This window comes from Methylobacterium sp. E-005, assembly GCF_022829725.1.
Taxonomy (GTDB): Bacteria; Pseudomonadota; Alphaproteobacteria; order Rhizobiales; family Beijerinckiaceae; genus Methylobacterium.
This window is the reverse complement of sequence record NZ_JAKSYG010000209.1, coordinates 1-55,813: the sequence shown is the minus strand read 5'-3', so window position 1 is coordinate 55,813 and position 55,813 is coordinate 1. Positions and strand designations below refer to the sequence as shown.

Annotated in this window: 50 protein-coding genes and 3 pseudogenes; 31 read left to right on the top strand and 22 right to left on the bottom strand. The window is 69.2% G+C overall.

What is annotated here, in order from left to right:
* Positions 1-203: 203 nt before the first annotated feature.
* From MKK88_RS24430 to MKK88_RS24380, 11 genes are all read left to right on the top strand, one after another.
* A complete protein-coding gene (locus MKK88_RS24430; RefSeq protein WP_244004366.1) occupies positions 204-1,394 on the top strand; it encodes an inositol-3-phosphate synthase in 1,191 nt (396 codons plus the stop codon).
* Between the two features lie 315 nt (positions 1,395-1,709).
* The gene (locus MKK88_RS24425; RefSeq protein WP_244004364.1) at positions 1,710-2,639 is read left to right on the top strand and encodes a hypothetical protein; all 930 of its coding nucleotides are present in this window, start codon (positions 1,710-1,712) and stop codon (positions 2,637-2,639) included.
* Between the two features lie 62 nt (positions 2,640-2,701).
* Entirely contained in the window at positions 2,702-3,883 is a 1,182-nt protein-coding gene (locus tag MKK88_RS24420) for a class I SAM-dependent methyltransferase (protein ID WP_244004362.1), read from the top strand.
* Positions 3,883-4,878, top strand: a complete 996-nt coding sequence (locus MKK88_RS24415) for a Gfo/Idh/MocA family protein (protein ID WP_244004360.1) — start codon at positions 3,883-3,885, stop codon at positions 4,876-4,878. Before MKK88_RS24420 ends, MKK88_RS24415 begins: the two co-directional genes overlap by 1 nt.
* Positions 4,879-5,096: 218 nt before the next feature.
* Complete coding sequence (locus tag MKK88_RS24410; RefSeq protein WP_244004358.1) at positions 5,097-6,698, top strand: YcaO-like family protein; 1,602 nt, start codon at positions 5,097-5,099, stop codon at positions 6,696-6,698.
* On the top strand, positions 6,695-7,567 hold the full coding sequence (locus MKK88_RS24405) for a sugar phosphate isomerase/epimerase family protein (protein WP_244004356.1): 873 nt from the start codon (positions 6,695-6,697) through the stop codon (positions 7,565-7,567). The genes MKK88_RS24410 and MKK88_RS24405 overlap by 4 nt, the downstream gene beginning before the upstream one ends.
* Positions 7,568-7,727: 160 nt before the next feature.
* Positions 7,728-8,966 carry a glycosyltransferase family 4 protein gene (locus MKK88_RS24400; RefSeq protein ID WP_244004354.1) on the top strand — a complete coding sequence of 413 codons (1,239 nt, stop codon included), beginning with the start codon at positions 7,728-7,730 and terminating at the stop codon, positions 8,964-8,966.
* Between the two features lie 181 nt (positions 8,967-9,147).
* Positions 9,148-9,906, top strand: a complete 759-nt coding sequence (locus tag MKK88_RS24395; RefSeq protein WP_244004352.1) for a PIG-L deacetylase family protein — start codon at positions 9,148-9,150, stop codon at positions 9,904-9,906.
* Positions 9,896-10,525: a uracil-DNA glycosylase gene (locus MKK88_RS24390; RefSeq protein ID WP_244004350.1), complete on the top strand. Its 630-nt coding sequence runs from the start codon at positions 9,896-9,898 to the stop codon at positions 10,523-10,525. The genes MKK88_RS24395 and MKK88_RS24390 overlap by 11 nt, the downstream gene beginning before the upstream one ends.
* A gap of 150 nt (positions 10,526-10,675) precedes the next feature.
* Entirely contained in the window at positions 10,676-11,761 is a 1,086-nt protein-coding gene (locus MKK88_RS24385) for a lysylphosphatidylglycerol synthase domain-containing protein (RefSeq protein ID WP_244004348.1), read from the top strand.
* 19 nt (positions 11,762-11,780) lie between these two features.
* The gene (locus tag MKK88_RS24380; RefSeq protein ID WP_244004346.1) at positions 11,781-13,052 is read left to right on the top strand and encodes an ATP-binding protein; all 1,272 of its coding nucleotides are present in this window, start codon (positions 11,781-11,783) and stop codon (positions 13,050-13,052) included.
* Here MKK88_RS24380 and MKK88_RS24375 read toward each other — a convergent pair.
* Positions 13,034-13,645 carry a glutathione S-transferase family protein gene (locus MKK88_RS24375; protein WP_244004344.1) on the bottom strand — a complete coding sequence of 204 codons (612 nt, stop codon included), beginning with the start codon at positions 13,643-13,645 and terminating at the stop codon, positions 13,034-13,036. The two genes, MKK88_RS24380 and MKK88_RS24375, sit on opposite strands and share 19 nt — an antisense overlap.
* A 162-nt stretch (positions 13,646-13,807) precedes the next feature.
* Between MKK88_RS24375 and MKK88_RS24370 the strand changes: the two genes are divergently transcribed.
* Entirely contained in the window at positions 13,808-16,306 is a 2,499-nt protein-coding gene (locus MKK88_RS24370; RefSeq protein ID WP_244004342.1) for a heavy metal translocating P-type ATPase, read from the top strand.
* Between the two features lie 92 nt (positions 16,307-16,398).
* On the opposite strand, the gene MKK88_RS24365 is transcribed toward MKK88_RS24370, so the two are convergent.
* The 4 genes and pseudogenes from MKK88_RS24365 to MKK88_RS24350 all read right to left on the bottom strand — a co-directional run bounded on the left by MKK88_RS24365 (position 16,399) and on the right by MKK88_RS24350 (position 19,218).
* Entirely contained in the window at positions 16,399-18,240 is a 1,842-nt protein-coding gene (locus MKK88_RS24365) for a hypothetical protein (RefSeq protein ID WP_244004340.1), read from the bottom strand.
* 417 nt (positions 18,241-18,657) lie between these two features.
* Positions 18,658-18,837: pseudogene (locus MKK88_RS24360) on the bottom strand (DUF3761 domain-containing protein); the annotation flags it as partial.
* Positions 18,838-18,849: 12 nt separating this feature from the next.
* Positions 18,850-19,011, bottom strand: coding sequence for a hypothetical protein (locus MKK88_RS24355; RefSeq protein WP_244004338.1), 162 nt, complete (start codon positions 19,009-19,011; stop codon positions 18,850-18,852).
* A 9-nt stretch (positions 19,012-19,020) separates the two neighbouring features.
* Positions 19,021-19,218: a hypothetical protein gene (locus MKK88_RS24350; RefSeq protein ID WP_244004336.1), complete on the bottom strand. Its 198-nt coding sequence runs from the start codon at positions 19,216-19,218 to the stop codon at positions 19,021-19,023.
* A gap of 196 nt (positions 19,219-19,414) precedes the next feature.
* Here MKK88_RS24350 and MKK88_RS24345 point away from each other — a divergent pair, with 196 nt between their 5' ends.
* On the top strand, positions 19,415-20,587 hold the full coding sequence (locus tag MKK88_RS24345; RefSeq protein ID WP_244004334.1) for a M20 aminoacylase family protein: 1,173 nt from the start codon (positions 19,415-19,417) through the stop codon (positions 20,585-20,587).
* A 32-nt stretch (positions 20,588-20,619) separates the two neighbouring features.
* On the opposite strand, the gene MKK88_RS24340 is transcribed toward MKK88_RS24345, so the two are convergent.
* Positions 20,620-22,020 (bottom strand): leucyl aminopeptidase family protein, encoded by a 1,401-nt coding sequence (locus MKK88_RS24340; protein ID WP_244004332.1) that lies wholly within the window; start codon positions 22,018-22,020, stop codon positions 20,620-20,622.
* A gap of 121 nt (positions 22,021-22,141) precedes the next feature.
* Between MKK88_RS24340 and MKK88_RS24335 the strand changes: the two genes are divergently transcribed.
* From MKK88_RS24335 to MKK88_RS24325, 3 genes are all read left to right on the top strand, one after another.
* A complete protein-coding gene (locus MKK88_RS24335) occupies positions 22,142-22,939 on the top strand; it encodes a CDC27 family protein (protein WP_244004490.1) in 798 nt (265 codons plus the stop codon).
* Between the two features lie 309 nt (positions 22,940-23,248).
* Positions 23,249-25,948, top strand: a complete 2,700-nt coding sequence (gene acnA / locus MKK88_RS24330; RefSeq protein WP_244004331.1) for an aconitate hydratase AcnA — start codon at positions 23,249-23,251, stop codon at positions 25,946-25,948.
* 163 nt (positions 25,949-26,111) lie between these two features.
* On the top strand, positions 26,112-26,798 hold the full coding sequence (locus MKK88_RS24325; RefSeq protein ID WP_244004330.1) for a metal ABC transporter permease: 687 nt from the start codon (positions 26,112-26,114) through the stop codon (positions 26,796-26,798).
* Positions 26,799-26,880: 82 nt separating this feature from the next.
* On the opposite strand, the gene MKK88_RS24320 is transcribed toward MKK88_RS24325, so the two are convergent.
* The gene (locus MKK88_RS24320; protein WP_244004329.1) at positions 26,881-27,543 is read right to left on the bottom strand and encodes a 3-oxoacid CoA-transferase subunit B; all 663 of its coding nucleotides are present in this window, start codon (positions 27,541-27,543) and stop codon (positions 26,881-26,883) included.
* Between the two features lie 21 nt (positions 27,544-27,564).
* On the bottom strand, positions 27,565-28,305 hold the full coding sequence (locus tag MKK88_RS24315; RefSeq protein WP_091718867.1) for a CoA transferase subunit A: 741 nt from the start codon (positions 28,303-28,305) through the stop codon (positions 27,565-27,567).
* A gap of 303 nt (positions 28,306-28,608) precedes the next feature.
* Here MKK88_RS24315 and MKK88_RS24310 point away from each other — a divergent pair, with 303 nt between their 5' ends.
* Positions 28,609-30,462 carry an AsmA-like C-terminal region-containing protein gene (locus MKK88_RS24310; protein WP_244004328.1) on the top strand — a complete coding sequence of 618 codons (1,854 nt, stop codon included), beginning with the start codon at positions 28,609-28,611 and terminating at the stop codon, positions 30,460-30,462.
* Between the two features lie 187 nt (positions 30,463-30,649).
* Positions 30,650-31,429, top strand: a complete 780-nt coding sequence (locus MKK88_RS24305; protein ID WP_244004488.1) for a DUF1499 domain-containing protein — start codon at positions 30,650-30,652, stop codon at positions 31,427-31,429.
* Positions 31,430-31,445: 16 nt separating this feature from the next.
* Here the strand turns inward: MKK88_RS24305 and MKK88_RS24300 are convergent, their stop codons facing one another.
* Both MKK88_RS24300 and MKK88_RS24295 read right to left on the bottom strand, forming a co-directional pair.
* A complete protein-coding gene (locus MKK88_RS24300) occupies positions 31,446-32,366 on the bottom strand; it encodes an MBL fold metallo-hydrolase (protein ID WP_244004327.1) in 921 nt (306 codons plus the stop codon).
* A gap of 144 nt (positions 32,367-32,510) precedes the next feature.
* Complete coding sequence (locus MKK88_RS24295; protein ID WP_244004325.1) at positions 32,511-32,681, bottom strand: hypothetical protein; 171 nt, start codon at positions 32,679-32,681, stop codon at positions 32,511-32,513.
* A gap of 206 nt (positions 32,682-32,887) precedes the next feature.
* On the opposite strand from MKK88_RS24295, the gene MKK88_RS24290 reads away from it, so the two are divergent.
* Positions 32,888-33,064, top strand: coding sequence for a DUF1328 domain-containing protein (locus MKK88_RS24290; RefSeq protein ID WP_003599466.1), 177 nt, complete (start codon positions 32,888-32,890; stop codon positions 33,062-33,064).
* Positions 33,065-33,201: 137 nt separating this feature from the next.
* On the opposite strand, the gene MKK88_RS24285 is transcribed toward MKK88_RS24290, so the two are convergent.
* Entirely contained in the window at positions 33,202-33,303 is a 102-nt protein-coding gene (locus MKK88_RS24285; RefSeq protein ID WP_244004323.1) for a NepR family anti-sigma factor, read from the bottom strand.
* A 403-nt stretch (positions 33,304-33,706) separates the two neighbouring features.
* Between MKK88_RS24285 and MKK88_RS24280 the strand changes: the two genes are divergently transcribed.
* Both MKK88_RS24280 and MKK88_RS24275 read left to right on the top strand, forming a co-directional pair.
* Complete coding sequence (locus MKK88_RS24280) at positions 33,707-34,513, top strand: response regulator (protein ID WP_160532649.1); 807 nt, start codon at positions 33,707-33,709, stop codon at positions 34,511-34,513.
* 434 nt (positions 34,514-34,947) lie between these two features.
* Complete coding sequence (locus MKK88_RS24275; RefSeq protein WP_244004321.1) at positions 34,948-35,313, top strand: hypothetical protein; 366 nt, start codon at positions 34,948-34,950, stop codon at positions 35,311-35,313.
* A gap of 154 nt (positions 35,314-35,467) precedes the next feature.
* Here the strand turns inward: MKK88_RS24275 and MKK88_RS24270 are convergent, their stop codons facing one another.
* A complete protein-coding gene (locus tag MKK88_RS24270) occupies positions 35,468-35,656 on the bottom strand; it encodes a general stress protein (protein ID WP_244004319.1) in 189 nt (62 codons plus the stop codon).
* Positions 35,657-35,909: 253 nt separating this feature from the next.
* Between MKK88_RS24270 and MKK88_RS24265 the strand changes: the two genes are divergently transcribed.
* Entirely contained in the window at positions 35,910-36,116 is a 207-nt protein-coding gene (locus tag MKK88_RS24265) for a hypothetical protein (RefSeq protein WP_244004317.1), read from the top strand.
* A 12-nt stretch (positions 36,117-36,128) separates the two neighbouring features.
* Here the strand turns inward: MKK88_RS24265 and MKK88_RS24260 are convergent, their stop codons facing one another.
* The gene (locus MKK88_RS24260; protein ID WP_244004315.1) at positions 36,129-36,932 is read right to left on the bottom strand and encodes an electron transporter; all 804 of its coding nucleotides are present in this window, start codon (positions 36,930-36,932) and stop codon (positions 36,129-36,131) included.
* 79 nt (positions 36,933-37,011) lie between these two features.
* Between MKK88_RS24260 and MKK88_RS24255 the strand changes: the two genes are divergently transcribed.
* A complete protein-coding gene (locus tag MKK88_RS24255; RefSeq protein ID WP_244004313.1) occupies positions 37,012-37,455 on the top strand; it encodes a cyclic nucleotide-binding domain-containing protein in 444 nt (147 codons plus the stop codon).
* Between the two features lie 6 nt (positions 37,456-37,461).
* On the opposite strand, the gene MKK88_RS24250 is transcribed toward MKK88_RS24255, so the two are convergent.
* Positions 37,462-37,905, bottom strand: a complete 444-nt coding sequence (locus tag MKK88_RS24250; RefSeq protein WP_244004312.1) for a VOC family protein — start codon at positions 37,903-37,905, stop codon at positions 37,462-37,464.
* Positions 37,906-38,063: 158 nt separating this feature from the next.
* On the opposite strand from MKK88_RS24250, the gene MKK88_RS24245 reads away from it, so the two are divergent.
* Positions 38,064-38,750, top strand: a complete 687-nt coding sequence (locus MKK88_RS24245; protein WP_244004310.1) for a L,D-transpeptidase — start codon at positions 38,064-38,066, stop codon at positions 38,748-38,750.
* A gap of 12 nt (positions 38,751-38,762) precedes the next feature.
* Here the strand turns inward: MKK88_RS24245 and MKK88_RS24240 are convergent, their stop codons facing one another.
* Positions 38,763-39,041, bottom strand: coding sequence for a hypothetical protein (locus tag MKK88_RS24240; RefSeq protein WP_244004308.1), 279 nt, complete (start codon positions 39,039-39,041; stop codon positions 38,763-38,765).
* 379 nt (positions 39,042-39,420) lie between these two features.
* On the opposite strand from MKK88_RS24240, the gene MKK88_RS24235 reads away from it, so the two are divergent.
* The 7 genes and pseudogenes from MKK88_RS24235 to MKK88_RS24205 all read left to right on the top strand — a co-directional run bounded on the left by MKK88_RS24235 (position 39,421) and on the right by MKK88_RS24205 (position 48,244).
* Positions 39,421-41,028 carry a TolC family outer membrane protein gene (locus MKK88_RS24235; protein ID WP_244004306.1) on the top strand — a complete coding sequence of 536 codons (1,608 nt, stop codon included), beginning with the start codon at positions 39,421-39,423 and terminating at the stop codon, positions 41,026-41,028.
* A gap of 121 nt (positions 41,029-41,149) precedes the next feature.
* Complete coding sequence (locus tag MKK88_RS24230; RefSeq protein WP_244004304.1) at positions 41,150-41,743, top strand: PopZ family protein; 594 nt, start codon at positions 41,150-41,152, stop codon at positions 41,741-41,743.
* Positions 41,744-41,859: 116 nt separating this feature from the next.
* Positions 41,860-44,577: a valine--tRNA ligase gene (locus tag MKK88_RS24225; RefSeq protein ID WP_244004302.1), complete on the top strand. Its 2,718-nt coding sequence runs from the start codon at positions 41,860-41,862 to the stop codon at positions 44,575-44,577.
* Between the two features lie 134 nt (positions 44,578-44,711).
* Positions 44,712-44,906 (top strand): type II toxin-antitoxin system VapB family antitoxin, encoded by a 195-nt coding sequence (locus tag MKK88_RS34320; RefSeq protein WP_244004301.1) that lies wholly within the window; start codon positions 44,712-44,714, stop codon positions 44,904-44,906.
* Positions 44,903-45,274: pseudogene (locus MKK88_RS34135) on the top strand (type II toxin-antitoxin system VapC family toxin). The gene MKK88_RS34320 and the pseudogene MKK88_RS34135 overlap by 4 nt, the downstream one beginning before the upstream one ends.
* Positions 45,275-45,429: 155 nt before the next feature.
* Complete coding sequence (locus MKK88_RS24210; RefSeq protein ID WP_244004299.1) at positions 45,430-46,959, top strand: Do family serine endopeptidase; 1,530 nt, start codon at positions 45,430-45,432, stop codon at positions 46,957-46,959.
* A gap of 520 nt (positions 46,960-47,479) precedes the next feature.
* Entirely contained in the window at positions 47,480-48,244 is a 765-nt protein-coding gene (locus tag MKK88_RS24205) for a hypothetical protein (RefSeq protein WP_244004297.1), read from the top strand.
* Positions 48,245-48,295: 51 nt separating this feature from the next.
* Here the strand turns inward: MKK88_RS24205 and MKK88_RS24200 are convergent, their stop codons facing one another.
* From MKK88_RS24200 to MKK88_RS24170, 7 genes and pseudogenes are all read right to left on the bottom strand, one after another.
* Positions 48,296-48,994: a phosphorylase gene (locus MKK88_RS24200; RefSeq protein ID WP_244004295.1), complete on the bottom strand. Its 699-nt coding sequence runs from the start codon at positions 48,992-48,994 to the stop codon at positions 48,296-48,298.
* Between the two features lie 225 nt (positions 48,995-49,219).
* Positions 49,220-51,217 carry a squalene--hopene cyclase gene (gene shc, locus MKK88_RS24195; RefSeq protein ID WP_244004293.1) on the bottom strand — a complete coding sequence of 666 codons (1,998 nt, stop codon included), beginning with the start codon at positions 51,215-51,217 and terminating at the stop codon, positions 49,220-49,222.
* A gap of 41 nt (positions 51,218-51,258) precedes the next feature.
* Positions 51,259-52,542: a hydroxysqualene dehydroxylase HpnE gene (gene hpnE / locus MKK88_RS24190; protein ID WP_244004291.1), complete on the bottom strand. Its 1,284-nt coding sequence runs from the start codon at positions 52,540-52,542 to the stop codon at positions 51,259-51,261.
* Entirely contained in the window at positions 52,542-53,390 is an 849-nt protein-coding gene (gene hpnD, locus MKK88_RS24185) for a presqualene diphosphate synthase HpnD (protein WP_244004289.1), read from the bottom strand. Before hpnD ends, hpnE begins: the two co-directional genes overlap by 1 nt.
* Positions 53,387-54,283 (bottom strand): squalene synthase HpnC, encoded by an 897-nt coding sequence (gene hpnC, locus MKK88_RS24180; protein WP_244004287.1) that lies wholly within the window; start codon positions 54,281-54,283, stop codon positions 53,387-53,389. The genes hpnD and hpnC overlap by 4 nt, the downstream gene beginning before the upstream one ends.
* On the bottom strand, positions 54,280-55,308 hold the full coding sequence (gene hpnA / locus MKK88_RS24175; protein WP_244004285.1) for a hopanoid-associated sugar epimerase: 1,029 nt from the start codon (positions 55,306-55,308) through the stop codon (positions 54,280-54,282). Before hpnA ends, hpnC begins: the two co-directional genes overlap by 4 nt.
* 289 nt (positions 55,309-55,597) lie before the next feature.
* A pseudogene (locus MKK88_RS24170) lies at positions 55,598-55,813 on the bottom strand (1-deoxy-D-xylulose-5-phosphate synthase); the annotation flags it as partial.

The following is a 55,813-nucleotide window of genomic DNA, read 5'->3' as shown; positions in this document are numbered from 1 at the left end:
GTCTTGTTTTCAAGCGTCCTCTCCTGCCGAAACGGGCGGCTCCTTTTGCGAACTTCGCGTCAATCAGCGGCAAAGTTGTCGCATTTGGCTTGGAACGCCGCAGTGCTGAGCCAGTTAGGTACGACCCCGGGCGGGCGAACTTTCCGTCCCAGGACGGACCCTTCAAGACGCCACCCGCGTCCCTACAAGGACATCAGTTTCCAATGAGCATGCAGTCCGGTCGCCGCGTCGGTGTCGCGTTCGTTGGCATGGGTGGCGCCGTCGCCACCACCGCCATCGCCGGCATCGAGATGATCAAATCCGGCTCGAACCGGCTCGACGGGCTGCCGCTCGCCGGCCTCTCCGTGGCGGGCTTGGCCGATTACAAGGATCTGGTCTTCGGTGGCTGGGACCTGAATGGCGACGACCTCGCCACGGCCGCGAGCGGCCACGGCGTCCTCTCGAAGGACGATATCGAGGATGGCGCCGGAGCGCTGAAGGGCATCACGCCCTGGCCGGCGGTCGGCAGTGCCAAGTTCTGCAAGAACATCGACGGGCAGAACCGTATCGTCGCCAAGGACCACCGCGAAGCGGTCTCGGTCATCGCCAACGATCTCCGGCGTTTCCAGAAAGAGAGCAACCTCGACGACGTGGTGGTGGTGAACCTCGCCTCGACCGAGCGCTGGCCCGACCTCAACGACCCGACCCTGAACTCCACGGCCGCCTTCGAGAAGGGCCTGGATTCGAGCGACGAGGCGATCTCGCCCGCGATGCTCTACGCCTACGCGGCGATCAAGAGCGGCATCCCCTATGCCAACTTCACCCCGAGTGTGGCGGCGGACGTCCCGGCGCTCCTCGACCTCGCCAAGGAGTTGAACGTCCCGGTCGCCGGCAAGGATGGCAAGACCGGTCAGACCATGATGAAGACGGTGCTCGCCCCCGCCTTCAAGGCCCGCGCGCTCCACGTCGACGGCTGGTTCTCGACCAACATCCTCGGCAACCGGGACGGCCTCGCCCTGAACGACCCGAATTCGCTTCAGTCGAAGCTCAACACCAAGGGTACGGTGCTCGATTCGATCCTCGGCTACCCGGTCGAGGATCACCTCGTGCACATCCACTATTACCGCCCGCGCGGTGACGACAAGGAAGCCTGGGACAACATCGACGTCACCGGCTTCATGGGCCAGCGGATGCAGGTGAAGGTGAACTTCCTCTGCAAGGACTCGATCCTGGCGGCCCCGCTCGTCATCGAGATCGCCCGCGTGCTCGATCTTGCCCATACCCGCGGCGACGGCGGCGTGCAGGAGCAGCTCTCGACCTTCTTCAAGGCGCCGATGGTCAAGAACGGTCGCGGGCCGGAGCACGCCTTCGGCAAGCAGGAGCAGATGCTGCGGGATTGGCTCGGCGTGCACTGAGCCATCCTGTGTCGCCCCTCGATCACCGCTGCCAGTGCCCACCGGGAGCGGCGTGAACCAGGGCGACCCTATCGTCGATGACGGTCCGCAACCGGGCCCTCTCCCGCTCGGGAGAGGGGTGGGGCGGGGGTCGAGAAGCTACAGGATCGAGAGCGCCGTCGACGCTCGGTCACGGGACGCTTTATCCGGACAGACCTGATCCCTCACCCTGTCCCTCTCCCGTACGGGAGGGGGGACCCGCGTCCAATCCGGATGATGGGCCCGTCCGTCCCAGCCGCCTGCGAGCGCGCAAGCCTCATCCGGCCGAAAGAAGCGATGCCCAGCGAAACCCCCCCGTCGCAATCCGGAGCTGCCGCGCCCGAGGCGTTGCGCGATCTTCTGGTCGAGATGAACGACCTCAAGCGCGTCCGCTCCGCGGGCCGGACCGGGTCGATCGCCGAGCGGCTGTTCGCGCAGGGCTGGGGTCGTCTCACCGGCGGCGCGGCGCCCGACGATGTCGCGCTCGACATCGCGGCAACGACCCTCGCGGCGACGCGCCTTTGCGACCTCGACGCCGCCTTCCTGACCGCCGCCGGCCTCTCGGACGAGGCGGCCTCCGCGGTGCTGGTCGCGGGCTTCGATGCCGTGACCGGCGAACTCGATCCGGATCTGCGCGCCCGCCTGCGGGCCCGGCTCGCCCCGCGCCCGGCGGTCGAACTCGGAGCCCTGCCGGCCTTCGTCACCGCCCTGCCACAGCAGCCGCGGGCCGGCGTGACCTGTCCCGGCCGTGCCCGCATTCTGCTGGAGCCGCCGGAGAACCACGCCGAGCATTGCCTGATCGTGGCGGTCTACGGCGTGTGCCTGAGTCCGTTCTACCGGGCCGATCCCGGCACCGTGTTCCTGGCCGCCATGGCCCACCACTTCCACAACGCCGCCATGCCGGATGCCGGCTTCACCGGCGAGATGCTGCTCGGCGACCATCTCGGCCCGATCATGGCCACGACCACCGCCTGGGCCCTCGCCGAACTCGCCGAGCCCCTGCGGGGCCAGGTCGAGCGCGCCCGCGCGGTGCTGCCGGACGACGCCACCGGGGAGGGCCGCGCCTTCCATGCGGCCGACTGCATCGACCGGGTGCTCCAGATCGCCCAGCACCTGCGCGGCGCCTCGACCACGATGGGGATGGTGCTCGATGAGTGGGAGCTGATCCATGCCGGGCCGGTGAAGGACTTCCACGATCGCGTCCTCGCCGACATGCGCATCCCTTGATCGCACCTGCCGCCTTGATCGCCGGATCCGATGGCCCATCTGCCCGGGCGGTCCCGAGAACCATGATCCCGTTTGAACTCCTCGCGCCGGACACCGGCAACCCGCTGAAGGCCGACGGTCCGCATGCCCTGCGGGACGCCGAAACCGGTGCGCGCTGGCCCGTCATCGATGGAATCCCGTATCTGCGGGTCAACCGCGAGGCGCTGGTCGAGCGGGTCCTGGCCCATCTCGACGCGGGCGAGGCCGACGAGGCGCTGGCGGCCCTGCTGGTCGACCAGGACGATTGGTGGAACGGCCCGCCCGCCGATCCGGCCGGGATCATCCAGCTCATCAAGGACCGGCGCACCGCCACCCTGCGCGATGCGGTTGACCGCCTCGGCTGGGGCCGGGTCGGCGATTACTTCCTGCACCGCTGGAGCGATCCGACCTTCCTGGCCGGGCTGTCGCTGCTCGAGGCGCACTGGAACGAACCCATCTGCGTCTTCGAGTTCGCCTGCGGCATCGGCCATTACCTGCGTGAATTGCAGCGGCGCGGCTGCAAGGTCGCGGGCGCCGACGTCGTCTTCGCCAAGCTCTGGGTCGCCCGTCACTGGGTCGTGGGCGAGAAGGCGCAGCTCGTCTGTTTCGATGCGGGCTCGCCCCACTGGCCGATCCCGGGGGCGCCGGTCGATCTCGTGGCCTGCAACGACGCCTTCTACTTCCTCGACGACAAGGCGGCCCTGCTGGAAAACCTTCGCCAGAATGCCGGCGACGACGGCTGGTTGGCGCTGAGCCACATCCACAACCGCGATTGCCCCGGCTTCTCGGCCGGCCGGGCGGTGACGGCCGAGGAGATCGCCGAGCTGTTCCCCGACGCCCTCGTGTACGACGATGCGGAACTGACCCGGGCGCTGGTCGAGGTCCGGGCACCGGCGCCGCAGGAGCCGGCCGCCCTGCGGACCTGCGAGGCCTTCTCGGTGGTGTGCGGACCCGGGATGCGTCCGGCGCCGCGCGCCCTGGTCGACGGACTGACGCTGCCGAAGCCCGGCACCGTGCTCCGGCTCAATCCGCTCTATGCGCCCGAGGGCGACGGCTACGTCATACGCTGGCCCTCGGAGCGCTACGAGGCGGAATATGCCGCCCGCGCCACCTACCCGCTGCGCTCACCCGGACCCGAGCACCTGACCTTCAGCGCGGACCTCGGTGCGCAGGAGACGCAGCGTGTCCGCGTCCGCGAGTTCGTCGACCTGCCGGAGCGGTGGTGATGGACGCCGTCGGCTGGGGTATCGTCGGCTACGGCTGGGTCGCCCGCGACTACATGGAGCCCGGGATCCGCGCCGCCGGGCACCGGCTGGTCGCGGTCTGCGATCCCGATCCGACGAGCCGCGCGGCGGCCGAGCGGGCGGGCGCCCGCGGTCACACCGACCTCGCCGGCCTGATCGCCGAGCCCGAGGTCGAGGCGGTTTACGTGGCGACGCCCAACCATCTGCACCGCGGCGCCGTCGAGGCGCTGGCAGCAGCCGGCAAGGCGATCCTGTGCGAGAAGCCGATGGCGGCGACGCTCGCCGACGCCGAGGCGATCACGCAGGCGGTCGACTCCAAAAGAATTTTCTACGGGACGGCCTTCGACCAGCGGCACCATCCGGCCCACCGGATGATCCGCGCGCAGGTCGAGGCCGGACGGCTCGGCACGGTGACGGCCGTGCGGATCGTCTACGCCTGCTGGCTCGGGCGCGACTGGTCGGAGGCCGGCCAGCCGAACTGGCGGATCGATGCCGCGCAGGCCGGCGGCGGCGCCCTGATGGATCTCGCGCCGCACGGGCTCGACCTCGTCGATTTCCTGGTCGGCGAACCGATCGCCACCATCGCGGCCCTGACCCAGAGCAAGGCCCAGGATTACGCGGTCGATGACGGGGCCCTGCTGATCGGGCAGACCGCGGGCGGGGCGCTGGCGAGCCTGCATGTCGCCTACAATTGCCCCGACGCGCTGCCCCGCCGCCGCCTGGAGGTGGTCGGCACGCGGGGCATGCTCGTCGCTGAGAACACGATGGGCCAGGTTGCTGGTGGGTCGCTGACCTTCATCGACGGCGCCAGCGGCCGCGCGGAGCCGCTCGCCTTCGACGCCGAGAGCTCGCCCTTCACCGAGCAGGTGCGCGCCTTCGGCTCGGCCCTGCGCCGACCCGAGGAAAGGGCGGCGTACTCGGCGTCCCGCGACCTTCACACGATGCGACTCGTCGCCCGGGCCTACGGGCAGGGGTAGCGGCCAGGATATTCGATCACGCAACCAACCCAGGCCTCTCCCACCCAACCCCTCATCCTGAGATGCCCGCGTCGGCGGGCCTCGAAGGAGCCCGCCAGAGGACGCCGCAATCCCTGGAGCCCTCCTTCGAGGCCTCCGCTGCGCTCCGGTACCTCAGGATGAGGTGGGTGAATGGGACGACGGCACGGCGCACGGTTCGAGGAAGACGGAAACACGACGTGAGCAACGCAGACGCCTTCCACGATCAGGACGACCGCGCCCGCCACGAGCGGATCAAGGCGCCGCGCCCCTACCGCTTCGGCGCCAAGCGGCCGATCGAGGGTCTGCCCGAGTCCCTGCCCGATCCGGTCAAAGCCTATCTCGACATCCTGCCGGAGGGGCGCATCGTCGGCTTCCCGCTGGCGCCCCTCGACCGCACCGGCGTTCCGGTCTGGTTCGTGGCGCTGTTCCTCGACGATCCGTTCTTCGTCGGCGCCATGCCGTCCGGCATCGGCTACGGCGCGACCGACGACGAGGCGCTGATCGGCGCGGTGGCCGAGATCGCCGAGAACCTGATGCCCTCGCTGGCCGTGCTGCCGCGGGCCAAGGAGCGGGCGAGCTACACCGACCTCGCCCGCGTCTACGGCGCGAACTCCGTCGCCGACCCGCTGACCCTCTGCCTGCCCGCAGGCTCCCCGGTGAACCGCGATACGGTTCTCGAATGGACGCCGAGCGTCCGGCACGCTACCGGCGAGATCGTGCTGATGCCGCTCGATATCGCGGCGACCGACTATTTTGAGCTGTCGGAGGGCTACAAGCCCTTCACCAACCTGATCACCAACGGCCTCGGCGCCGGGCCGGACGTGCCCTTCGCCCTCGGGCACGGCGTTCTGGAACTGCTCCAGCGCGACGGCAACGGGTTGCTGTTCCGGGCGCTGGACCAGGGCGTGATGCTCGACCTCGACGGCATCGGCCCGGAGAATGCCGCGATGCTGGCCCGGCTGAAGGAGCTCGGCATCCGGGCGCTGCCGAAATTCGCCACCGACCAGTTCGGCCTGACCAACCTCTACGTCACCGGCTACGACGAGGACCCGGCCTGCACCCCGGCGCCGATCGCCCTCTCGGCCTGTGGCGAGGCCTGCGATCCGGATCGGGACCGGGCCCTGCGCAAGGCGCTGCTGGAGTTCCAGGCCGCGCGGGTGCGCAAGACCTTCGGGCACGGCCCCCTCGACTTGGCCGCCACCGTGACCCCGCCGGGCTACGTCGATGCCTTCATCCAGAAGGCGCTGCCGAGCCTGGATCTGGAAGAAAGCCGCGCCCTCCAGGCGATGCTCGAATGGATCGCGATGCCGGCCGCCGATCTGCGCGGCGTGCTCGCCGACACCGTCTATTCCGAGCGCAGCACCAAGCGTTTCTCGGAGTTGCCCTCCACCCCGGCCGCCGACGGCCATGCGCGGGGCAAGATCGCCTGCGACCGGCTGCTCGAAGCCGGATTCGACGTGCTCTACGTCGAGTGCTCGCCCCCGGGCGGTGGGGTCGGCGTCGTGAAGGCGATCGTGCCGGGGCTCGAGGTCGAGACCATGAGCTACTACCGGATCGGCGAGCGCAACACGAAGAAGCTCCTCGACCGCGACCATCCGCTGATCACGTTCGGCACCGAGAGCGAGACCCTGCGCCCGGTTCGCCTTACCCCGGAGGCCCTGGAACGGTTCGGCGGCCAGCCGCTGTTCGATACCGCGCTGGCCGAGCAGATCGTCGGGCGGCACTATCCACTGTACCGCGAGCCGGAATCGCATCATGCGCCGTTCCGCCTCGCCCAGCGGCAGGGGAGGGCGGCGTGACGCTTCGCTTCGCCTACAACACCAATGGCGCGGCCAACCACCGCCTCGACGACGCGCTCCACCTGATCAAGGCCGCGGGCTACGACGGCGTGGCGCTGACCCTCGACATCCATCACCTCGATCCGTTCGCCGACACCTGGGCGACGGAGGCCGGCCGCGTGGCGAGCCTGCTGGAGAAGCTGGAACTGACCTGCGTCATCGAGACCGGCGCCCGCTTTCTCCTCGACCCGAGCGCCAAGCACGAGCCCACCCTGGTGACGGCTGATGCCGCGGGCCGCGCCCGGCGGGTCGGTTTCCTCAAGCGGGCGGTCGAGATCGGCGCCATGCTCTCCGCCGAGGCGGTCTCGTTCTGGGCCGGCGTGCCGAAGCCCGGCGTTGATCACGGCGAGGCCCGGCGCTGGCTGGTCGAGGGGTTGCACGCGGTCGCGGCCTTCGCGGATGAAGCCGGGATCGTGCCCTGCCTGGAGCCCGAGCCCGGCATGCTGATCGAGACGCTGGACGATTACGCCGCCCTCGACGTGCCGGGGCTGAAGCTCGCCCTCGATACCGGCCACTGCCTCGTCACGGGCGAGCGGGAGCCGGCGGCGGCGGTGCGGGAATTTTCCGACCGGATCGGCACCGTGGCGATCGAGGACATGAAGCGCGGCAGCCACATCCACCTGCCCTTCGGCGAGGGCGACATGGACGTGCCGGGTGTGCTGGAGGCGCTGGAGGAAGTCGGCTTCGGCAAGCTGATCTGCGTCGAGCTCTCCCGCGAGAGCCACCGGGCCGACGTGATGATCCCGCAGGCGCTGGACTATCTCCGCGGCTGCCGGCGCCCCGGGCCGGTGCTCGCCGGCGAGCAGGAGACGCGGCGGCAATGGCAGTGAGGGCGGCGAACGTTCTCTCCTCCCCCTTGCGGGGAGGAGCCGGAGGTGGGGGTGGCGCAGGATCGAGCGTGGTGGTGCCTTCTGCACCACCCCCACCCCTACCCCTCCCCGCAAGGGGGAGGGGAGACCTCTTGATCGCGGACTTCGGCGGTGCACGAGCATGAGAATCCTCTTTCTCAGCCGCCGCTACTTCCCGGCGATATCCGGCATGAGCGTCTACGCGCAGAACCTGCTGCGCGAGCTGGTCGGCGCCGGCCACGACGTGACGATGATTTCCCAGTACCGGGGCGACGCCTTCGGCACCCGGGTCTATGGCGGCGGCCCGCCCCCGCCGGTGCCGGGCGTCAAAGTGATCGGCCTGGAACAGCTCGGCGAGCAGACCTCGGGCGATTTCGAGCGCGACATCACCACGATGGTTGACGCCATCGCCCAGGAGCACGCCAAAAAGCCGTTCGACATCCTGCACGCGCAGTACGGCTACCCCACCGGCTGGGCGGTGCTGCTCGCCGCCCGCAAGCTCGGTGTGCCGAGCGTCGTCTCGATCCAGGGCGGCGACGGCCACTGGGTCGGCTCCTGCTGCGAGACCCACCGGGTCGCCATGTGCGAGGTTCTGGCCCACGCCAACGCGCTGCTGATCGGCGGCGCCTCTTTCGTGGACGAGGTCTGCGGGCGCCTCGGGTCGGACCCCGCCCGCTTCACCATCGTACCCGGCGCGGTCGATACCGATCGGTTCGCCCAAGGGACGCCCGATGGCCTGCCGGCGCCCCATGCCGGCCCGGTGCGGCTGTTCTATCATGGCCGGGTCGATCGCCGGAAAGGCGTGCTCGACTTCATCGAGGCCCTGGCGATCCTGCGCCGGCAGGGTACGCCCTTCGCCGCCACCATCTCGGGGATCGGGCCCGACGTGGACCCGGCCAAGGCGCTTGCCGCCGAGCACGCCTTCCCGGAGCGCGAGATCGCCTTCACGGGCTATGCCGAGTACGGATCCGTGCCGGACCTCTACCGCCGCGCCGACGTGTTCGTCTCGCCGACCTACGCGGAGGGGTTTTCCAACACGATCCTGGAGGCGCTGGCGGCCGGTCTCGCCACGGTCTCGTGCCACGCGGTTGGCGTGTCGGACTGCCTGCGCGACGGGGAGAACGGGCTGCTCTCCAATCCGGGTGACGTGCCAGCGCAGGCCGCCAACCTGACCCGGATCATCACGGATGTCGATCTGCGCCGCCGCATCGCGACGGCCGGGCTTGAGGAGTGCCGGCGGGTCTATTCGTGGGACGCGGTCGGGCGGCAGATCATGGAGGTCTACGCGCGCGTGCGGAACGAGAAACCCGCCACCGACTTCGCCGAGGACCTGCCCTACGATCCGACCTGCCGCTTCCGCGCCGAGCCGCACCTGCTCTGAAGGATCCGCCAGATTCGGGGATCCCGATCCCTCCCCTCATCCTGAGGTGTCCGCGTCAGCGGGCCTTTTAGGAGCCCTCCAGGGAACACGGTGATCCCTGGAGCCCTCCTTCGAGGCTGCTCCGCAGCACTTCAGGATGAGGGCGAGGGCTGGATGTTCGATCGCCGAAAGGCCCTGACCCATGCCCACCGCGCTCGCCCTCTCCCCCCATCTCGACGACGCGGCCTTCTCCTGCGGCGGCCTCCTCGCGCAGCTCGCACAGGGGGGCTGGCGCGTGGTCATGGCGACCTTGTTCACCGGTAGTGTCGCCAACCCAGAGGGGTTCGCGCTCGCCTGCCAGCTCGACAAGGGACTGCCGGCCGGGATCGACTACATGGCGCTGCGCCGGGACGAAGACAGCGGGGCCGCCGCGGCGCTGGGGATCGCCCCGCCGGTGCATCTGCCGTTCCGGGAGGCGCCGCACCGGGGCTACGGCTCGCCGCCCGAACTCTTTGCCGAGACCCGCACGGATGACGGCATCGCGGGCGACCTTGCGCCCGCCATCGCGGAGCTGATCGCCGCCGAGGGACCGGATCTCCTCCTCGCCCCGCAGGCGATCGGCGGCCATGTCGATCATGTGCAGATGGTCCGGGCACTCAGGAGCCGCGATCCGCTTCCCCCGATCCTGTGGTGGCGCGACTTCCCCTATACGGTGCGCGAGGCGGCGCCCCGGGAGCCGCTCGCGGCCCTGTTCGCGGAACTCCCCGAAGCGACGGTGACCCTCGATCCGGACGCCCAGGCCCGGAAGCGCGCCGCCTGCGCGGCCTATGCCAGCCAGATCGGCTTCCAGTTCGGCGGCCCGGCGGGTCTCGACGTGCGCCTCGCCCGGGAGAACGGCATCGAGCGCTTCCGCCTCTCCGGCCGGCTCGGGGCAGCCATCCCCGGTCTCGATGCCGGCTGAGCCGCAGGCGCCGAAATCGCTGGCCGATCCCGATGCCCTGGCGGCCCGCCGCGCGCTGATCGGGGCGCCCCACATCGCGCCGGTCCGGGCGCTCGCCGCGCGGATCTCCGCCGAGCGCGGCGCCCCGGTCCCCACGCCCGATCCGCTGGACGGCGGGATCGGTGCCCGGATGCTGTTCCTGCTGGAGACGCCCGGCCCGGCCGTGCTGCGCACCGGCTTCGTCACACGCGACAGCGCGAACGGCACCGCCGCCAACCTGTTCCGCTTCCTCGCCGAGGCTGGCATCGCCCGGGCCGATACGCTGATCTGGAACGCCGTGCCGTGGCTGATCCACCCGGAGGGCGCCCTCAACCGAGCGCCCCGCCGGGCCGAGGTCGCGGCGGCTGCCCCCTACCTGGAGCCCCTCCTCGATCTTCTGCCGCACCTCGCCGTGGCGGTTCTGGCCGGCCGCTATGCCGGCGAGGCAGAGCCGGCGATCGCGACTCTGCGCCCCGGCCTGCCGATCATCCGGATTCCGCATCCGAGCCCGACCTATGTCTGTACAGCGCCGGAGGTGGCGGCCCGTATCCGGCGCGGCCTTTCGGAGGCGGCTAACCTCCTCGATGGGGCAACCGGCTGAGGATAGAAGACCTGTTCCGGCGGCAACTTCCCTGGCCTTGCGCGTGGGTTCGGCCTACATGCGGGGCAACGGGCCGCGGTCCGGGACCATCCGGCGCTGGCTCTCGGCCTTGGCCGGGCCGCGCAGCCGGAAGGGCGGACGCCGAACGGCATGAATTTTCAGGATCAGCACCGGAAGCCGGCCGAGCCGGCCGAGCCGGTCCAGCACGAGGCGGCGCCCGCGGCGCGGAAGAGCCGGCGCAGCCGCTATGCCTGGATCGGCACGGGCGCCAGCATCGTGCTGTTCGCGGTCTCCCTCGGCGTGCTGTGGAAGCTGGTCCAGAGCGTGAGCTGGGCGGAGGTGCGCACCGCGATCGCGGCCGCAACCGGTCGGCAGCTCGGCTTCGCCTTCCTGTTCGTCGGGATCAGCTACCTGTTCCTCACCGGCTACGATGCGCTGGCCCTGCGCCAGCTCAAGATCAAGGTGCCCTACCGGATCACGGCGCTCGCCTCGTTCACGAGCTACGCGGTGAGCTTTACCCTCGGCTTCCCGCTGCTGACCGCCGGGACCATCCGCTACTGGATCTATTCCCGGCAGGGCCTGACCACGCCCAAGATCGCGGCGCTGACGGTGATCGCCGGCTTCACCTTCTGGCTCGGCATGGGCGTTGTCCTGGGCCTCAGCCTGATCATCGAGGCGGGGCAGCTCGCCGGGCTCGCCTTCACGTCGATCCGGATCAACCAGACGGTCGGTCTCGCGGCGCTCGCCCTGGTGCTGGGCTATCTCGCCTGGGTCTCGGCCAAGAAGCGCAGCATCACCGTCAAGCAGTGGCGCCTCGAATTGCCTGGCGCCTCGGTATCGATCGGCCAGATGCTCGTCGGCATCGGCGACGTCTGCGCCGCGGCGGCGGTACTCTACGTGCTTCTGCCGCAGGAAATGACGCTGGGCTTCACCACCTTCCTGGCGATCTACGTGCTCGCCGCCATGCTGGGCATCGCGTCGAACGCCCCGGGCGGCATCGGGGTGTTCGAGGCGACGATCCTGCTCGCGCTCTCAAGCCTGCCGCGCAACGAGGTGCTGACCTCGCTGCTGCTGTTCCGCGGCTGCTATTACGTCGTGCCATTCGTGACCGCGCTCGCGATGCTCGGCCTCTACGAGATCGTGAAGCGCGCGGGCGGCGCGCGCGATCCCGGTCCTCCGGAAGGCACCGCCGGCCCGTCCGGCCGGGCGTGGCGCGACGAATCCGAGCCGCGCTGACGCGACCGGACGGCCCGCCATGTCCGAGCGCCTGCACAGTTCCCCGGCCTGGACCGGCGCCGCGATCGCGGTGGGTCTGCTCGGCTTCGCGGTCGCCCTCGCGGGGCGTCTCGACCTTCCGCTGATCCTAGCGGGCCTCGGTGCGATCTGCCTCGGCGGGTGGCTCGGCGGGCGCGGCCCGGCCAAGGCGCCGCAGCGGCCGGCCGCGACCACGCAGCGCCACGCGGTCGCCGACGCGCTGCTCGCCCATGTGCCCGATCCGGTCATTCTGGTGGATCGGCGCACCCTGGTGGTGGAGGCGAACCCCGCCGCCCGGGCCCTGCTGCCGGCCCTCCATCACGGCCGGCCCCTGTCGTTCGCGCTCCGCGACCCGGAAGTGCTCGACGGCATCGCGGCGGTGCTGAGTTCCGGCCTGCCCCGGCGGGTCGCCCTCGCGACCCGGGTGCCGCTGGAGCGCACCTTTGAGGTGCAGATCGGTGCCCTGCCGATGCCCGACGGGTCCGGCGTGAGCGCCCTGCTGTTCCTGCGCGACCTCACCTCGGCCCGGCGCCTGGAGGCGATGCGGGTCGATTTCGTCGCCAATGCCAGCCACGAACTGCGCACCCCGCTCGCCACCCTGATCGGCTTCATCGAGACCCTGCAGGGTCCCGCCCGCGAGGACGTGCAGGCGCGTGAGCGCTTCCTGGAGATCATGCGGGTCCAGGCCCTGCGCATGACGCGGCTGATCGACGACCTGCTGTCGCTGTCGCGGATCGAACTGCGCGAGCACGTGGCGCCGACCAACGTCGTCGATCTCGGGGCGCTGGCCCGCCAGATGGTCGATGCCCAGGGCCCGCCTGCCCAGGCCCGGGGCGCCACGATCCGGTTCGCGGATGGCGACGGGCCCTATCGCGTCGCCGGCGATGCCGACGAACTCGTCCGTGTGATCGAGAACCTGATCGAGAACGCCGTGAAGTACGGCGGCGGCCGGATCAGCGTCGGGCTGACCCGGGAGGCCGATCCACGGCTCGGTCGCCGGATCGTCCTGTCGGTGGCGGATGACGGGCCGGGCATCCCGCCGGAACACATCCCGCGGCTCACCGAGCGCTTCTACCGGGTGGACGTCGCGTCGAGCCGGGCGCGGGGCGGCACGGGCTTGGGGCTCGCCATCGTCAAGCACAGCCTGAACCGCCACCGCGGGCGGATGACCATCGAGAGCACGGTCGGGCAGGGGACCATCGTGCGGGTCAGCCTGCCGGAATACGGGGTGACCCCCGCACAGCCGGCCGCCGATCAGGCCGGTTCCGGATAGGCCCCAATCCCCAGTCCTGTCTCGACGCGCGCGATCCAGCCTCGGATCGCGGGATAATCCGCAAGGTCGAAGCCGCCCTCATGGGCCATGCGCGTGTAGGCGACGAGGGCCACGTCGGCGAGGCTCAGGGCGTCGCCCGCCAGGAAGGCGGAGCGTTCGAGCGTTCCCTCCATCAGCCGCAGGGCGTCGGCGCCGCGCCCGGCGAGCTTCGGATCGAGCGCGTCCGGCGACCGCTTCAGGTAATGAAGCTGGTAGCGGCGGACCGCGATGTAGGGCTCGTGGCTGTACTGCTCCCAGAACATCCATTGCAGCATCCGCGCCCGGGGGAAGGACGCCTGCGGGATCAGCGCGGAGCCCTCCGCCAAGTGGATGATGATGGCGTTCGACTCCGACAGCACGGCGCCGTCCGGGAAGACCACGACGGGCACACGCCCGGCGGGATTGAGGGCGAGGAACTCGGGTTTGCGCGTCCCGCCGCCGGGCACGTCCACGTCATGCCATGTCGTCGGCAGGCCCAGATGGGCGGCCACCCACTTGACCTTCAGGCAGTTCCCGGAGCCCGGGTCGCCGTAGATCATCAGTGGTTCGGCCATGACTGCCCCGATTCCAGAATTGGTGCGAGCTTGGCCCAGGGCGGTCGAACGGACAACAGACGAGCGCGTCAGGAGGGGGTTTTGGCATTTAACGCCGCTTCGCGACTCAACTTCCAGTGAAGCTCTGGCCGACTCACCCGGGTCATCCCCATCTCCAAGGCTATGAACACCGCGATCCGACCCGCCGGCCTGCCCGGACCCATCGCCCTGAACATCCCGGTCGAGGGGATGTCCTGCGCCTCCTGCGTCGGGCGGGTCGAACGGGCGCTCGCGGCGCTGCCGGGGGCCCGGGACGTGGCGGTCAACCTCGCGACCAATCGGGCCAGCTTCGTCCTCGGCGGGGACGCCGGCCCGGCCGAGGCCGCGGCGGCGCTGGCGGATGCGGGCTATCCTGTGCCCGACGCGCAGAGCCTGCTGGTCATCGACGGCATGTCGTGCGCGAGCTGCGTCGGGCGGGTCGAGCGGGCGCTCGCCGCGGTGCCGGGCGTCACCGGCGCCAGCGTGAACCTCGCGACGGGCCGCGCCACGATCCACCATCCCGAGGGGCTCGTGGCGAGCGCCGACCTCGCGGCCGCGGTGGCGGAGGCGGGCTACGAGGCGCGGCCCCTCGACACGGAGACCTCCCCTGATCCGGCCGCCCGCCGCGCCGAAGAGGCGCGGGTGCTGCGTCGCGACCTGATCGCGGCGGCGCTCCTCTCCGCGCCCGTGGTGATTCTCGACATGGGCGGCCATGTGCTGCCCGGTCTGCACGGGGGATCGGCAACGGCTCTGATCCAGGCGGTGCTGGCCACCCTGGTCCTGGCGGGGCCGGGGCGACGCTTCTTCCTGCGCGGGGTGCCGGGTCTGCTCCGCGGGCATCCCGATATGAACGCCTTGGTCGCCCTGGGATCCGGGGCCGCGTATCTCTATTCCCTGGTCTCGACCCTGGTCCCCTCCCTCCTGCCGCCGGGGGCGGCGCATCTCTACTTCGAGGCGAGCGTGCTGATCGTCACGCTCATCCTGCTCGGCCGGACCCTGGAGGCCCGGGCCAAGGGCCGGACCGGGCAGGCCATCGCCCGGCTGATGGACCTCGCGCCGAAGACCGCGCGGGTTGTCCGTGACGGAGCCGAGACAGAGGTGCCGCTCGCCGCGCTCCGCCTCGGCGACGTGGTCCGGGTGCGCCCCGGCGAGCGCGTCGCCGCCGACGGTGTGGTGGTCGCCGGCACGAGCGACGTCGACGAGAGCATGGTGACCGGAGAGCCGGCCCCGGTGCGCAAGGCGGCGGGCGACCGGACGGTCGGCGGCACCCTCAACGGACGCGGCAGCCTGGATCTGAAGGTCGATGCCGTGGGCGGCGCAACCGTGCTCGCCCAGATCACCGCGCTGGTGGAGCGGGCTCAAGGCGGCAAGCTGCCGATTCAAGCGCTGGTCGACCGCGTGACCGGGCGCTTCGTGCCGGCTGTGATCGGAATCGCCGCTTTGACCTTTCTCGGATGGCTGCTGCTCGGTCCGGCGCCCGCCCTCGGGACGGCGCTGGTCAACGCCGTGGCGGTTCTGATCATCGCCTGCCCCTGCGCGATGGGCCTCGCCACCCCGACCGCCATCATGGTCGGCACCGGGCGTGCCGCATCGCGGGGCGTGCTGTTCCGCGACGGCGCCGCCCTGCAGCGCCTGCGTGACGTGCGCATCGTGGCCCTCGACAAGACCGGCACCCTGACCGAGGGCCGTCCGCGGCTGACCGACCTCATCCCCCGTCCCGATCTTGCCGAGGCCGAGATCCTCGCGCTCGCCGCCGGGCTGGAGACCCGCTCTGAGCATCCGCTCGCCAGCGCCGTGGTGGCGGCGGCGCGCGAACGCGGCCTCGCCTTACCGGAGCCGGAGCGCTTCGAGGCCACGGAGGGGTTCGGCATCTCCGGCCGGGTCGCGGGCCGGGATGTGGCGCTCGGCGCGCCGCGCTACCTCGACCGGCTCGGCATCACCCGGAACCCGGACCTCGAGGCCCGCGCCGGGCAGCTGGCCGATGAAGGGCGGAGCCCCATCCACCTCGTCCTAGACGGTCGCCACGCCGCCGTTCTGGCGGTGGTCGACCCCGTGAAGGCGGGCGCCCGGGCGGCGATGGCGGCGCTGAAGGCGCGGGGCCTCGCGGTCGCGATGGTGACGGGCGACGATCCCGGTGCCGCGGCGGGCGTCGCCAGAAGCCTGGGTATCGACATCGTCGCGGCCGGGGTGTTGCCGGGTGGGAAGGTCGAGGCCGTCCAGCGATTTCGTGCGGCGCATGGCCCCGTGGCCTTCGTGGGCGACGGCATCAATGACGCGCCGGCCCTGGCCGAGGCCGATGTCGGGCTCGCCATCGGCACCGGCACCGATATCGCGGTCGACAGCGCCGACGTCGTGCTGATGTCCGGATCCCTCGACGCCCTGGTGGAAGCCTTGGCGCTCTCCCGGGCGGTCATGGCCAATATCCGTCAGAACCTGTTCTGGGCCTTCGCCTACAACGCCGCCCTGATCCCGGTCGCGGCGGGCCTGCTGGTGCCCTTCGGCGGCCCGGCCCTGTCGCCGGTCCTGGCGGCGGGCGCGATGGCGTTCTCCAGCGTCTTTGTCCTCGGCAACGCGCTGCGCCTGCGCCGGGCCGGCGGCCCGGCCGTCGACCCCATGACGGGGCCTCTGCCAAAAGCCGCCTGAGCGAAGCCGGGACCGGTCTGTCCGCAGCCAGCCAGGTCCGCGTTCCGGCGGCGCGCTGCCTCGAACCGGTCCCTGTTCCTGGCGAACCCGTATCAGTCGCGCCGGATGCGCCAGACCCTGAGGGTCGAGCCGCCCGGCAGGTCTGTGATCGGCGTGAGCCAATCCGGGGCCGGTGCGATGCCGCGGGCGAGGTCCGTCGCAAAGGGCTCTTGTCTGCCGGCCTCGGGGCGGTCGAGGGCGGCTGTGCAGAGCAGCAGGTAATCGGCGCCGCGCGCGCGGACGACCCTCCGCAGCGTTGCCTCGGATCCCTCCGAGGCCTCGATAGCCGCGCGCAGTCCGATGAGGTTGCGGTGGTAGGGCGCGGCGACGACCGCATGGTGGGTCATCAGCAGGAGAGGGGGCCCGAGATCGATGCTGCCGAGCACGAGCCCCGGCGGGAGCCGGTCGAGGGCTGCGAGGGCGGCCGGCGCGGTGCAGGTCCGCCAGTTGGAGCCGGGGCCGGTCTGCGCCCCGAGGCCGGCCGGACTGAGGAGGCGCGCCGGCTGATCGGTGACGAAAGCCCAGGCCTTGCCCAGCATCGCCATGGCCAGGACGACCAGCGCCAGCCGGTGCAGGCCCGAACCCGGCATCCGCAGCGCCACGATGGCCCGATCCAGCGCGATCGCACCCAGAAGCGGCACGAAGGCCCCGGCGACGTATATGCCCCGCATCTGCCCGAGCGCGATCAGCGCGCCCGGCCCGATCAGGGCTGACACCACGATGAAGAAGCGCCGGCGGTCCGGCGTCCGCTCGCGGATCGCCATCGCAACCGCGTAGAGGGCCGCCACAAGGATCGGCATGATGTTGGGAAGCGCGACATCCGGCTCGCTGCGCAGGAACTGCGGGAAGGCGCGCATCTCGTCCACTTGGTCCAGCCAGGACGTGCGCACGAGGTCGTCCATGCCGGCGAACGGACCGGCGAGGCAGGATGGCGCGATCCGCAGGAAGCCGGCCGCCATCCCGGCCCCGACGAGGGCGGCGAGGACGCTGCGCCCCGTCCAGCCCACACCGCGGCCATCCATCGCCAGGGCCCCGCCGCCGATCGCGGCGCCCCCCGCCGCCAGCAGGAGCCAGGGCGGGGACAGGGCGTCGCAGGCCGGCACGCTCCACAGGGCCGGTGCGGTCTGCAGGCCGAACAGCAGGAGACTCGCCCCGAACAGCCCGGCCCCGTAGCCCGCCAGCATGCCGGTGGCGCGTTCGCCGTGGCGCAGCCAGTCGGTGAGGACCAGAAGGCCGGCCGCCGCGATGACCGGCAGGGTCTCGAGCCCGATCGCCAGCGACAGGCCGGCCACGGCCCCAGCCAGGAGACCGCGCCGCATGCGCCGGGCCGGATCCGCCAGCGCCAGGGCGACGGCGAGCACGGCGCAGAGCTGCGCGTTGTGGTGGTCGATGCGCCCGAACCGGAACACGTTCAGGAACACGCCGGTCTGTGGCGCGACGAACAGCACGAGCAGGGCCGGGCGCCATCCGAACAGGCGGCGTATCCCGAGGCCGGCCAGCGCCCCGTAGAGCAGGAACAGCAGGACGGGCCATGACGCCGCCGCGGCACCCTCCGCCGCCGGCCGGCCGAGGATCGGGGTGAAGGCCAGGATGAGCCCCGCGATCGGCAGGTCGATCAGGCGCGACCAGTGCGAGGCGATGCCTGTCGGGGGCAGCATCCGGTGCTGGACGGTGTCGAACCAGCCCTGGCCGGCGAGCAGATCGCGCACCCCGACGAGGCGCATCATGTCGTCGGTATCGGGCAGGCGCAGGCCCTCGAGAATGGGCGCGAGGGTGCGCGGATCGTAGAGGCCGAATAGGGCGACTAGAACCAGCACGACCAGCAGCGCCGGGCTGTCGAAGGGCGACCGGCCGGCCTGCACGCGGCGCGGCGACGTTCCGACGAGGCTGGTCATTCAGGGATCCCGGGCTCGGCGGCATCGTCGCATCCGGCGCTTACCGGGGCGTGAACCGGTCAGGCGGCTTCCAGGGTCGGGATGGAGTTGAGTTCCGCGCATCCCCCCCTCTGCGGGCTGCCGGATTCACATATCGTGCGCTTCAGCTCGGCCGCAGGATCCAGCGGGTCCCCCACCCGTGCGGGGGAGGCTTGCCTGTGCGGAAAGCCGGGTGAGGGGTCAGGGCTGTCCGGATAAGGGGTGACCCGGCCGCGCGTCGATGGCGCGCTTGATCCTGAGCATTCCTGTCCCTCACCCCAACCCTCTCCCGCTCGGGAGAGGGGGCCTGTCGCGTTCTGCCACCCGTGTCGATGTCCGCCGGAGACGTGTGCATCCGGTAGCCTCTGCGGGGGAGGGAGACGCGCGGCATGTTTCGATTCAGGCGTGCGGACCCACCCCGTCACTGGGCAACGGCCTCCTGAGCTCTCCGCTCTCCCAGCGCTCGACGCCCCTGTGACCCGAGCAGGTGCCGCTGCGGGTGTGGCTGAAGCTCCAGGTGCCGTCGCGGCATTTGGCCGAAGCCCCTGGTGGCTTGGCGCCGTCGAGGGACTTGGCTGGACCATGGACCTCTCAATCGTCTCGCCGGCTGCGATAGTGCCGGTGGCTTTCCAGCTTCGACTCGTCCGGCTGTGAGCAGGCGCGGGCCAGCGCGGCCTCCGGCGCAAAGAGTGATATCCACGCCACCGCGGACAGGGCCGCCAGGACGCCCGCACTCCCGGGGAGGTGACGCATCGCGGCGCCTCAATCCCGGAAAAAGCGGCCGGCGACGTAATGCCGGCCCCGTCGGTTGGTCCGCCATTCCGGTCGCGGATGGCAATGCCGCGGATGGCCGTGACAGCCCCGTGCGTTGAGCATCCCGGGCGTCGCCGTGGCCGGTGCCGTGGGCAGCAGCAGCGGTGCGGCCAGGGCAATCAGGAACAGCAGCACGGCCCGGCGCATGGATGCATCCTCAAGTTGGAGGATCGCGACCCTATTGCACCTTCACCGTAAGTCGAGTCGGTCGAATTGCGTAACGCAGTGGTTGAGATACGGGTGCGGCGTCAGGCTTGACCCGCGAAGCCTGGCCGTTGACGCCGGCTCTGGCCCCGGCTTTGCTGGTTGCCCTGACACCCCAGGCGCCGAGAGCCCCAAACCGATGCCCGTCCTCGAACGGATCAACGATTTCGCCGACGAGATGCAGGTGTGGCGGCATGACCTCCACGCCCATCCCGAACTGCTCTACGATGTCGAGCGCACCGCCGGTGTCGTGGCCGACAAGCTCCGGGCGTTCGGTTGCGACGAAGTGGTGACCGGCATCGGCCGCACCGGCGTGGTGGGGGTGATCCGCGGCAAGGGCCGCTCGTCCAACCGCGCCATCGGCCTGCGCGCCGACATGGATGCCCTCCCGATCCAGGAGGTGCGCGATCTGCCCTACCGCTCAACCGTGCCGGGTAAGATGCACGCCTGCGGCCATGACGGGCACACCACCATGCTGCTCGGCGCCGCGAAATATCTGGCCGAGACCCGCGATTTCGACGGCGCCGCCGTGCTGATCTTCCAGCCCGCCGAGGAGGGCGGCGGCGGCGGTGACGCGATGGTCGAGGACGGCGTGATGGAGCGGTTCGGGATCGAATCGGTCTACGGGATGCACAACATCCCCGGCATGAAGGTCGGCACCTTCGCGATCCGGCCTGGGCCGATCATGGCCTCCACCGACCGGTTCACCCTCACCATCGAGGGACGCGGCGGCCACGCGGCGCTGCCGCAGAACGCCGTCGACAGCGTGCTGGTGGGAAGCCACGTGATCATCGCCCTGCAGAGCATCGTGGCGCGCAATCTCGATCCGCTGCAATCGGCGGTGGTGTCGGTCTGTACGCTGGATGCCGGCGAGGCGTTCAACGTGCTGCCGCAGACCGTAACCATGCGGGGCACGATGCGCACGCTCTCCCAGGCGGTGCGGAGCCAGATCAAGGCGCGGATCGAGACCCTGGTGGCGGAGATCGCGGCGGGTTTCGGTGCCGTGGGGGTGACGGAGTTCGGATCCAGCTACCCGGTCACCGAGAACCACCCCGCCGAGACCGACTTCATGGCCGATGTCGCCGAGGCGCTGGTCGGCGGGGAGAACGTCGATCGGGCCGTGGCGCCGATGATGACCGCGGAGGATTTCTCCTACATGCTCGGTCGCCGCCCCGGCGCCTATATGTTCATCGGCAACGGCGACAGCGCCTCGCTCCACCACCCCCATTACGATTTCAACGATGCCACCGCGCCCTACGGGGCCGCCTTGTGGGCGCGCCTGATCGAGACGGGGCTGCCGCTGACGGCGTGAACGCGGCCACCCCGCCGGACGGGGGCGATGGATCAGCCGCCGTAGCGTGCCTTCAGCAGCGCGTAGGTGAGCCGCGCGGTCTGGACCTCTCCGCCCTCCGGCCGCCCGGGCTTGGTCGACGGATTCCAGCCGTAGAGATCGAAGTGACCGTGCGCCTTCGACTTCGGGGCGAAGCGACGCAGGAACAGGGCCGCGGTGATCGCCCCCGCGAACGGGCCGCCCGAGACGTTGTTGAGATCGGCCACCTTCGAATCGAGCAGGCTCGCATAGGGGGCGTGCAGCGGCATCCGCCAGACCGGATCGACGGCGCTCCGGCCGGCCTCCGCCACGGAGATCGCCAGGGCCTCGTCCTCGGTGAAGAAGGCCGGCAGGTCCGGCCCGAGTGCCACCCGGGCCGCGCCGGTCAGCGTCGAATAATCGAGAAGCAGATCGGGGCAATCCGCCTCCGCCAGCGCCAACGCGTCGGCGAGGATCAGCCGGCCCTCCGCGTCGGTGTTGCCGATCTCGACGCTGAGCCCGGCCCGGCTCAGGAGCACGTCGCCCGGGCGGAAGGCGTTGCCGGCGACGGCATTCTCGACCGCGGGAATCAGCACCCGCAGGCGGACCTTGAGCCTCGCGCCCATCACCATGTCGGCGGCGGCGAGTGCGGCGGCGGCCCCACCCATATCCTTCTTCATCAGCAGCATCGCGGCGGACGGCTTGAGGTCGAGCCCGCCCGTGTCGAAGGCGACGCCCTTGCCGACGAGGGTCACGCGCGATGCGTCTTCCGGCCCCCAGGTCAGGTCGATGAGGCGCGGTGCCCGGGGCGAGGCGGCGCCGACCGCGTGGATCAGGGGAAACTCCCGGGTGAGCGCCTCGCCGTCCGTGACCGCGATCGTGGCGCCGTGACATTCGGCGAGCGACCGGGCTGCGGCCTCGATCTCGGCCGGGCCCATGTCGTTGGCGGGCGTGTTGATCAGGTCGCGGCCGAACGCCACGGCGGCGGCGATTCGCTCGACCTCGGCGGCATCGATGCCCATCGGCGCCGCGAGCCGCGCCTTCGTGCCGTTCCCGGCGCGGTAGCGGCCGAAGCGGTAGCTGCCCATCAGCCAGGCCAGGGCGGCCTCGGCCGGATCGGTGGCGTGCTCCAGGCGGTAGCTCCCCTCCGGCAGCAGCCCCGGGAGCTTGCCGACGAGCAACCGGTCGTAAGTCCCCGCCTCCATGTCGCCGAGGCCGAACAGCACCCGGGCCAGCCCGCCATCCGGGCCGGGCAAGAGGGCGAGGCTCCCGGCCTTCGGCTTGAACCCGAGCGCCTCCGCGAAGCGCCGCTGGCTTGGGTCCAGGGCGGGTTGCACGTCGCTCCAGGATCCGGTGGTGACGAGCGTCACCGGCACGCAGTGCGCGTCGGCGGTCAGGAGGGCGGGGGTCGTCGGCTTGGTCTCGGCCTGGGTCATGGGCCTCTTGCGCGCTGGAGGGCTTAACCGGTGATTAGGGTTAACGCTCTATCACCGGCCGGCCGGAGGGGTGAAGCACAGGCCTGAGCCCTCGGCCCGCCCGGAGGCGCCGCAAACCATGATGACCGCCCTGATCCGGACCGCCCGCGCCGAAATTCCCGCCGGACGCCGGGCCATCCTGACTGCCGCCCTGCTGGCGCTGGGTCTGGCCGGCTGCAACACCTCCGGCCCCGAGACGACCGGTTCAATCGGGGACCGCCCGGCCGCATCGCGCCAGAACATCGAAGCCCTGGCCGAGCGCTTCAACGCCAATCCCGACGATGGCCGCGCCGCGGTCGCGTATGCCCGCGCGCTCCGGGCCAACGACCAGATCAGCCAAGCCTCGGCGGTGCTCCAGCAGGCGGCCCTGCGCAACCCGAAGGACACGTTCCTGCTCGGCGCCTATGGCAAGTCGCTGGTCGAGCTCGGCCGCTACCGCGAGGCGATCGACGTGCTCGCCAACGCCCATTCCCCGGCCGCGCCCGATTGGCGCATCCTGTCGGCGCAGGGTTCGGCCTCGGCGCAGCTCGGCGATCAGGTGCGCGCGCAAGGGTTCTACGAGGCGGCCCTGAAAATCCGGCCGAACGAGCCCTCGCTGCTGTCCAACCTCGGCCTGTCCTACGCGCTGTCGCGCAACCTCGACCAAGCCGAGCAGACCCTTCGGCTCGCCGCCGAGCAGCCCGGCGCCGACGCCCGGGTGCGGGCGAATCTCGCTCTGGTGCTGGGGCTGAAGGGCCGTACCGCCGATGCCGAGGCGATCCTGCGTCGGGACATGAGCCCCGCAGAGGCCGCCGCCAACGTCGCCTCCCTACGCAAGGCTGCCGCGGAGCCGAATCGGCTGAAGGCGCTGTCGAAGGCCGGAGTCCCCGGGGAGGGGTGACCTCCGGCCGGCTGCGCATTCCTCCCTCCGCGGGGAAGGGGGATGCGCGAGCCCGCAACCCTGCATCCCCGACAGGACAACGCGCCTGTCATCGCGACCCGGTAGCGGCCAGATTCGAAACGTTCTATATCCTCGCTTGGCTGCGCCGCGCGGCTCTACGGGCGTCCAAATCGCCCCCGCGCATCGTCTCCTGCCCGGGCACTCCCGGGGCGGCGCGCGCCCGTCGGGCGCTACACAGGCCGAACACAACTTCGTAGCGCAGGTCTTGCCTGTGCGTGTTCGACAACCGCAGCGAGGATAGAACCAGCCGTGCCCTCACTCGACAGCTTCAAGGCCCGCCAGACGCTCCAAGCCGGCGGCAAGGCCTACACCTACTATTCCATTCCCGAGGCCGAGAAGAACGGCCTCGCCTCCGCCGCAGCGCTGCCCTTCTCGATGAAGGTGATCCTCGAGAACCTGCTGCGCTACGAGGATGACCGCTCGGTCAAGAAGGGCGATATCGAGGCCGCCGTCGGCTGGCTCGACCAGAAGGGCAAGGCCGAGGTCGAGATCGCGTTCCGCCCCTCGCGCGTGCTGATGCAGGACTTCACCGGCGTGCCGGCGGTGGTCGATCTCGCGGCCATGCGCGACGCCATGGTGGCGCTCGGCGGCGACCCGCAGAAGATCAACCCGCTGGTGCCGGTGGATCTCGTCATCGACCACTCGGTGATCGTTGACGAGTTCGGTACCCCGAAGGCCCTGGCCGACAACGTCGCCCTCGAATACGAGCGCAACGGCGAGCGCTACACCTTCCTGAAGTGGGGCCAGTCGGCCTTCGACAACTTCTCGGTGGTGCCTCCGGGCACCGGCATCTGCCACCAGGTGAACCTGGAATACCTGTCGCAGACCGTCTGGACGAAGTCCGAGGACGGGTCCGACGTGGCCTATCCGGATTCGCTCGTCGGCACCGATTCGCACACCACCATGGTCAACGGCATGGCGGTGCTGGGCTGGGGCGTGGGCGGCATCGAGGCCGAGGCGGCCATGCTCGGCCAGCCGCTCTCGATGCTGATCCCCGAGGTCGTGGGCTTCAAGCTGTCGGGCAAGCTGCCCGAGGGCACGACCGCCACCGACCTCGTGCTCACCGTCACCCAGATGCTGCGCAAGAAGGGCGTGGTCGGCAAGTTCGTGGAGTTCTACGGCCCCGGCCTCGACGACATGGCGGTCGCCGACCGGGCCACGATCTCCAACATGGCGCCGGAATACGGCGCGACCTGCGGCTTCTTCCCGGTCGACCAGAAGACCATCGACTTCCTGAAGGTCACCGGCCGCTCCGACGACCGCATCGCCCTGGTCGAGGCCTACGCCAAGGCGCAGGGCATGTGGCGCGACGCCCAGACCCCCGACCCGGCCTTCACCGACACGCTGGAACTCGACATGGGCGAGGTCCGGCCCTCGCTCGCCGGCCCGAAGCGCCCGCAGGACCGGGTTCTGCTCGACGGCGCCAAGTCCGGCTTCGCCGGGTCCATGGAGACCGAGTTCAAGAAGGCCGCCGACCTCGCCCGCCGCTACCCCGTCGAGGGCACGAACTTCGACATCGGGCACGGCGACGTGGTGATCGCCGCGATCACGAGCTGCACCAACACGTCGAACCCCTCGGTGATGATCGGCGCTGGGCTGCTCGCCCGCAACGCCGTCGCCAAGGGCCTTCGCTCCAAGCCGTGGGTGAAGACCTCCCTGGCCCCCGGCTCGCAGGTGGTCGGCGAGTACCTGGAAAAGTCTGGCCTTCAGGAGCCGCTCGACGCCCTCGGCTTCAACCTCGTGGGCTTCGGCTGCACGACCTGCATCGGCAATTCCGGCCCGCTGCCGGAGGCGATCTCCAAGGCGATCAACGATAACGACGTCGTGGCCGCGGCGGTGCTCTCGGGCAACCGCAACTTCGAGGGCCGCGTGAACCCCGACGTTCGGGCGAACTACCTGGCCTCGCCGCCGCTGGTGGTGGCCTACGCGCTGGCCGGCTCGATGCAGATCGACATCACCACCGAGCCGCTGGGCCACGATGCCGACGGCAAGCCCGTCTATCTGAAGGATATTTGGCCGTCCTCGGCCGAGGTCCAGCAGTTCATCGAGGAGAACATCACCTCGGCGCTGTTCAAGTCCCGCTATGCCGACGTGTTCGGCGGCGACCAGAACTGGAAGGATGTCGAGGTCACCGAGGCCGAGACCTTCGCGTGGAACCCGGGCTCCACCTACGTGCAGAACCCGCCTTACTTCGTCGGCATGGAGAAGACCCCGAAGCCGGTGGAGGACATCGCGGACGCCCGGATCCTCGGCCTGTTCCTCGACTCGATCACGACCGACCACATCTCGCCGGCGGGCAACATCCGGGCGGCCTCGCCGGCCGGTGCCTACCTGCAATCGCATCAGGTCCGCGTGCAGGACTTCAACCAGTACGGCACGCGGCGCGGCAACCACGAGGTGATGATGCGGGGCACCTTCGCCAACATCCGCATCAAGAACCAGATGGTGCGGGACGAGACGGGCAACGTGGTCGAGGGCGGGTGGACGCTCTTCCAGCCCTCGGGCGAGAAGATGTTCATCTACGACGCGGCGCAGAAATATGCCGAGCAGCACACGCCGCTCGTCATCTTCGCCGGCAAGGAATACGGCACCGGCTCGTCGCGCGACTGGGCCGCGAAGGGCACGAAGCTGCTGGGCGTCCGCGCCGTGGTGGCCGAAAGCTTCGAGCGCATCCACCGCTCGAATCTCGTCGGCATGGGCGTGGTGCCGCTGGTCTTCCAGGGCGAGACCTCCTGGGCCTCGCTCGGCCTGAAGGGTGACGAGACCGTCACCATCAAGGGGCTGGCCGGCGAGCTGAAGCCGCGCCAGACGCTCACCGCGGAGATCAAGTCCGCCGACGGCTCGGTGAAGCAGGTCCCGCTGACCTGCCGCATCGATACGCTCGACGAGCTGGAATACTTCCGCAACGGCGGCATCCTGCCCTACGTGCTGCGCTCGCTCGCAGCCTGATCCTCCCGGGCGGCTTTCTGGTCGCCCACTGATGCGTTCGAGGCGGCGCCGGATCGGCGCCGCCTTTTTTGTTGCCCATGCCGGAGCGTTTCACTTGCGCGCAACCTTGTTTGACGCACGCGGCGCCCCATAACCCGGCTCCTGCATCCTGGATGGGATCCCGATGAAGCACCTCAGCAAGACTCTCGCCGCCGCCGGCCTGACGGCTCTCCTGTCGAGCGCGGCCTTTGCCGCGCAGGTCGAGCGCGTCCGCGGCACTGTCGACAAGGCCGACGGGAACACGGTCACGATCAAGACCGACGACGGCAAGTCCGAAACCGTCGACGTGAGCGGCGCCAAGTTCGCCTGGGTGGTCCCGTCGAGCCTGGACCAGATCAAGGACGGCGTCTTCATCGGCACCGCCACCAAGGGCGAGAACCCGATGACGGCCCTGGAGGTCGTGCTCTTCCCCGAGTCGATGCGCGGCACCGGCGAGGGCCATTACGGCTGGGATTCGATCACCGACCAGACCGCGGGCGCCGGCGCCAAGGTGAAGAGCGCGATGACGAACGGCACCGTGAAGGCCGAATCGTCGAACGCCCCGAAGGTCAAGAGCGCGATGACCAACGGCACCGTGAAGGCCGACAAGGCGGCTTCCGGCGGCGAGCGCACCCTGACGGTGAGCTACGGCAAGGATGGCTCCAAGGAGATCGTGGTGCCGTCCTCGGCGCCGATCGTCGCCTTCCAGCCGGCCGACAAGGCGATCGTGACCCCCGGCTCCAAGATCTTCGCGGTCGTCGCGAAGGACGGCAGCAAGGCCGAGGGCAAGCTGGTGGCGGTCGGCAAGGACGGCCTGACCCCGCCCATGTAAGACGAAACGGCCCGCGCGACGGAGTCCGTCGGCGGGCCGCACAGGTTGAAACTGCCCGGCGAGCGCGCCGGGCATCCGCGTGTCAGGCCTTCAGGGCCACCGAAAAGTCCGCCTCGGTCTTCTTGCGGATCTCGTCCTCGGTGACGCCGTCGGCGAGCTCGATGAGCGTCATGCCGCCGTCGCCCTTCTTGTCGATCTCGAACACGCCGAGATCGGTGATCACGAGATCGACCACCTGGGTGCCGGTGAGCGGCAGGTCGCAGGCCTTGAGCAGCTTCGGGCTCTCGGTGCCGTCCTTGTTCTTGGCGACGTGCTCCATCACCACGACGACGCGCTTCACGCCCGCCACGAGGTCCATGGCGCCGCCCATCCCCTTCACCATCTTGCCGGGGATCATCCAGTTGGCGAGGTCGCCGTTGCCCGCCACCTGCATGGCGCCGAGGATGGACAGGTTGATGTGCCCGCCGCGGATCATCCCGAAGGAATCAGACGAGGAGAAGTAGCTCGTCGTCGGCAGCGCCGTGATGGTCTGCTTGCCGGCGTTGATCAGGTCCGGGTCCTCGTCGCCCTCGTACGGGAAGGGACCCATGCCGAGCATGCCGTTCTCAGATTGCAGCTGCACCGACATGCCGTCCGGAATGTAGTTCGACACCAGCGTCGGGATGCCGATGCCGAGGTTCACGTAGAAGCCGTCTTCCAGCTCCTTGGCGGCGCGCGCCGCCATCTGCTCGCGGGTCCAGGCCATGGGGGTCTCCTCTTCCCTCGATCAGTGGGTGCCGCCGCCGGCCGCCGCGGCCGGGGTGCTGTCGCCGCGCTTGCGCGTGGTGCGCTGCTCGATGCGCTTGTCGCGCACGCCCACGTCGATGATCCGCTTCACGAAGATGCCGGGGGTGTGGATCGTGTCCGGGTCGATCTCGCCCGGCTTCACGAGGTGCTCGACCTGCGCCACCGTCATCTTGGCGGCGGTCGCCATCATCGGGTTGAAGTTGCGCGCGGTCATCCGGTAGCGCAGGTTGCCCTCGGTGTCCCCGGTATGGGCGTGGACCAGGGCGAGGTCGGCGAACAGGCCGCGCTCCATCACGTACTGCTCGCCGTCGAACTCCCGCACCTCCTTGCCTTCGGCGACCTTGGTGCCGACGCCGGTCTTGGTGAAGAAGGCCGGGATGCCGGCGCCGCCGGCGCGGATCCGCTCGGCGAGCGTGCCCTGCGGGTTGAACTCGATCTCCAACTCGCCGCCGAGATACTGGCGGGCGAACTCCTTGTTTTCACCGACATAGGACGAGATCATCTTGGCGACCTGCCGGGTGTCGAGGAGCTTGCCGAGGCCGACGCCGTCGATGCCGGCATTGTTCGACACGACCGTCAGGCCCTTGACGCCCGAAAGGCGGACCGCCTCGATCAGCTCGTCGGGGATGCCGCACAGCCCGAAGCCGCCGCACATGATCATCATGTCGTCGTGCAGGAGGCCGGCGAGCGCCGCGGCGGCATCCGTGTAGACCTTCTTCATCGAACTTCCTTTCACCGCCGGCCGCACCCAGGCCGCGTCCGCGATGCGCGTTTCCTCGCGCCTGCTGTTCCTGATTCCGGAAGCGAAATCCAGTGCTGCGCCGCGAGAGCCCGTACGCTCCTGGGCGATCCGTAACGCCGGTTCCACGCCCGCCGCGGCGACTCCATACGCAAGGACAGCAGACAAATCCGGCCGTGGACGCTAAAAAGCCACCTCGACATGCAGTCCCTGTCGGGTCGTGGCGGCCCTGGGGCCGATGCGGCACCCGGCTCCGGCCGCATCCGCGGTCCCGTTCAGAGTAAGATGTCGCTGCGTCGCCCGTTCGTCCTCCTCGCTCCAGTCTGCCTGATCGGCGTCGGGCTCGGCCTGCACGACTGGCCGGTCGATGGCGGCCGGGCGGGGGCCTTCGTCGGCCGCGCCCTCAGCGATTATGGTCTCACCCTGAACGTCCAGGGCCCGGCCAGTCTGACGCCGCTGCCCCTGCCCAGGCTCACCTTCGAGCGCGTGCGTATCACGGGTGAGGGCGGTGGCCCGCCCCTGGTGGACGAGGCGCGCCTCGGCATCGACCTCGATCCCCTCAGTCTTATCGCCGGTCGCGCGGCGGCCGGCGGCCTGCACCTCGCGGGGGGAGTCCTGTCCGGGCATGCCGCCGATTGGAGCGGTGTTCTCGCGCGCCTTGCCGCGCGGGTTCGATCCGGGGAGACGGGGCATCCCACGCGGCTCATCGTGAGCGGCGGCCGCACCGGGGATGGCACGGCCCGGGACATCGACCTCGACGTCTCCTGGCCGTCCTGGAGCGCGTCCGCCGAGGGCAGCGCCCGCCTGACATGGCGGGACGTTCCGACGCGGATCACGGTCGCGCATGTCCGCCCGAACGACGTCGTCCTCGGCCGGCGCAGCCCGGTCACCGGCGATGTGACGTGGCCGAAGGGCAGCCTCGCGGTCGACGGTTCGATGGAAACGGCCGTATCGGGAGCACCATGGCCCGTCCTGGCCGGTCAGATGCGCATCGAGACACGATCCCTGCCGGAGAGCCTGGCCTGGTTCGGCTGGCACGTCCCCCTGTCGCCGCTCGCCGGGAGCTTCTCGCTCACCGGTCTCTTCGAGACAGCGGACCGGTCCGTATCCTGGACGCGCCTGCGCGTCGGGGTCGGCCAGAACGTGCTGGAGGGTGCGGGGGCCGTCGTGTTCAGCCCCGGCGAGGCGCCGCGCCTCTCGGTGCAGGCGACGCTCGCTGCCGAGACCCTCGATCTCGCACCGCTCGCGGAGGATGCCGCCCGGCTCCTCGGACGTGACCCGGTGCCGCTGGCCCTCGCGCCGGTCACGCAAGGCGATCTGGACCTGCGCCTCTCGGCGGCGGCTGGCCAGGTCGGATCGGTTCACGTGCAGGATCTGGCGGCGAGCGTTCTGGTGCGGGATGCGGCCGTCGAGATCGCAGTCAACCGGGCGCGGATCGAGGACGGCCTGATCAAGGGACGTGTGACGCTCGCCAGCGGCGCCGATCCGGACGAGACGGAGATGCGCCTTCAAGGCAGCCTCGACCGGGTCGATCTCGGACGCCTGCTGGGCGGAATCGGCGGCGGCGCGCGTTGGCTGGTCGGCCCGGCGCAGGGGCAGTTCAACGTCGAGGCGCGCGCCCGCGATACCGCGGCCCTGCTCGCGCACCTCGGTGGCCGCGCGGCGCTCACCATGGCGGGCGGGGGGATTGCCGGGCTCGATCTCGTCGATGTCGTTCACCGTAATGGCGCCGTGGCCCCCGGGTCGCTCGCCCGGCGCAACGGCTGGACCGCGATCGACCGCGCCGCCGTGACCCTGCGCTTCACCGAAGGACTCGGCGAGATCGTCGAGTCGGGCCTGGTCGGCCCGGGCGTCGGCGCAAGCGTGCAGGGGCACGTGTCCCTCCCAGAACGGCGGCTCGATCTCAAGGGCGATCTCGCCCTGCGCAGCCCGGCCGATCCGTCCCGCGGCCTCCTGTTCGAGGTGTCGGGTCCCTGGGATGCCCTGGTCCCCCGGACCGCCGCCCATGTCGAAGTCTCGGACCCGGCCGCAGGGGCGGGGGAGGCGGGGGCGCCGGAGACCTTCGGCCCGCCTGACCTGCAGCCTTCGACCGCCGCTCCGCAGGGCCTGCCGGTGAATGCCCGCGCTTACGCACCGTGACTTCGCGTCCGCACGGGCGGCCCCGTGATGGTGTCGCGGGCGGCCAAGTCACGCGCGCGGTTCGTGAAAACGGCCGCTGGCCTCCCGATGAAAGCCCGCGACCCACCGGGCGCCTCAGCGGACGTAGCGTTGGCCTGCCAACGCAAGTCTGCTTAGGATCGCGGCTGGAAGCCCATCCATGAGTGCCATGCGCCGCCTGCTGATCGAGGAACCCGTCACCCGGGCCGGGCCGCTGGCCCGCTGGCTCGCCGTGTTCTCCGTGGTCGCCACCGGGATCGCTCTGATCCTGGTCCGCGATCCGCGCGCCGATACGGATGCTGCGCTCATCGCCCTCCTCGCCGGGCTCAGCGTTGCGCTGGCGGCGATCATGGCGGCTGTCTTCGCTTTCGTGCGGGTCTGGCGCGAAGGCGCGCGCGGTCTCGGCGCCGCCTTGGGCGGGCTGATCCTGGCGCTCCTGGTGCTGGGCTACCCCGCCTACCGGGGCCTGCGTGGCCTGCGGCTGCCGGCCCTGTCGGACATCACCACAGACATCGACAATCCGCCCGCCTTCTCGCGCTCGCGCGCGGCATTCGCGGCGCGCGGTGGTCGCTATCCCCCCGATCCGGGCGCTGGCCTGCGCGAGCGCCAGCGGGGGGCCTATCCCCAGATTGCGCCGCTGACCCTCGATATCGGTGCCGATGAGGCGTTCGAGCTGGCCCGTCAGGCCGCTCTCAAGCGCCATTGGCAGATCGTGGAGGCAATCCGGCCGGGCGGCCGCGCCGGCAACGGCCGGATCGAGGCCGTGGCGCGGGGTCTCCTCCTAAACCTGCCCGACGACGTCACGGTCCGCATCCGGCCACGCGCCGACGGGGCGCGGATCGACATGCGCTCGGCGTCCCGGATCGGCGGGCGCGATTTCGGCGGCAACGCCGACCGGATCCGCACGTACCTCGACGATGTGGCCAACCTCGCCCTGGCGCTGAAGTGATCTGACTAGGGGGAGTTCAGGCCGGCCTGTAGGTGCCGTCGAGCCGCGGCGCCCCATCGCTCGCCACCAGCCCGCGGTCGACCAGATCCTCCAGATGGGCGAAGACCGACAGCGCCGCTGCGCCGCGCAGGCGCGGATCGAGCCCCTGATAGATCGCAGCGACGATGTGCGCGATGCCCGTGTCGCCTCTGGTGAGCCGCGCGCGGATCGCGGCCTCGCGCTGGCGACGGTGGCATGCCAGCCCACGGAGGAACCGCGCCGGCTCGCGGACCGGCCCACCGTGGCCCGGCCAGTAGATCCTCTCGTCGCGCCCCCGGAGCTTCTCCAGGGAGGCCATATAGGCCTGCATCGCGCCATCCGGCGGCGCTACGATGGTGGTCGACCACGCCATGACGTGATCGCCCGAGAACAGGGCCTGCGTCTCCGGCAGGGCGAACGCGAGATGATTCATGGTGTGGCCGGGGGTCTCCAAGGCCACCAGCGTCCAGCCCGGTCCCGAGACGACGTCCCCCTCCGTCAGGACGCGGTCCGGGGCGTGGGCGCGGTCAGCGCTGGCGTCGAGCAGCGGAACCTCGTTCTCGGCAAGCGCTCGGGCCGCCCGATGCGGTCCGCATCCGACGATTGGTGCACCTGTGCGCGCGGCAAGAAGCCGTGCGCCCGGTGAGTGGTCCCGATGGGTGTGCGTCACGACGACGGCCGCGATCCGTTCGCCGGTCAGGTCGCTGAGCAAAGCGTCGATATGGGCCGGATCATCCGGCCCGGGATCGATGACCGCGACCTGATCGGTCCCGATCACGTAGGTGCAGGTCCCGGTTGCCGTGAAGGGACCGCCGTTCGGCGCGACCCTGCGGCGGATCAACGGACCGACCGTTTCCAGCCGGCCGGGCGCAGGCATTGTTGGGTCTAGGGTCAGGCTGCTCTCGTCCCCGTCCGCCATCGCAGCCCCGCACGTTGGTTCGGCGGTTCTTGAACCGCGACCAGGGGCGTTGCAACTGCGTGGGGCCGCAATCTTCGGGCTATGGTTCACGCCCCAGCACCGGGTTCGTCCCGGAGCGTCCGACCCCGCTTCGCCTCTGGGCCTTCAGCCGAGCCGGCCGGTCCGCCGGTTGCGTACGCGAACTGGCACGAGGGCGGGGGTGGGGGCCGCAACGAGCCCGATTACCGCGGCGCGCGCAGCATCGCCGGCCGCCGCCACACGCGCCCGCAGCGCGGCGACCTTCACCCGGACGACGTTCTTGACAGATTGCAGCATCACGGATCCCGAATCGAACGTGAGAACCTATCTTCGAACGCTACCGACCTCGTCCCGTTCCGTCGCTGATCGTCGCGCCCGGACGACGCGCCCGCGCAGTCCACATCGGACTTTGTCAACCCGGCGGAACCAGAGCAAAACCTTGGCGTTTTCGTGTTCAGAACGACGCGGCCCGCCCGCGTTGATACTTTCGAAGGATACGATCGATGCTCGGTTGGGCCGTAACTTTCCTCGTGGTTGCCCTCGTGGCTGCGCTGCTCGGCTTCGGTGGCATTGCCGGCACGGCAATGGAAGCCGCCAAGCTGGTGTTCTTCGTGGCGATTGTCCTGTTCGCGATCTCGGCCGTCATCGGCCTGATGCGCGGTCGTTCGCCGACCCTTTAGCGGGTTGTTGAGAGCAGCCAGCCCTGTCGCGGGGCTGGCGGTTCGAAGCCCAGGAAGCCGTCGCCCGATGCGACGGCTTTTTGTTGTGCCCGGACCGAGGGCGACCCTGCGGCCACACATCGTGGCAATCGCGAATCTCACTTGCCGCGTTCGTTGCTGTCGAGCTTGGCGATAAGTTCGGCGAACCGGTCGGGTACGGGTTGCTGGGTCACGGTGTCGTACATGGCCCGCAACTGCATGGCGAGGCGGTTCCGGGTCTGCTCGCTGAGACCGCCACGTCCCACTGCGCGGGATGTGGGTTCGGATGGCCCGGCACCACTGTCCGCCTCGTGCGTCTGGTGATCCGAAGCAGTACTTCCGTGCGGTCCGTGCACGCGAAGACCTGCCCCCTTTCCCTGATCAACCATCCACATGCCCCTTGTTGCCAAACTTGGCCCGGCCACATTGTGCTGCGGCTCGACATACGCCATGGCTGCGGCAGCAACGCCTGCGCGCTGGGATCGGTTCCGCCGGGAGGTGGAACGGAGTGCCGCCCTCCGCGTTGGGCGGTAGCTGCGCAGGATAGAAAGCCGGCCCCGGCATGTCTTCGGTCGTGGACCGAGGTATCGTGGCCGGGAAACACGGCGAGGCACAGGGGATCGAATGTCGACATCGCAACTCGTGGTACAGCACCTGCCGTACCTGCGCCGCTACGCGCGCGCGCTCACGGGGAGCCAAGTGGCGGGTGACGCGTATGTCGCCGCCACCCTGGAGACCCTCGTCAACGAACCGGATACGCTGGGCCGGAGCACCAACATCAAGGCGGACCTGTTCCGGGTCTTCACCCGGATCTGGAACTCGCTCTCGGTGAACGGCCGCAGCGAGCAGGTTCAGCACGACCTTCCCGCCGAGGTCCGCCTCGGCCAGATCACGCCGCTGCCGCGGCAGGCGTTCCTGCTCTCCTGTCTGGAAGGGTTCTCCGAGGAGGACGCCGCCATCATCCTGGGGGTGGACGTCTCGGAGGTCCGCGATCTCGTGGACGAGGCTGGGCGCGAGCTCGCCGCCGACATGGCAACCGAGATCCTCATCATCGAGGACGAGCCGCTGATCGCCATGGATCTCGAGGCGCTCGTCGAGGGTCTCGGCCACAACGTCATCGGTGTCGCCCGGACCCGGACCGAGGCGATCAAGATCGCCGGCGAGGGCGGCAAGCGCCCCGGGCTGATTCTGGCTGACATTCAGCTCGCCGACGGTTCGTCGGGCCTCGACGCCGTCAACGACCTCCTGAAGACCTTCGAGGTGCCGGTGATCTTCATCACGGCCTATCCAGAGCGCTTCCTCACGGGTGAGCGGCCCGAGCCGGCCTTCCTCATCGCCAAGCCGTTCCAGCCCGCGAACGTATCCGCGGTGATCAGCCAAGCGCTGTTCTTCCAGCAGACGGCCCGCCGGCGGGAGGCCAAGACCGCCTGAGGCTTCGTCCGAAGGCACCGCCGCGGTTCATCGCCGCGGTCGAGAAAGCCATCACGTCATGAGCCCCGGCGCGAGCCGGGGTTTTTTGTTGCCCGGTCCATTCCTGCGCAGCGCACAAAAAAACGGGCCGGAGAAGGCTCCAGCCCGTCGATGAGGTTCCGGCCGATGCACAAGGGGAATGCGGGGAGGACCAGATGGCCGGGTCCAGATAGAACGACCGCCGCCGCAGGAGGTTCCAAGAGGCGCACTTTGTTGGCGAGCGTTGCATTGAGAGCACAGGGGACGGTTGTGGATAGCGGGCGTGCGCCGCCGCACCAACCTCCGCGGTGGGGTCGAATACTCAGTGGTTCAAGGCGCGCGGCAGTTTAGGAACCTGCGAAAGCGGACCGCGTTGTTGAAACATCCTGTCAAGCTCCCACGACGAGGTTGAGACTATGCTGCGGTCTGGTTTCATCCTGGGTGTCAGTGCTCCCGCTGCACTCCTGACCGTTCTGGTCCAGCCCGTCGTCCGCGAGACAGCCGATCATTGGATGCCGCCGGTTCCGGTTGCCCAGCTTGCCCCGGCGCCGCTGCCGGGCATGCGCCCGGTTTCGCTGGCGATCAGTCCTACGCGGATCGCGGGTGTGCAGCGGATCGGCGGTTCCGCAACACCGGTGGCGAGCGACGCACAGGATCCCGGCATCAAGCCGGTACTCAAGCAGCCTGGCCGTCGGTTCGTGCGGGAGGGTTGCGAGACTGCGCTCAGTTCCCTCGTCGGACCTGAGGCGCGACGGATGACCCCCGGCCGCTGCATCTCTTAATTCCGAACGCGTCGTGTTGTTAAAAGGCCCTGCCGCGCGGTGGGGCCTCTATGCGTTGGTGCGAAGGGTTGTGAGGCGGACCTCGAAGACCAAATGAAAACGGCGCCGGTCTCTTGGACACGGCGCCGCTACGCACGAATATTACCGTCTAATCTCACTCGCCGCGGCCGGTACCCGTCGACTGGCCACCCTTGCGTCCGGCGGACGAGGCGAGCTCGCGATCCTGCGAGAAGGAGCGCTTCTCCGCGGGCACGCTGCGGCCACCCTTGCTGGCGATCTCGCGCTGCCGCTCCAGATCCATCGAGGCAAAGCCCCGCTTCGAGGTCGAATTTCCGGATGCCATCAGTTCCTCCTCAGGCTTCGCTTCACCTCGCAACAACCTTCAGCAATAACCAAGGTTCCTGTGCGCAGACGTGGCCAAGTTTCCCACAGTCAAGCTTGGCAGCAACCGGCCTCGTGTCCGCCGCGTTGGTGGTCGGATGACCTGCAGAAATGCAGGTGCGGCAGGCGGCGGATGCCTTGACGGTGCGGTGAACGGCCCCCGCTAAGCCCGCGCGATCTGTCCCGGCGAACCATCAGGAAGAGGATTGGGCTGCATGACGAACCGCAACATGGTGAAGGAGGCCGCGGTCGGCGCCGCGACGCCGCACCCCAACACGCCACCCCTGCCGCCGATGCCCGCACCGGAGGATTCCGCGACGCCGACCACCCGGGACGAGCCGGTCGACTCGCCGCATCTCAATGCGAGCCCCAAGCGTGACAGGCCGTCGCCGGGCGAGCATGGGCTGTCGACCAAACGCTGAACCGCGGTGCCGTCAGGCGGCCCGCCTCCGCGCGAGGCGGGTCAACCCGAAGACGAGACCGCCGATCGCCAGGATCGTCGCGAGGCCCGCCACGATGAGGATGCGCTGGATCAGGGGCGTGTAGAGACCCCGGGCAGCGTCGTAACCGTAGCAGAGCAGGGCGAGGCGGTCGGCTAAGCCGCCGACACGGCCGTCGCCGGCCTCGGTCAGGGCCAAGCGGAGGTCGCGCCCGGTCAGTGCCAGGGGTGAGAGTATGCGCGACACCTGCCCGTCGCCGGCGAGCAGCACGGCGGCCGCCGGATGGGCGAAGCTGTCGGTTCCGGCGTCGTAGACCGCCGTGTAGCCGAGTGAAGCCGTCAGGCGACCCAACGCCGCATCCGTGACGATCAGCGCCCGGGGTTTCACGATCGCGGCCTGCTCGCCCAGCGTTTTCGCCAGCATGCCGCGCGCGGACGCGGCATCATCACGGGGATCGATGCCGACCAGCACCAAGGCGTAATCCTTTGCCGAGAGGCCGGTCGCCGCCAGGGCAGCCGCCGACATCGACACCATGGGATCGCAGACGTTGCTGCAGGTGTAGTCCACGGGCAGCAATAGGACTGGTCGGCCAGCGATGACGGTCCCAAGCGTCACAGCCTGTCCCGTCTGCGCATCTATGGCCCCCAGGTCGAGCGGTACCCGCGCGCCGGGCTGTGGCGTCACCGCGACGCGGGCTAGGTCGGCCTGGACCAAGCGGGCGCGGGCCGGCGCGGTCGCCAGAAGGACGGCGCTGGCGATCACGGCCGCGTGGCCGAAAAGCCGGGCAGGGCTGGACAAGCGTCCGATGAACCGCATGGATGTACGAGCCCGTCCGGCCCCGCCGTCCTGGGCGTCGGACCCGACGCGGAGCCACCGCATGACCCTCGACACCGAGGTTTCCTCCCTGAAGCAGGTGCCGCTCTTCCGCGAGGTCGAGCCGGCGCGGCTGAAGCTCCTGGCCTTCACCAGCGAGCGGGTGCATTTCGAGCCCGGGCAACGCTTCTTCGCCCGCGGCGACGTGGCGGATGCAGCCTACGTGATCCTGAAGGGAACCGCGGAGGTCAGTATCGATGGTCCCGCCGGCCCGGTGCGGTTGGCGCTCCTCGGCCAGGACGCCCTGGTGGGCGAGATGGGCATCCTTGCCGAGCAGCCCCGCTCGGCCACCGTGACCGCCGAAACCGCCGTGACGGCCCTGCGCATCGACCGCGGGGTGTTCCTGGAATTGCTGGCACAATTTCCACAGATCAGTATCGCCCTGATGCGCGTGTTGGCCCTGCGCCTGGAACAGACCAACCAGGCGCTGGCTGAGAGCCGTGGTTAGGCGGCATCACGGGGCCGGATAGGTGATGAACTCCAGGAGGGATCCGTCTGGGTCGCGGAAGTAGACGCTGATGCCGGCGCCTGCGGCTCCGAACGTCTCGACGGGTCCGAGTTCCACGGGGACGGCCAGTCCATCGAGATGCGCGATCGCCTCCGCGATGGACCCGGACCATCGGAAGCACAGGTCGCTGTTGCCGGGCATCACCGGTTGGGCCGCCACCATCTTCGGGTTGACGCCGGGGCCGTGGCAATTGAGCTGCACCCCGCCGAAGCGATAGGCGTAGCCGTCGCCGCGCGCGACGATCTCGGCGCCCACGACGTCGCGGTAGAAGGCATTCGACCGCGTCCAGTCGCTCACATGAATCACGCAATGGTCGAGATGGATCGCGGGGCTCAATACCCCGGCCGGAACGATCCCCGTCTCTTCGGGACGTGTCTGGGTCTCGGGCATCGATCACTCCGCGTGGACAACGGCAACCTTCGGCTGCCGATCTGAATTAGGGCGCAATCGTGGCCGCGGCAGCCGGCCGGGCGCGGGGCGCTGCGGCGGAAAAGCTACATCGTCCCCGGCGGGGAGTCGGTACGCATGTCCGGAGGATCGGACACCGCATGACGTATCTGATGAACGCGCTTCAGCGCCCGGCACTGGGCCGCAGGATCCGGGGCGCGCGCGTGCTGCTCGCCCTCGCGGCGATCGCGCCCATGGCGGCGTGCCAGACCCGACCCGCGCAGCTCGCGCAGGACGACGATTCGGCGTGGTACATCGGCGCGAAGGCCGACAAGCCGTTCGACATTCCCCTGGTCGATACGCAGCGGCTGGATCCCAAGTATCGCCGCCAGCAGGTCAGTTACAACGGTCCTGAACAGGCCGGGACGATCGTCGTCGACATCGACAAGCGCCAGCTCGTGCTGGTGCAGGCCGACGGAACCGCCATGCAGTACGGCGTCGGGGTCGGCAAAGCCGGCTTCTCCTGGAAAGGCGAGGCCCGGGTCGGCCGCAAGGGCGTCTGGCCGGATTGGAGCCCGACCACCACGATGGTGTCGCTGAACCCGGACCTGCCGCGGGTCCGGAAGGGCGGCCTCGACAACCCCCTTGGCGCCCGCGCGCTGTACCTCTACCAGGGCAACCGCGACATCCTGTTCCGGATCCACGGCACCAACGAGCCCTGGAGCATCGGCGAGCAACTCTCGTCGGGTTGCGTGCGGATGCTGAATGAGGACATCGCCGACCTCTACGAGCGCGTTCCGGTCGGGACCCGCGTGCTCGTGAAGCGCAACGGCAAGTACCGCGTCTGATTGCGCCGGGTCTCAGCCCGCGGGCCGGGCATCCTCGGCGCCACCGACGATGATACGTCCGGGTTGCGGTTTCGCGCCGGTGGATTGGACCATCCGCCCGTCCGGCCCCATGCCGTCAGTCGCCAGGACTGCCGCCGCCGTCAGGCCCGGTGGCTGGGCGGGCACGTCATGGGTCGGGCCGAGCGCGAAGCTCAGAACGGACAGAAGTGCCGCGCACAGGACGGCAGAACCCAGCACGATCTTGAGGAGTGTCATGTCGGTCAACGGAAACTCAAGGATCGCCGTTCCCATGACCGGCCGCCCGCGGTGCGTCTTAGCTGCCGACGCGGCGATGCGCCTGGTCGATCGTCCGTTCCAGGATATTCGGCGTTGCGAACCCCGACGATCCACACGTTCAGCGCTCCCTTCAGCCATAGCGGACGGCCGGACGACGTGTCACCTGAATGCCCCAACCCCCGCAGATTCCGACGCATCCGACCGGTCGGTGCAAGCCACGGCAAGGAATTTGGGCTAAGCGTGACGGTGGGGTGGGCTTGATCGGATGCCTGCGGACCGCCTGAACTTGGCTGTTTTCGCCGCACATACTCGGATCCGAAGAGGCCGGAAGGGCTTGTTCATCGTGACACGACGTCCGCCAGCGAGTCGCTCCACGTTCCGCGCGATCGGAATGATGGCGTCCGGACTCGCGATCTCGGTCGCGGCTCCTGCCAGCGCCGAGACGCTGGAGAGCGCTCTCGCGAAAGCCTATCAGGGTAATCCGACCCTCAACGCCAGCCGCGCAGGGGTGCGCGCGGTCGACGAAAACGTCGCGATCGCGCAGTCCGGATATCGGCCCCAGGTCAATGTCGCCGCCTCCATCGGCGTCCAATACCTCCAGACCCGCTCCGCGAGCACGGTCTCCGCGGCGGCAGGCTCAGCCAGTACCGGTGCGACCACGGCCAGCACCGGCACCTCCCTCGGGGGAGGCAGCGCCGCATCGAGTCTCGGGACGTCATCAACAGGGATCGGCGTTTCGACCGGTACGACCGGAACGGGATCTGTTGGCTCGGGATCGCTGGGCTCGACGACCGCAGGGAGTAGCCAGACCTCGTCCGGCAGCACGGGCGCGGTCGGGAGCAACGAGACGGAAGTTGTCTCCCAGGGAATCGGGTCGCGCCGAACGATCAGGACGACCTATCTTCCGAGCAGCGCCGGCATCACCGTCTCGCAGACCATCTTCAACGGCTTCCAGACGGACAACCTGACCCGGCGCGCAGAATCAACCGTTTACAGCCAGCGCGAGACCTTGCGCTACACGGAGCTGACCGTCCTTTATAATGCCGTTCAGGCGTATATGAATGTGCTCAGCAATACCGCGACCCTGGAGCTGAACCGCAACAACGTCGAAGTGCTTGAAGAGCAGCTCCGCCAGACGCGGGACCGCTTCAACGTCGGCGAGGTGACCCGGACCGACGTCGCCCAGGCTGAGGCGCGCCTCGCTGGCGCCCGCTCCCAGGTCAGCTCGGCCGAGTCGGCGCTACGCACCAGCATCGGCATCTATCGGCAGAACATCGGCGTCGAGCCGCGCCAGCTCGCGCCCGGCCGGCCGCTGGATCGATTCGTGCCGGCGAGCCTTGATGCGGCCATCGCAGTCGGCCTGCGCGAGCATCCGCAGATCGTGTCGGCCATCCATGCCGTCGACGCCGCCGAAGCGCAGGTGAAGGTGCTCGAAGGCCAGCTGGCCCCGAACCTCAGCCTGCAGGGCTCGCTCAACCAGCTCTACGACCAGAACGGCCCGAATCAGAGCTTCTTGGTCGGCTTCGTCGGCGGCCGGCTCAACATCCCGATCTACGAGGGTGGCCAGACCTACGCTCAGATCCGGCAGGCCAAGGAGACGGTCGGACAGTCACGCATCCAGGTCGATCAGGTTCGCGATCAGGTCCGGGCGCAGATCGTCGATTTCTGGGGCCGGCTCGAAGCTGCGAAGGCTCAGGTCATCGCCGCCCAGGCGCAGGTCCAAGCCAACGAGGTGGCGCTGAACGGCGTGCGCGAGGAAGCGCGCGTCGGCCAGCGTACCACCCTCGACGTGCTGAACGCGCAGCAGGAGTTGCTGAATTCTCGCGTGAACCTGATCGTTGCCCAGCGCGATCGCGTGATCTACTCCTACGGGGTGGTTCAGGCGATTGGACAGCTGACGGCCCGGTTCACCGCCCTGCCGGTCGAGTACTACAGTGCCAAGGTCCACTACGATCAGGTCAAGGACCTGTGGTTCGGCCTGCGCACCCCGGACGGGCGCTGACGTCTTTTCCACGGGGAGTGTGGTGAAAGCACGCTTGCCGCAACGAAACGGCATGGAATACTGATTGAACATCGACCCGATCGGGTCGCGTTCCAGTCTCCCATGCCGAGTGCGCCTGCCGATGAGTGCAGCTAGCCCCAAGATCCCGGACACGAAACTCCAGGACAAGGCTGCCGATAAGGCGCAGGAGCCTTCGATGGAAGAGATCCTGGCCTCGATCCGGCGGATCATCGCCGACGATCAGGCGGCCAAGCCCGCCGAAGCCCTACCCGAACCGGAGCCCGACGACGTGCTCGACCTCGCCGAGGTCGCCGAGCCCGTGGCGCGCCCCCGCGCTGTCGTACCGGAGCCCGAGCCGCTCGATTTCGACGCGATCGATTTCGATGCGCCGACCGTCGAACCAGAACCCGAGCCGGTCATGGCAGCACCCGCTCCGCCCCCGCCCGCGCCGCCGCAACCGGCGGTCCAGGCTGCGCGGCCGCGCGAGCCGGAGCCGGAGGCCGATGCCCTGGTCTCGCCGGCGACCGATGCCAGCGTCAGCGGCGCCTTCAACCTGCTCGCCCACACCGTCCTCACCCAGAACGCCCGCACCCTGGAGGATCTCGTCAAGGAGATGCTCCGGCCGATGCTGAAGTCCTGGCTCGACGACAACCTGCCGGCCGTGGTCGAGCGGCTGGTGCGCGCCGAGATCGAGCGGGTCTCGCGCGGCCGCTGAGGCTCCGTGCACCTGGGTACGGCGCCCGCGGGGCGCCGTCCGCGTGTTGACGGAAGCGGCGCGACGGTCGAAAGCGGGTCCAACCCCGTTTGGACAAGCGCCCGCCCATACCCGCGATGATGGATAAGACCTTCGAGCCCGCCTCCGTCGAGGCGCGGATCTCCGCCGCCTGGGAAGAGGCGGGCGCCTTCCGCGCCGGCCGGCCTGAGCGCGCCGGCGCGAGCCCTTACTGCATCGTGATCCCGCCGCCGAACGTGACGGGCTCCCTGCATATGGGCCACGCCCTCAACAACACGCTGCAGGACGTGCTCTGCCGGTTCGAGCGCATGCGCGGCAAGGACGTGCTCTGGCAGCCCGGGACCGACCATGCCGGCATCGCCACCCAGATGGTGGTCGAGCGTCGGATGGCCGAGGCTCAGGAGCCCGGACGCCGGGAGATCGGCCGTTCGGCCTTCGTCGAGAAGGTCTGGGCCTGGAAGGCGGAATCCGGCGGCGCCATCGTCAATCAGCTGAAGCGGCTGGGTGCCTCCTGCGACTGGTCGCGCGAGCGCTTCACCATGGACGAGGGCCTGAGCCGCGCCGTGCTCAAGACCTTCGTGGAACTGCACCGGCAGGGCCTGATCTACCGCGACAAGCGCCTCGTGAATTGGGACCCGAAGTTCCAGACCGCGATCTCGGACCTGGAAGTCCAGCAGGTCGAGGTGAAGGGCCATCTCTGGCACTTCGATTACCCCGTGGTCGACGAGGCCGGCCACGAGACCGGCGACATCATCACGGTGGCCACCACCCGCCCCGAGACGATGCTGGGCGACACCGGCGTGGCGGTCCATCCCGAGGACGCGCGCTACACGGCGCTGGTCGGCAAGCGCGTGCGCCTGCCGCTGGTCGGCAGGCTGATCCCGATCGTCGCCGACGCGTATTCCGATCCCGAAAAGGGCACCGGCGCGGTCAAGATCACACCGGCCCACGACTTCAACGACTTTGAAGTCGGCCGTCGGCACGATCTCGGTCTGATCAATATCCTCGACGCCGAGGGCCGGATGCTGCTCGAGGGTAACACGGCCTTCTGCGACGGCGCATCGCCCGAGCCGGAGGCCCTTGCGCTCCACGGCCTCGACCGGGCGCAGGCACGCAAGGTGGTGGTCGCCCTGATGGAGGCCCACGAGCGCCTGCGCACGGTCGAGCCGAACACCCATGCGGTGCCCCATGGCGACCGCTCGGGCGTCGTCATCGAGCCGTATCTCACCGACCAGTGGTACGTGAACGTCAAGCCGCTCGCCGAGCGCGCTCTCCAGGCCGTGCGCGACGGGCAGACAAAGTTCGTCCCCGAGAACTACGAAAAAACCTTCTTCCAGTGGCTCAACAACATCGAGCCCTGGTGCATCTCGCGCCAGCTCTGGTGGGGCCACCAGATCCCGGTCTGGTACGACGAGGCGGGCGGCATCTTCGTCGCCGAGAGCGCGGATGAGGCGCTGGACCAGGCCGCTGCGAAGCACGGCCGGCCGGTGGAGCTCATCCGCGACGCGGACGTGCTGGACACGTGGTTCTCCTCGGCGCTCTGGCCGTTCTCGACGCTCGGCTGGCCCGACGCGACCCCGGAACTCGCCCGCTTCTACCCGACCAACACCCTGGTGACGGGCAAGGACATCCTGTTCTTCTGGGTCGCCCGGATGATGATGATGGGCCTGCACCTCACCGACCGGGCGCCCTTCGACACGGTTTACCTGCACACCCTGGTGCGGGACGCGTCAGGCGCGAAGATGTCGAAGTCCAAGGGCAACGTCGTCGATCCCCTGGACCTGATCGAGAAGATGGGGGCCGATGCCCTGCGCTTCACGCTGTGCGCGCTCGCCGTCCAGGGCCGCGACATCAAGCTGTCGGAGGATCGGGTCAAGGATTACCGGAACTTCGCCACCAAGCTCTGGAACGCGGCCCGCTTCGCCGAGCTGAACGGCTGCCGCCTGGATCCGGCCTTCGACCCCCGCGCCGCCACGGGCGCGATCAATCGCTGGGCGCTGACCGAAGCCGCCCGTGTGGTGGACGAAGTGACGGCGGCGCTGGACGCCTTCCGGTTCAACGACGCGGCGGGCGCCGCCTATCGCTTCGTCTGGAACATCTTCTGTGATTGGTATCTCGAACTCGCCAAGCCCGTGCTGCAGGGCGAGGGCGTCGACCCGGCGATCCGGGCGGAGACGCAGGCGAGCGTGGCGTTCCTGATCGATCAGGTCGCCAAGCTGCTGCATCCGTTCATGCCGTTCCTCACGGAGGAGCTGTGGGCGATCAAGGGCGCTGATCTGCCGGAGCGCGGCCTCCTGACCCTGGCCGCCTGGCCCGAGCTCGCCGGCCTCGCCGACGCGGCGGCCGAGGCCGAGGTCGGCTTCGTGGTCGATCTCGTCAGCCAGGTCCGCTCGGCCCGCTCCGAGACGAACGTGCCCGCCGCCGCGCAGATCCCCCTGGTAATGGTCGGGGCGAGCCCGGAGGTCCGGGCCCGGGTCGAGGCATGGCGGGACACGCTGCTGCGCCTCGCGCGCCTGTCCGAGATTACCTTTTCGGAGACGCCGCCGAAGAACTCGGTCCAGCTCCTGGTTCGGGGCAGCGTCGCCGCGCTGCCGCTGGAGGGCGTCGTCGACCTCGCCGCCGAGGTCGCGCGCCTCAGGAAGGAGCAGGCCAAAGCGCAGGGCGAGATCAAGAAGGTCGACGCCAAGCTCGGCAACGCCGATTTCGTCGCCCGCGCGCCCGAGGAGATCATCGACGAGAACCGTGAGCGGCGGGAGACCCAGGCGGCCTTGCTCGCGAAGATCGAGGAGGCGCTCGCGCGGCTGGGCGGGGATTGAGCGCCGGGCCCGAGTCAGCACGGGCTGGCGCGGTGTGAGATTCTCCGTTCGCGCTATCTCGGTGCAGACATTCCCGGCGCATCTTTAAAGGCATCATGTGATGCGTTAATTGATGCGCCAGGTGGAGGTGTGCCGTGCGGACAACGATCAACCTCGATGACAAGCTCGTAGAGGATGCTCAGCGATATTCCGGCATCAGCGAGAGATCGGAGCTTCTGCGCGAGGCCTTGCGGGCGCTCATTCAGCGTGAGGTGTCCCGGCGCATGGCCCTCCTCGGTGGAAGCGATCCGACAGCCGAGGCAGGCCCACGCCGCCGCGTCGAGTCGTGATCATCGTCGACACGAGCGTTTGGATCGATCATCTCAGAAGCGCCGACCCGGTCCTGATCGCGCTCCTCGACGATGGGCGCCAACGCGTTCATCCCTACGTGATCGGCGAACTCGCGCTGGGAAGCCTGCACGACCGTGCAACCGTGCTGGCTTTTTTTGAGCGCATGCCGCGCGCCCTGCTCGCTTAGCCGGAAGAGGTCATGGGCTTCGTCGCCGATCATGCGTTGCACGGTCTCGGCATCGGCTACGTCGATGCTCACCTCCTGGCATCCGCGAAACTGATGCCCGGTTCCAGGCTCTGGACACGCGATCCCTCCCTGTCCGCCGTGAGCGAGCGGCTCGGAGTGAGTTACCAAGCGATCCACTGAGATCACCAGCGGGCGTCGAGGCCGTCGCTGAGCCACCTGTCCAAACCGTAATGTGACCGCCACGCCCGGGTCAGGGGCCAACCTCTAGACCGATCGCATCGAACGCCGCGTCAGCCGGCGTCGTCCCGATCATCCCCGAGAGGTTGAGACTTCCCATGACCGAGACCCGTCCTTCCGGCCGCACCTCGCGCCGCGCCCTCGCTTCGGTGGCGGCTGCCGCGCTGATCGCCGGCGGCGCGCTGGGCAGCGGATATCTGCCGTCCGCCACCCCGGCCTACGCCCAGGCCCTGCCCAAGTCGCCGATCGAGGCCCCCGAGCATCCGCCCGGCTCCTTTGCCGGCATCGTCAACAAGGTGAAGCCGGGCGTGGTCTCGGTGAAGGTCAAGCTCGACGACTCGGCGAGCAGCAGTGACGACGAGGATGGGCCGAACCAGGGCCGCAACCTGCAGAACGTGCCGCCGCAGCTGCGCGAGTTCTTCAAGCGCTTCGGCCAGAATGGTCCTGGCGGCATGCAGCCCCAGCACCAGGGTCCGCGTGGCGCGGTCGGCTCCGGCTTCATCATCTCGGCCGACGGTTACGTGGTGACCAACAACCACGTGGTCGATCATGCCAAGACCGTGCAGGTCACCCTCGACGACGGCCGCACCCTCGACGCCAAGGTGATCGGCAAGGATTCGAAGACCGACGTCGCGCTCCTGAAGATCACCGAGGGCTCGAGCTTCCCGTATGTGCAGTTCGGCAAGTCGGTCCCGCAGGTCGGTGATTGGGTCGTGGCGATCGGCAACCCGTTCGGCCTCGGCGGCACCGTGACCGCCGGCATCGTCTCGGCCCGCGGCCGCGACATCGGCGCCGGCCCCTACGACGATTTCCTGCAGATCGACGCGCCGATCAACAAGGGCAACTCCGGCGGTCCGACCTTCAACGTCAACGGCGAAGTGGTCGGCATGAACACCGCCATCGCGTCCCCCTCGGGCGGCAGCGTCGGCTTGGCCTTCGCGATCCCGGCCGAGACCGTGCAGGCGGTGGTCGATCAGCTCCGGACCGACGGCAAGGTCGCCCGCGGTTATCTCGGCGTGCAGATCCAGCCGGTGACGCAGGACATTGCCGAGGGGCTCGGCCTCGACAAGGCCAAGGGCGCCCTGGTCGACCACGCCGAGAACGGCACTCCGGCTGCGAAGGCCGGGCTGAAGGCCGGCGACGTGATCGAGAAGGTCAACGGCGACACGGTCGACAGCGCCCGCGAGCTCTCGCGCAAGATCGCCGGCATGAAGCCCGGCGCCAAGGTCGAGCTGAGCTATCTGCGCGGCGGCAAGTCCGACACCGCCACGGTGACGCTCGGCACCATGCCGACCGACGGCACCAAGGTGGCCAGCCGCGACGACGACTCGAATAATGGCCAGCCGCGCCTCGGTCTGCAGCTCGCGCCGGCCGGTGATGTGGGTCTGTCCGATCAGGGCGTCGCGGTGGTTCAGGTCGATCCCGACGGCCCGGCGGCCGCCAAGGGTATCGAGGCGGGCGACGTGATCCTCGACGTCGGCGGCCAGAGCGTGTCCCGTCCCTCGGACGTCGCCGCGCAGATCCGGGCCGCCGAATCGAGCGGGCGCAAGGCCGTCCTGATGCGGGTGAAGAGCGGCAAGGGTCAGACCCGCTTCGTGGCGGTTTCGCTCAGCAAGAACGCCGGCTGACGCCAATTTCCCCTCGGCGCGGGATCCCTACCCGCGCTGTCCCGTCGTCACGTCCACAAGCGCCGGCCCAAAAGGCCGGCGCTTTTTTCGTCCGACTACTGTCCAGAAGCTCCTCATAGTGACGGTAAGGCTAGATTTACGTCTCAAAGTAAATATAAACAGAAATGATAGTAATTAACAGAATCGTCTAACGTTAAGTGCGATCGAACATCGGATTTCTTGACTCCAGACAACGGTGATGCTGTTCTGGTTTGGGGATTGTGTTGGCGGCAATGGTTGAACCGCTGCGCCAAGACAAGAAATCTCGAATTGCGTTGTTGATTGCTTGCGTCGTATGTCAAAAAAATATGTTCTCAGCAGGCCGGATGCTGGCCTGAACGATACCTTTTGTCAGATCGAAATGGCGTATTATTACGCTGTACAAACAGGCCGCGTGGTCATAGTTGATACCGGCTACAAAAACTCATTCCATTTTCATGACAAGTTTTCGAATTATTTTATAAGCCGAGACGAGACGTTGATGCTGGATCCTGACGTCGTGCAGGAATCCCTTGACTTGTTGAGTGTCGTTCCCTCCGTGCTCGAAGGACGATTGAGTTCTTATATCCCGCAATGGAGTGCTGCGTACGATAATTTCGTTGACGCCGAGACGGGAGTACCGATTTCGTTCGACCTTTCAAAACCGTATGATGCCGATATTTTGGTTCGTCACACGTGCGGCGGAAGCAATCTGTCGATTAATCTCTTGAAAAAACTCGTCCTTCAAGACAGCATTACTGATCTGTTGAGGCAACGAATCGAAAATATCGGACGGCCATTTGGTGCGGTTCATATCCGTAATACGGATCACCAGAGTCATTACCGACCGATCATCGATCAAATGGCCGGATCGATCTTAATTCCCGTCTTTGTGGCGATGGACAGTCTGAATTGCAGACAGTATTGCGAGACGGTGTTCGGTCGCGATAACGTCATCCATTTTTCGACATTGCCGGATCAAGAATCCCCAATTCACAGCAACAAGAACTTCAGATCTGCGTTCGAGCGCAATTCTGAAGCCATTCTCGATCTGCTCACATCGGCCCTGTCGAACGAATATTATAAAATTCCCCTGAAGCGGGACGATCATCTCGAATGGTACTCTGGGTTCTCCAATCTCGCAGAAAACCTCATGCGCAACAGCGACATCCTCATATCACTGCTTGGGCAGACGGCGTCGGCTAAGGTCATCGTCGAAAAGGTCAGTGCGTGGCAGAATCCCAACCCTGGGCTTCGGGCGTACTAAGCTCCCGTAAACTCGCTCGACGGCGCGGATCGGGTCACGCGAGGGGCGCCATTATCGTTCGGTCGACGGAATCCCCAGCCCCACCCCGAGCCGGGCCCGGCACCGGCCGAGCGCCGCAAAGGCGGCGTTCGAGTCCTTGGCGAGGCGCATCAGATCCCCCAGCCTTGCCCGGCCTCGGGCGAAGGCGAAGAACACCGCGGCGATGTCCGGCTCACCGTCCGCCGTGAGCGCTTCGGCGGCGAAGGCGGGGAGCGCTTGACCGGCGGGATCGCAGATCACCCGGAGGGCCGCGAAGGGCAGGCCATGCCGACCCGCGAAGGCCGCCGCGACATGCGATTCCATATCGACCGCCGCGGCGCCCGTCGCGGCGCGCAAGTCCGTCTTGCCATCGACCGCAAGGATGGCCGCATCGACCCCCGCCAGATCCGCCGGGATCACCCGTGGTCCCACCCCGGACAGGAGATTGAGCAGCGTGGCCGAAAGATCGAGATCGGCCGCTCGCCGCCCGTCTTCGCTCACCACACCGGTCCCAACCACGATGTCGCCCGGCTTGAGCGCCGGATCGAGACCGCCCGCGATACCGAAACTCACCACAGCCCGACAGCCGGGCTGGGCGCGCCCGTCGAGGAGCTGGCGCAGGCGATGCGGGTTACCGCCGGCACCCACAGCTTCTACGCCGGCCCCGGCCGCCATGCGGCGCTCGCGGGCGAGTCCGGTCACGGCCAGGACGGGGGCTTTTGGATCGATCATCGTCCGCTGGTGGACCAGTCCCGCCAGCTCCGCAAGCAGACGCGAACGCCGCGGGGTCGCGGCAGGTTGATCCTGCGGGGGAGGGGGCTCACCCGTACCCGCGGGATCGCTGTCTGAGGAGGCCACGTGACGGATACCGGGGCTCGCAGGTCGGTCACCGGGACGGTCGAACGCGCTGCGATCCGGTGGAGAAACGGGCCGGTCCATCCGGACCGGCTCATCGCATCACATGCCGAACTGGACGCGTCGGCTGTTGGTGCGCTTCAGGTTGCGGAAACGCGCCATTGCCCAGAGCGGGAAGAACTTCGGGTAGCCATGATACCGCAGGTAGAAGACCCGCGGGAAGCCCGTGGCCGTGTAGCGCTCCTCCTTCCAGAAGCCGTCCGCGCCCTGCGTCCGGGTCAGGAAGTTGATGCCCCGGGTCACGGCCGGGTCATCGACCGCGCCGGCCGCCATCAGGGCGAGCAACGCCCAGGCGGTCTGCGAGGCGGTGGACGAGCCGGGCTCGAACGCCGGGTCGATCTTGTACGAGGAGGCGTCCTCGCCCCAGCCGCCATCCGGGTTCTGGATGCGGATCAGCCAGGACACGGCCTTCTGGATCCGCGGATCAGCCGGATCGACGCCGGCGGCGTTGAGGGCACAGAGCACCGACCACGTGCCGTAGATGAAGTTCATGCCCCAGCGGCCGTACCACGAGCCGTCCTCCTCCTGGTCGTTCAGGAGGTAGTTCACGCCGCGGTCGAGCGCCCGGGAGGTCTCCCGGGTCTCGCCGAGCTGGGCCAGCATCCCGACCACGCGGGCGGTCACGTCCGCGGTCGGCGGGTCGAGCAGCGCCCCGTGATCCGAGAACGGGATGTGGTTGAGGTACATGTGGTTGTTGTCGGCGTCGAACGCCGCCCAGCCGCCATCCTCCGACTGCAGCCCCTCGACCCATTCCCGGGCACGGGCGATCGCAAGCTTGTAATCCGGCATGCCGGCGACCAACCCGTGCTGGTGCATGGCCCGGTCCATGGCCATCACCACCACGGCGGTGTCGTCGAGATCGGGATAATGGGCGTTTGCGTACTGGAACGCCCAGCCGCCCGGCCGGACCTTCGGCTTGCGCGCCGCCCAATCGCCGACGATGTCGAGCACCTGGCGGGGCTTCAGCCAGTCGAGGCCGGCACGCGCCTGCGCCTCGGCCTCGGGGCCGCCAGCCTCCAGCAACGCGTGGCTCGCCAGTGCTGTATCCCAGACCGGCGAGACGCAGGGCTGGACATAGGCCTCGTCGGCCTTCTCGACCACGAGCTTCTCGATGGCGTCGCAGGCGACGCGGACCTGCGGGTGATCGGGCCGGTAGCCCATCACCTCGCACATCAGCACCGAGTTGACCATGGCGGGGAAGATCGCCCCGAGCCCATCCTCGCCGTTCAGGCGCTCGCTGACCCAGGCGCGGGCCTTCTCCATGGCGCGCTGCCGGCTCTTGCGCGGCATCCGGTCCTCGACCGACTGGAGCATCCGGTCGATGAAGCCGAAGATCGGGGTCCAGGGCCACGTGGCGTGGGGCGAGCCCGGCCAGCGCCGAACGCTCTCCGGCGGCGTGACGAACAACTCCTGGATGCTGACGCCGCGCGGATTGCGCGCCCGCGGCTTCGTCGCCTGGAGCACGAAGAGCGGCACCACGGTGGTGCGGGCCCAGTAGCTGATCTTGTCGAGGTGGAACGGGAACCACTTCGGCAGGAACATCACCTCGACCGGCATCACCGGGACGGCGCGCCACGGCACCTCCCCGTAGAGCGCCAGCATGAAGCGGGTGAAGACGTTGGCGTTGGCCGCCCCGCCGCGGGCCAGGATCGCCTCGCGGGCCCGGCGCATGTGCGGCGCCTCGATGTCGTCGCCGATCATCTTGAGGGCGAAATACGCCTTGACGGTGCAACTCATGTCGAAGGGCCCCTCGTGGACGAGGGCCCAGCCGCCGTGACGACCCTGGGTGCGGCGCAGGTAATGGCCGATCTTGGCCTCCAGGCCATCCCGGATCTGCGTGCCGCGGAACTGGTGGAACAGGATATACTCGGACGGAATCGTGGCATCCGCCTCGAGCTCGAAGCAGATATGCCCGTCGTCCTGGGCCAATGCCGTGAGGGCACGAGTCGCCTGCGCGATGCCGCGCTCGACATCGTCCAGCGAGATCCCCTGCGTCTTCGACCGCTGAAGCGGCTCGACTTTGCTTACGGCCTCTCTCATCATCCTCGACCTCGAACATCCGCCTCGCGGCGGACGTATGCCTAAGCTGCGCCGCGCAGCCGGGTTCCGGCGCGCAGGGCGCGCGCGGCCGTCTTTCCCGAGCGGATCGCTCCCTCGATCGTCGATGGCAGACCGGTGGCGGTCCAATCGCCTGCCAGGACGAGATTTGTGTAGGCGGTTTCGGCTCCCGGGCGCCGCGCGGCTTCCGCCGGCGTCGCCGCGAAGGTCGCACGCTTCTCCTTTACGATCTGCCAGCTCGGCAGTTCCGGTTCAAGATCACACAAGCGTGCGATCTCGGACCAGATCTGGCGGGCGAGATCCTCCCGGGGCACGTCGAGGAGCCTGTCGGCACCGCTGATCGTCACTGAATACCGGTCCGGATAGGCGAAGAGCCACTCCGTGAGGCTGTTGACGACGCCGAGCACCAGCGGGCTTCCGGGCTTCGGCGTGAGCGCGAAATGCGCGTTCACGATGGAGCGGAATTCCACCGGGGCGAGGAGACCAGGCAACACCTCGCGGGCGACCCACGGGGGGAGCGCCAGCACGATCCCGTCATCCGGTCCGACGGTTTCGGCGCCGTCCGAGAACTGGAGTTGGGCGACGCGCCCCTCCGCCAGATCGAGGCCGCGCAGGCGCCGGCCCAACCGGATCTCGCAACCGCGCGCCGCGAGGAAGCGCAATGCCGGATCGACGAAGGCGTAGGACAGGCCCTCCACCGCCACCAGCGGTCGGCAGGCCTTGCCGCCGGCCCCCAGGGTCTCGCGCAGGATCCGGGCGGCGAGCCCGACGTCGCTGTCGCGCGGCTCGGTGTTGAGGGCGGCCAGCAGCACCGGATGCCAGAGCCGCCGGTAGAGGTCGCCCTCGCAGGCCATGTGGGCGCCGATCGTGCCGCCCGCGCCCTCGGCCTTGCCGGAGGCCGCCCGCAGAATGCCGAGCGGCGCGAGGTAGTCGCGCGCCTTCGTGCCGGGGACGCGGCGGGACGGGCTCATCACCCACCAGGGCAGCCGCCCGGAATTGGGACGCAGGCACCAGCGTTCGCCGGTCTTCAGGTCGGCGAAGTCGAACTCAGCCGCGTCCGGCCCGACGAGGGCGTCGGCGGGGGCGCCGACCGTCTTGAGGAAGCCCAGCGCATCGGCATTGCCGGAGAGCAGCAGGTGGTTGCCGTTGTCGAGGGTCAGGCCCAGCGCCGGATCGTAGTAGGAGCGGCAGCGCCCCCCCGCCTGCTTGGCGGCCTCGTGCAGCACCACCCGCGCGCCGGACTCGGCCAGCGCGACGGCGGCGGACAGGCCGGCGAGACCGGCCCCGACGACGTGAAGCGTTCCCATCAGATCAGGCCGTGCCGGAGGACGACGCCGAGCAGCGCGCGCTTGCCGGGCTTCACCCGGACCCGGGGCATGGCCCAGCCGCGGGCGAGCACGGCCTTCAGGTAGAGGTGGTAGGCGGCCGCCATCAGCCGGGCGGCCTTGGTGGCCTTGCGCGGGCTGCGCCGGATGATCTCCCAGGTCGCCTGATAATGCTCCTCGGCCTCGCGGGCGAGGGAGAGGCAGACCTCGCCGATGCGGGGATGGCTGATCGCCGCGACCGGCGTCGGATCGATCAGCCCGATCGCCTGGAGCTTCTCGCGCGGCAGGTAGAGCCGGCCGCGCTCGGCATCCTCGTCGATGTCGCGCAGGATGTTGGTGAGCTGGAGCGCCCGTCCCTGGTGCCACGCGAGCCGGATCCCGTCCGCCTCCGGCATGCCGAAGATCCGCACCGACAGGCGGCCGACGGCGCTCGCGACCCGGTCGCAATAGAGGTCCAGGGTCTCGGCATCCGGGGCGACGATATCCTCCATCGCGTCCATCGCCATGCCGTCGATGACCGCCTGGAAATCCTCGCGCTTGAGGCCGAAGCGGCGCACCGGCTCGACGAGGTCGCGCACCCGGGGCGCCGGGCGTCCGGCATAGAGGGCATCGATATCGGCGCGCCAGCGGTCGAGTTCGGCCTGCCGCACCGGCCGGGTGCCGCCGTCGTCGGCGACGTCGTCCACGGCCCGGCAGAAGGCGTAGACCGCGTACATCGCCTCCCGCCGCTCCTTCGGGAGCAGGCGCATGGCGGTGTAGAAGGACGAGCCGGCGGCCGGCAGGGCCGGGGCGGCGGCCTCCCCGGCGGCGGGTGTCGCGGTGGCGCTCACGGGCGGATTCCTTGAACGGCAGCCCGCACGACGCGTCCCCGGAACGGCCGGCGTGCCAGGGTGGCGGCGATGCCGCCCAGAGCCGTCAGGGCGAAGGCGGCCTTGCCGTGATGGACTTTCTCCGAGAGCGGATCGTGCTCCAGCAGACCGCGGCTCAGCACCACGGCGAGGCGGTGGATCGCGGCGATCTCCAGGGACAGCCGCAGGTCGTCGATCAGGTCCGGCAGAACCGCGCCCTCATCCAGAAGATCGAGGCATCTCTGCGCCAGTTCGCGGATCACGGCCCGGAGCTGGGGTGTCGCCTTGGGCTGACCCAGCATCGCCACGGTCGCACCATGACGATCCAGCGCGTCCTGCGGGATATAGACCCGGTCGAGGCCCAAAAAATCCTTGCCGCAATCCTGGAGGTGATTGATCACCTGCAGGGCCGCACAGATCGCGTCGGACGGTCCCCAGACCCGGGCCGGATCCTCGCCGTGCACGTCGAGGACGAAACGCCCCACCGGCATGGCCGAGTAGCGGCAATAGTGAATCAGCTCGTCCCAGGTCGCGTAGCGATTCTTGCGGGCGTCCATCCGGAACGCGTCGAGGAGTTCCACGGCATGTCGGGGCGGCAGACCGCGGGCGGCCAGTTCACGCTTGAGCGGCTCCGCCTCGGGATCGGACGGGCCGGCCCCGGTGAGCGAATCGGCCAGCCGGTCGAGCAGCGTGAGCTTACGGTCGGGCGACAGCTCCGTGTGATCGGCCACGTCGTCGCCGGCGCGGACGAAATTGTAGAAGGCCAGGATCGCCCCGCGGTGGCGCGGATGGATCAGGTGCGAGGCGACCGGGAAATTCTCGTCGCGGTGGCCCTTGCCGGAGCGGGTCGCGGTGGCGGAGTCGAGCGTGCTCATCCGAGATACCCGGCTTGGCGGAACCATGTGATCGCGTCGGAGAGCCCCTCGCGATAGGGCCGTGCCGAATAGCCCAGCTCGGCCCGGGCCTTCCGGTCCGAGAAGAACATGCGGTAGCGCGACATGCGGATGCCGTCGATCGTCGCGAAGGGCTGCTTGCCCGTCACCCGGGCGGCGAGCTGGGCGAAGAACGCGACGGGATAGACCGCCGCCCGCGGCAGGTTCACGGTCGGCGGCTTGCGCCCGACCATGCCGGCAATGTCAGCGAGCATCTGCGACAGGAAGACGTCCTCGCCGCCGAGGATGTAGCGCTCGCCGATCCGCCCCTTTTGGAGGGCGAGCAGATGGCCGTGCGCCACGTCGTCCACATGGGCGAGGTTAAGGCCGGTATCGACGAAGGCCGGCATCTTGCCGAGCGCCGCCTCCTGGATGATCCGGCCGGTCGGCGTCGGCTTCACGTCGCGGGGGCCGATCGGCGTCGAGGGATTGACGATCACGGCCTTCAGCCCGTCCCGGGCCACCATCTCCTCGACCACACGCTCGGCCACGACCTTGCTGCGCTTATAGGCGCCGATGGCGGTCTCGGGCGTCAGCGGCATGGTCTCGTCGGAGGGCGTCACGCCATCGGCCGGCGGCTTGATCGTCGCGACGCTGGATGTGTAGACGACCCGCTCGATGCCGGCCTCCAGGGCGGCGCGCATCATCAGGCGCGTGCCGTCGCGGTTGGTCCGGACGATTTCTTCCATATCGGGGGCCCAGAGCCGGTAATCGGCCGCCGCGTGGATGAGGTAGCGCTGGCCGCGCATCGCCGCCGCCACGGCGGCCGGATCGCGCATGTCGCCGTCGGCGATGTCGACATCGGTCCAGGTGAGGTTGGTCCGCGGGCTCGACGCGCGCACAAGGATGCGCACCGGGAAGCCGGCGCGACGGAACACGTCGACCAGGGCCGAACCGAGGAAGCCGCTCGCGCCGGTGATCAGCACGGGGCCGACCTCGGGAGAGCCGGGGGTTGTGGCCTCTGCCATCACGGATCTGGAGGGTTACCGTCTCTCAGTGGGGCCGGGGACCGCCGGCCGCGCCGCGCTTGTGTCATCGAACCGGCGAGGCGGCAAGTTGAGGCAGCGCTGGGTGGATATGCGGAGCCGCTGGGCGGCGGCTTCCTGTGCTGGGTCCGGACCAGGCCCCGCTTCGCTCCACCTGTCCGGGAAAAGGGTGGCGTCGGATGAGACGCCCCCCTTTTCCAGGTGCATGACGCGCCAGCGGAATGCGACCCGGGATCCAGCACCGGACTCGTCGCGAAGCAGCCCAATCGGATCAGGCGAGCCGCAAACGCGACCGCCCTTCCTTGCGCTCCGGCAGGGTATCGAGGGCCGTCTTGACGATGGCCTGGGCATCGAGCCCGGCCTCGGCGTACATCTTCTCCGGGCTGTCGTGGTCCTGGTAGGTGTCCGGCAGCGTCATCGTCCGGACCCGAACCCCGCCCGCATCCAGCGCGCCCTTCTCGGACAGCAGGTGCAGCACCATCGCCCC

What these genes read in the sequence shown, in the direction of transcription:
- MKK88_RS24415 (WP_244004360.1), top strand. Translation starts at nt 3,883, where the DNA reads ATGGACGCCGTCGGCTGGGGTATCGTCGGCTACGGCTGGGTCGCCCGC.
- MKK88_RS24365 (WP_244004340.1), bottom strand. Translation starts at nt 18,240, where the DNA reads ATGACCAGCCTCGTCGGAACGTCGCCGCGCCGCGTGCAGGCCGGCCGG.
- MKK88_RS24295 (WP_244004325.1), bottom strand. Translation starts at nt 32,681, where the DNA reads ATGCTGCAATCTGTCAAGAACGTCGTCCGGGTGAAGGTCGCCGCGCTG.
- MKK88_RS24430 (WP_244004366.1), top strand. Translation starts at nt 204, where the DNA reads ATGAGCATGCAGTCCGGTCGCCGCGTCGGTGTCGCGTTCGTTGGCATG.
- MKK88_RS24390 (WP_244004350.1), top strand. Translation starts at nt 9,896, where the DNA reads ATGCCGGCTGAGCCGCAGGCGCCGAAATCGCTGGCCGATCCCGATGCC.
- MKK88_RS24270 (WP_244004319.1), bottom strand. Translation starts at nt 35,656, where the DNA reads ATGGCATCCGGAAATTCGACCTCGAAGCGGGGCTTTGCCTCGATGGAT.
- MKK88_RS24425 (WP_244004364.1), top strand. Translation starts at nt 1,710, where the DNA reads ATGCCCAGCGAAACCCCCCCGTCGCAATCCGGAGCTGCCGCGCCCGAG.
- MKK88_RS24345 (WP_244004334.1), top strand. Translation starts at nt 19,415, where the DNA reads ATGCCCGTCCTCGAACGGATCAACGATTTCGCCGACGAGATGCAGGTG.
- MKK88_RS24335 (WP_244004490.1), top strand. Translation starts at nt 22,142, where the DNA reads ATGACCGCCCTGATCCGGACCGCCCGCGCCGAAATTCCCGCCGGACGC.
- MKK88_RS24325 (WP_244004330.1), top strand. Translation starts at nt 26,112, where the DNA reads ATGAAGCACCTCAGCAAGACTCTCGCCGCCGCCGGCCTGACGGCTCTC.
- MKK88_RS24245 (WP_244004310.1), top strand. Translation starts at nt 38,064, where the DNA reads ATGACGTATCTGATGAACGCGCTTCAGCGCCCGGCACTGGGCCGCAGG.
- MKK88_RS24310 (WP_244004328.1), top strand. Translation starts at nt 28,609, where the DNA reads ATGTCGCTGCGTCGCCCGTTCGTCCTCCTCGCTCCAGTCTGCCTGATC.
- MKK88_RS24205 (WP_244004297.1), top strand. Translation starts at nt 47,480, where the DNA reads ATGCTGGATCCTGACGTCGTGCAGGAATCCCTTGACTTGTTGAGTGTC.
- MKK88_RS24280 (WP_160532649.1), top strand. Translation starts at nt 33,707, where the DNA reads ATGTCGACATCGCAACTCGTGGTACAGCACCTGCCGTACCTGCGCCGC.
- hpnC (WP_244004287.1), bottom strand. Translation starts at nt 54,283, where the DNA reads ATGAGCACGCTCGACTCCGCCACCGCGACCCGCTCCGGCAAGGGCCAC.
- MKK88_RS24235 (WP_244004306.1), top strand. Translation starts at nt 39,421, where the DNA reads ATGGCGTCCGGACTCGCGATCTCGGTCGCGGCTCCTGCCAGCGCCGAG.
- MKK88_RS24375 (WP_244004344.1), bottom strand. Translation starts at nt 13,645, where the DNA reads ATGGCCGAACCACTGATGATCTACGGCGACCCGGGCTCCGGGAACTGC.
- MKK88_RS24340 (WP_244004332.1), bottom strand. Translation starts at nt 22,020, where the DNA reads ATGACCCAGGCCGAGACCAAGCCGACGACCCCCGCCCTCCTGACCGCC.
- MKK88_RS24210 (WP_244004299.1), top strand. Translation starts at nt 45,430, where the DNA reads ATGACCGAGACCCGTCCTTCCGGCCGCACCTCGCGCCGCGCCCTCGCT.
- hpnE (WP_244004291.1), bottom strand. Translation starts at nt 52,542, where the DNA reads ATGGGAACGCTTCACGTCGTCGGGGCCGGTCTCGCCGGCCTGTCCGCC.
- MKK88_RS24300 (WP_244004327.1), bottom strand. Translation starts at nt 32,366, where the DNA reads ATGGCGGACGGGGACGAGAGCAGCCTGACCCTAGACCCAACAATGCCT.
- MKK88_RS24265 (WP_244004317.1), top strand. Translation starts at nt 35,910, where the DNA reads ATGACGAACCGCAACATGGTGAAGGAGGCCGCGGTCGGCGCCGCGACG.
- MKK88_RS24350 (WP_244004336.1), bottom strand. Translation starts at nt 19,218, where the DNA reads ATGCGCCGGGCCGTGCTGCTGTTCCTGATTGCCCTGGCCGCACCGCTG.
- MKK88_RS24230 (WP_244004304.1), top strand. Translation starts at nt 41,150, where the DNA reads ATGAGTGCAGCTAGCCCCAAGATCCCGGACACGAAACTCCAGGACAAG.
- MKK88_RS24255 (WP_244004313.1), top strand. Translation starts at nt 37,012, where the DNA reads ATGACCCTCGACACCGAGGTTTCCTCCCTGAAGCAGGTGCCGCTCTTC.
- hpnA (WP_244004285.1), bottom strand. Translation starts at nt 55,308, where the DNA reads ATGGCAGAGGCCACAACCCCCGGCTCTCCCGAGGTCGGCCCCGTGCTG.
- MKK88_RS24305 (WP_244004488.1), top strand. Translation starts at nt 30,650, where the DNA reads ATGCGCCGCCTGCTGATCGAGGAACCCGTCACCCGGGCCGGGCCGCTG.
- MKK88_RS24290 (WP_003599466.1), top strand. Translation starts at nt 32,888, where the DNA reads ATGCTCGGTTGGGCCGTAACTTTCCTCGTGGTTGCCCTCGTGGCTGCG.
- MKK88_RS24395 (WP_244004352.1), top strand. Translation starts at nt 9,148, where the DNA reads ATGCCCACCGCGCTCGCCCTCTCCCCCCATCTCGACGACGCGGCCTTC.
- MKK88_RS24315 (WP_091718867.1), bottom strand. Translation starts at nt 28,305, where the DNA reads ATGAAGAAGGTCTACACGGATGCCGCCGCGGCGCTCGCCGGCCTCCTG.
- shc (WP_244004293.1), bottom strand. Translation starts at nt 51,217, where the DNA reads ATGAGAGAGGCCGTAAGCAAAGTCGAGCCGCTTCAGCGGTCGAAGACG.
- MKK88_RS24200 (WP_244004295.1), bottom strand. Translation starts at nt 48,994, where the DNA reads ATGATCGATCCAAAAGCCCCCGTCCTGGCCGTGACCGGACTCGCCCGC.
- MKK88_RS24400 (WP_244004354.1), top strand. Translation starts at nt 7,728, where the DNA reads ATGAGAATCCTCTTTCTCAGCCGCCGCTACTTCCCGGCGATATCCGGC.
- MKK88_RS24225 (WP_244004302.1), top strand. Translation starts at nt 41,860, where the DNA reads ATGATGGATAAGACCTTCGAGCCCGCCTCCGTCGAGGCGCGGATCTCC.
- MKK88_RS24380 (WP_244004346.1), top strand. Translation starts at nt 11,781, where the DNA reads ATGTCCGAGCGCCTGCACAGTTCCCCGGCCTGGACCGGCGCCGCGATC.
- MKK88_RS24355 (WP_244004338.1), bottom strand. Translation starts at nt 19,011, where the DNA reads ATGCGTCACCTCCCCGGGAGTGCGGGCGTCCTGGCGGCCCTGTCCGCG.
- MKK88_RS24385 (WP_244004348.1), top strand. Translation starts at nt 10,676, where the DNA reads ATGAATTTTCAGGATCAGCACCGGAAGCCGGCCGAGCCGGCCGAGCCG.
- MKK88_RS24275 (WP_244004321.1), top strand. Translation starts at nt 34,948, where the DNA reads ATGCTGCGGTCTGGTTTCATCCTGGGTGTCAGTGCTCCCGCTGCACTC.
- MKK88_RS24250 (WP_244004312.1), bottom strand. Translation starts at nt 37,905, where the DNA reads ATGCCCGAGACCCAGACACGTCCCGAAGAGACGGGGATCGTTCCGGCC.
- MKK88_RS24320 (WP_244004329.1), bottom strand. Translation starts at nt 27,543, where the DNA reads ATGGCCTGGACCCGCGAGCAGATGGCGGCGCGCGCCGCCAAGGAGCTG.
- MKK88_RS24240 (WP_244004308.1), bottom strand. Translation starts at nt 39,041, where the DNA reads ATGGGAACGGCGATCCTTGAGTTTCCGTTGACCGACATGACACTCCTC.
- MKK88_RS24370 (WP_244004342.1), top strand. Translation starts at nt 13,808, where the DNA reads ATGAACACCGCGATCCGACCCGCCGGCCTGCCCGGACCCATCGCCCTG.
- MKK88_RS24420 (WP_244004362.1), top strand. Translation starts at nt 2,702, where the DNA reads ATGATCCCGTTTGAACTCCTCGCGCCGGACACCGGCAACCCGCTGAAG.
- MKK88_RS24285 (WP_244004323.1), bottom strand. Translation starts at nt 33,303, where the DNA reads ATGCAGTTGCGGGCCATGTACGACACCGTGACCCAGCAACCCGTACCC.